General features: G+C 71.6%; 43 protein-coding genes and 1 pseudogene. 23 read left to right on the top strand and 21 right to left on the bottom strand.

Annotation, left to right across the window (positions count from 1 at the left end):
• Nucleotides 1-494: GntR family transcriptional regulator (locus tag E1J50_RS10230; RefSeq protein WP_132253113.1), on the bottom strand; the 494-nt coding region annotated here is incomplete at its 3' end.
• Between the two features lie 224 nt (nucleotides 495-718).
• On the opposite strand from E1J50_RS10230, the gene mdcA reads away from it, so the two are divergent.
• The 7 genes from mdcA to E1J50_RS10195 all read left to right on the top strand — a co-directional run bounded on the left by mdcA (nucleotide 719) and on the right by E1J50_RS10195 (nucleotide 7,015).
• Nucleotides 719-2,365: a malonate decarboxylase subunit alpha gene (gene mdcA, locus E1J50_RS10225; protein WP_132253112.1), complete on the top strand. Its 1,647-nt coding sequence runs from the start codon at nucleotides 719-721 to the stop codon at nucleotides 2,363-2,365.
• A 172-nt stretch (nucleotides 2,366-2,537) separates the two neighbouring features.
• Nucleotides 2,538-2,846: a malonate decarboxylase acyl carrier protein gene (mdcC, locus tag E1J50_RS10220; protein WP_132253111.1), complete on the top strand. Its 309-nt coding sequence runs from the start codon at nucleotides 2,538-2,540 to the stop codon at nucleotides 2,844-2,846.
• Nucleotides 2,847-2,848: 2 nt separating this feature from the next.
• Complete coding sequence (locus tag E1J50_RS10215) at nucleotides 2,849-3,769, top strand: biotin-independent malonate decarboxylase subunit beta (protein ID WP_132253110.1); 921 nt, start codon at nucleotides 2,849-2,851, stop codon at nucleotides 3,767-3,769.
• Nucleotides 3,756-4,472, top strand: a complete 717-nt coding sequence (gene mdcE, locus E1J50_RS10210) for a biotin-independent malonate decarboxylase subunit gamma (RefSeq protein WP_132253109.1) — start codon at nucleotides 3,756-3,758, stop codon at nucleotides 4,470-4,472. The genes E1J50_RS10215 and mdcE overlap by 14 nt, the downstream gene beginning before the upstream one ends.
• Nucleotides 4,465-5,124, top strand: a complete 660-nt coding sequence (gene mdcG, locus E1J50_RS10205) for a malonate decarboxylase holo-[acyl-carrier-protein] synthase (protein ID WP_132253108.1) — start codon at nucleotides 4,465-4,467, stop codon at nucleotides 5,122-5,124. Before mdcE ends, mdcG begins: the two co-directional genes overlap by 8 nt.
• The gene (locus tag E1J50_RS10200) at nucleotides 5,121-6,095 is read left to right on the top strand and encodes a triphosphoribosyl-dephospho-CoA synthase (protein WP_132253107.1); all 975 of its coding nucleotides are present in this window, start codon (nucleotides 5,121-5,123) and stop codon (nucleotides 6,093-6,095) included. The genes mdcG and E1J50_RS10200 overlap by 4 nt, the downstream gene beginning before the upstream one ends.
• Entirely contained in the window at nucleotides 6,092-7,015 is a 924-nt protein-coding gene (locus E1J50_RS10195) for an acyltransferase domain-containing protein (protein WP_132253106.1), read from the top strand. Before E1J50_RS10200 ends, E1J50_RS10195 begins: the two co-directional genes overlap by 4 nt.
• Here E1J50_RS10195 and E1J50_RS10190 read toward each other — a convergent pair.
• Nucleotides 7,012-7,350, bottom strand: a complete 339-nt coding sequence (locus E1J50_RS10190) for a hypothetical protein (RefSeq protein ID WP_132253105.1) — start codon at nucleotides 7,348-7,350, stop codon at nucleotides 7,012-7,014. The genes E1J50_RS10195 and E1J50_RS10190 overlap by 4 nt on opposite strands.
• Nucleotides 7,351-7,448: 98 nt before the next feature.
• Entirely contained in the window at nucleotides 7,449-8,492 is a 1,044-nt protein-coding gene (locus E1J50_RS10185) for an alpha/beta hydrolase (protein WP_405029853.1), read from the bottom strand.
• A gap of 570 nt (nucleotides 8,493-9,062) precedes the next feature.
• Between E1J50_RS10185 and meaB the strand changes: the two genes are divergently transcribed.
• The 3 genes from meaB to E1J50_RS10170 all read left to right on the top strand — a co-directional run bounded on the left by meaB (nucleotide 9,063) and on the right by E1J50_RS10170 (nucleotide 11,176).
• Entirely contained in the window at nucleotides 9,063-10,052 is a 990-nt protein-coding gene (gene meaB, locus E1J50_RS10180; RefSeq protein WP_132253104.1) for a methylmalonyl Co-A mutase-associated GTPase MeaB, read from the top strand.
• Complete coding sequence (locus E1J50_RS10175) at nucleotides 10,049-10,666, top strand: pyroglutamyl-peptidase I (protein ID WP_132253103.1); 618 nt, start codon at nucleotides 10,049-10,051, stop codon at nucleotides 10,664-10,666. Before meaB ends, E1J50_RS10175 begins: the two co-directional genes overlap by 4 nt.
• Before the next feature lie 165 nt (nucleotides 10,667-10,831).
• Nucleotides 10,832-11,176: a CsbD family protein gene (locus E1J50_RS10170; protein WP_132253102.1), complete on the top strand. Its 345-nt coding sequence runs from the start codon at nucleotides 10,832-10,834 to the stop codon at nucleotides 11,174-11,176.
• 48 nt (nucleotides 11,177-11,224) lie between these two features.
• Here E1J50_RS10170 and E1J50_RS10165 read toward each other — a convergent pair whose 3' ends face one another.
• On the bottom strand, nucleotides 11,225-12,010 hold the full coding sequence (locus E1J50_RS10165; RefSeq protein ID WP_132253101.1) for a 3-hydroxybutyrate dehydrogenase: 786 nt from the start codon (nucleotides 12,008-12,010) through the stop codon (nucleotides 11,225-11,227).
• Nucleotides 12,011-12,340: 330 nt separating this feature from the next.
• Between E1J50_RS10165 and E1J50_RS10160 the strand changes: the two genes are divergently transcribed.
• The gene (locus E1J50_RS10160) at nucleotides 12,341-13,294 is read left to right on the top strand and encodes an acetyl-CoA carboxylase carboxyltransferase subunit alpha (RefSeq protein WP_132253099.1); all 954 of its coding nucleotides are present in this window, start codon (nucleotides 12,341-12,343) and stop codon (nucleotides 13,292-13,294) included.
• Nucleotides 13,295-13,631: 337 nt separating this feature from the next.
• A complete protein-coding gene (locus E1J50_RS10155; protein ID WP_132253096.1) occupies nucleotides 13,632-15,152 on the top strand; it encodes a L,D-transpeptidase family protein in 1,521 nt (506 codons plus the stop codon).
• Between the two features lie 124 nt (nucleotides 15,153-15,276).
• On the opposite strand, the gene E1J50_RS10150 is transcribed toward E1J50_RS10155, so the two are convergent.
• From E1J50_RS10150 to E1J50_RS10140, 3 genes are all read right to left on the bottom strand, one after another.
• Nucleotides 15,277-15,519: a hypothetical protein gene (locus E1J50_RS10150; RefSeq protein ID WP_425374922.1), complete on the bottom strand. Its 243-nt coding sequence runs from the start codon at nucleotides 15,517-15,519 to the stop codon at nucleotides 15,277-15,279.
• Between the two features lie 143 nt (nucleotides 15,520-15,662).
• The gene (locus tag E1J50_RS10145) at nucleotides 15,663-16,379 is read right to left on the bottom strand and encodes a PhoH family protein (RefSeq protein WP_109889392.1); all 717 of its coding nucleotides are present in this window, start codon (nucleotides 16,377-16,379) and stop codon (nucleotides 15,663-15,665) included.
• A 419-nt stretch (nucleotides 16,380-16,798) separates the two neighbouring features.
• A complete protein-coding gene (locus E1J50_RS10140) occupies nucleotides 16,799-19,168 on the bottom strand; it encodes an ATP-dependent helicase (RefSeq protein WP_132253092.1) in 2,370 nt (789 codons plus the stop codon).
• 138 nt (nucleotides 19,169-19,306) lie between these two features.
• Here E1J50_RS10140 and E1J50_RS10135 point away from each other — a divergent pair, with 138 nt between their 5' ends.
• Together E1J50_RS10135 and E1J50_RS10130 are read left to right on the top strand one after the other, a co-directional pair.
• Nucleotides 19,307-19,546: a hypothetical protein gene (locus tag E1J50_RS10135; RefSeq protein WP_132253090.1), complete on the top strand. Its 240-nt coding sequence runs from the start codon at nucleotides 19,307-19,309 to the stop codon at nucleotides 19,544-19,546.
• 144 nt (nucleotides 19,547-19,690) lie between these two features.
• A complete protein-coding gene (locus tag E1J50_RS10130) occupies nucleotides 19,691-23,308 on the top strand; it encodes an AsmA family protein (protein WP_132253088.1) in 3,618 nt (1,205 codons plus the stop codon).
• An 88-nt stretch (nucleotides 23,309-23,396) separates the two neighbouring features.
• Here E1J50_RS10130 and E1J50_RS10125 read toward each other — a convergent pair whose 3' ends face one another.
• Complete coding sequence (locus E1J50_RS10125) at nucleotides 23,397-25,550, bottom strand: S9 family peptidase (RefSeq protein ID WP_132253085.1); 2,154 nt, start codon at nucleotides 25,548-25,550, stop codon at nucleotides 23,397-23,399.
• A gap of 420 nt (nucleotides 25,551-25,970) precedes the next feature.
• Between E1J50_RS10125 and E1J50_RS10120 the strand changes: the two genes are divergently transcribed.
• The 3 genes from E1J50_RS10120 to E1J50_RS10110 all read left to right on the top strand — a co-directional run bounded on the left by E1J50_RS10120 (nucleotide 25,971) and on the right by E1J50_RS10110 (nucleotide 27,825).
• A complete protein-coding gene (locus E1J50_RS10120) occupies nucleotides 25,971-26,408 on the top strand; it encodes a Ros/MucR family transcriptional regulator (RefSeq protein WP_132253083.1) in 438 nt (145 codons plus the stop codon).
• 210 nt (nucleotides 26,409-26,618) lie between these two features.
• A complete protein-coding gene (locus tag E1J50_RS10115; protein WP_132253081.1) occupies nucleotides 26,619-26,867 on the top strand; it encodes a UBA domain-containing protein in 249 nt (82 codons plus the stop codon).
• Between the two features lie 100 nt (nucleotides 26,868-26,967).
• Nucleotides 26,968-27,825 carry a DUF6456 domain-containing protein gene (locus E1J50_RS10110; RefSeq protein WP_132253078.1) on the top strand — a complete coding sequence of 286 codons (858 nt, stop codon included), beginning with the start codon at nucleotides 26,968-26,970 and terminating at the stop codon, nucleotides 27,823-27,825.
• Nucleotides 27,826-27,962: 137 nt separating this feature from the next.
• On the opposite strand, the gene E1J50_RS10105 is transcribed toward E1J50_RS10110, so the two are convergent.
• Both E1J50_RS10105 and E1J50_RS10100 read right to left on the bottom strand, forming a co-directional pair.
• Nucleotides 27,963-31,427 (bottom strand): ATP-binding protein, encoded by a 3,465-nt coding sequence (locus tag E1J50_RS10105; protein WP_132253075.1) that lies wholly within the window; start codon nucleotides 31,425-31,427, stop codon nucleotides 27,963-27,965.
• A gap of 24 nt (nucleotides 31,428-31,451) precedes the next feature.
• Nucleotides 31,452-32,723, bottom strand: coding sequence for a metallophosphoesterase family protein (locus E1J50_RS10100; RefSeq protein WP_132253073.1), 1,272 nt, complete (start codon nucleotides 32,721-32,723; stop codon nucleotides 31,452-31,454).
• 321 nt (nucleotides 32,724-33,044) lie between these two features.
• Between E1J50_RS10100 and E1J50_RS10095 the strand changes: the two genes are divergently transcribed.
• Nucleotides 33,045-33,914, top strand: a complete 870-nt coding sequence (locus E1J50_RS10095) for an endonuclease/exonuclease/phosphatase family protein (protein ID WP_132253070.1) — start codon at nucleotides 33,045-33,047, stop codon at nucleotides 33,912-33,914.
• Here the strand turns inward: E1J50_RS10095 and E1J50_RS10090 are convergent.
• The gene (locus E1J50_RS10090; protein WP_132253068.1) at nucleotides 33,847-35,283 is read right to left on the bottom strand and encodes a phospholipase D-like domain-containing protein; all 1,437 of its coding nucleotides are present in this window, start codon (nucleotides 35,281-35,283) and stop codon (nucleotides 33,847-33,849) included. The genes E1J50_RS10095 and E1J50_RS10090 overlap by 68 nt on opposite strands.
• A 274-nt stretch (nucleotides 35,284-35,557) precedes the next feature.
• On the opposite strand from E1J50_RS10090, the gene E1J50_RS10085 reads away from it, so the two are divergent.
• From E1J50_RS10085 to E1J50_RS10075, 3 genes are all read left to right on the top strand, one after another.
• Nucleotides 35,558-35,785, top strand: coding sequence for a hypothetical protein (locus E1J50_RS10085; protein ID WP_132253065.1), 228 nt, complete (start codon nucleotides 35,558-35,560; stop codon nucleotides 35,783-35,785).
• A gap of 207 nt (nucleotides 35,786-35,992) precedes the next feature.
• Complete coding sequence (locus tag E1J50_RS10080) at nucleotides 35,993-36,376, top strand: DUF1476 domain-containing protein (protein ID WP_132253063.1); 384 nt, start codon at nucleotides 35,993-35,995, stop codon at nucleotides 36,374-36,376.
• A gap of 43 nt (nucleotides 36,377-36,419) precedes the next feature.
• On the top strand, nucleotides 36,420-38,015 hold the full coding sequence (locus tag E1J50_RS10075; protein ID WP_132253061.1) for an acyl-CoA dehydrogenase family protein: 1,596 nt from the start codon (nucleotides 36,420-36,422) through the stop codon (nucleotides 38,013-38,015).
• Between the two features lie 47 nt (nucleotides 38,016-38,062).
• Here the strand turns inward: E1J50_RS10075 and E1J50_RS10070 are convergent, their stop codons facing one another.
• The 5 genes from E1J50_RS10070 to E1J50_RS10055 all read right to left on the bottom strand — a co-directional run bounded on the left by E1J50_RS10070 (nucleotide 38,063) and on the right by E1J50_RS10055 (nucleotide 44,242).
• Nucleotides 38,063-40,078 (bottom strand): elongation factor G, encoded by a 2,016-nt coding sequence (locus tag E1J50_RS10070; RefSeq protein ID WP_132253058.1) that lies wholly within the window; start codon nucleotides 40,076-40,078, stop codon nucleotides 38,063-38,065.
• Between the two features lie 119 nt (nucleotides 40,079-40,197).
• Nucleotides 40,198-42,168: an acyl CoA:acetate/3-ketoacid CoA transferase gene (locus E1J50_RS10065; RefSeq protein ID WP_132253056.1), complete on the bottom strand. Its 1,971-nt coding sequence runs from the start codon at nucleotides 42,166-42,168 to the stop codon at nucleotides 40,198-40,200.
• A 311-nt stretch (nucleotides 42,169-42,479) separates the two neighbouring features.
• Nucleotides 42,480-42,776 (bottom strand): hypothetical protein, encoded by a 297-nt coding sequence (locus tag E1J50_RS10060; protein ID WP_245516506.1) that lies wholly within the window; start codon nucleotides 42,774-42,776, stop codon nucleotides 42,480-42,482.
• A gap of 204 nt (nucleotides 42,777-42,980) precedes the next feature.
• Nucleotides 42,981-43,115 (bottom strand): hypothetical protein, encoded by a 135-nt coding sequence (locus E1J50_RS28325; protein WP_281024555.1) that lies wholly within the window; start codon nucleotides 43,113-43,115, stop codon nucleotides 42,981-42,983.
• Between the two features lie 71 nt (nucleotides 43,116-43,186).
• A complete protein-coding gene (locus tag E1J50_RS10055) occupies nucleotides 43,187-44,242 on the bottom strand; it encodes an HD-GYP domain-containing protein (RefSeq protein WP_342635895.1) in 1,056 nt (351 codons plus the stop codon).
• A 223-nt stretch (nucleotides 44,243-44,465) separates the two neighbouring features.
• Here E1J50_RS10055 and E1J50_RS10050 point away from each other — a divergent pair, with 223 nt between their 5' ends.
• Nucleotides 44,466-44,804 carry a hypothetical protein gene (locus E1J50_RS10050; protein WP_132253048.1) on the top strand — a complete coding sequence of 113 codons (339 nt, stop codon included), beginning with the start codon at nucleotides 44,466-44,468 and terminating at the stop codon, nucleotides 44,802-44,804.
• A 194-nt stretch (nucleotides 44,805-44,998) separates the two neighbouring features.
• Here E1J50_RS10050 and fdhF read toward each other — a convergent pair whose 3' ends face one another.
• The 4 genes from fdhF to E1J50_RS10030 form a co-directional block, all read right to left on the bottom strand.
• Entirely contained in the window at nucleotides 44,999-47,968 is a 2,970-nt protein-coding gene (gene fdhF, locus E1J50_RS10045) for a formate dehydrogenase subunit alpha (RefSeq protein WP_405029852.1), read from the bottom strand.
• Between the two features lie 118 nt (nucleotides 47,969-48,086).
• Entirely contained in the window at nucleotides 48,087-49,805 is a 1,719-nt protein-coding gene (locus E1J50_RS10040) for an NAD(P)H-dependent oxidoreductase subunit E (RefSeq protein ID WP_132253045.1), read from the bottom strand.
• Nucleotides 49,806-50,336: 531 nt separating this feature from the next.
• On the bottom strand, nucleotides 50,337-50,651 hold the full coding sequence (locus tag E1J50_RS10035) for a hypothetical protein (RefSeq protein ID WP_132253043.1): 315 nt from the start codon (nucleotides 50,649-50,651) through the stop codon (nucleotides 50,337-50,339).
• A 430-nt stretch (nucleotides 50,652-51,081) separates the two neighbouring features.
• The gene (locus E1J50_RS10030; RefSeq protein WP_132253040.1) at nucleotides 51,082-51,774 is read right to left on the bottom strand and encodes a GntR family transcriptional regulator; all 693 of its coding nucleotides are present in this window, start codon (nucleotides 51,772-51,774) and stop codon (nucleotides 51,082-51,084) included.
• Nucleotides 51,775-51,971: 197 nt separating this feature from the next.
• Between E1J50_RS10030 and E1J50_RS10025 the strand changes: the two are divergent.
• Nucleotides 51,972-52,355: pseudogene (locus E1J50_RS10025) on the top strand (MFS transporter); the annotation flags it as partial.
• 114 nt (nucleotides 52,356-52,469) lie between these two features.
• Here the strand turns inward: E1J50_RS10025 and sucD are convergent.
• The coding region (gene sucD, locus E1J50_RS10020) for a succinate--CoA ligase subunit alpha (protein ID WP_132253038.1) at nucleotides 52,470-53,247 on the bottom strand (778 nt) is incomplete at its 5' end.

Genomic DNA, 53,247 nt, shown 5'->3' with positions numbered 1-53,247 from the left:
CGGAAGGCCGCCAGCCGCGTGCGGATCGCGAGCGCCTGCTCGGCCATGAAGGCGTTGTGGGTCGCCCGGTAGAGCGCCTCGTGGAAGGCCCGGTTGAGGGCGTCGTAGGCGTCGACATCGCCCGCCTCGACGAGCGCGCCCGCGCTCTCGTGCAGGTCGAGGAGATGGCTCCGCTCCAGGGGCGTCATCCGGTAGGTGGCGAGCCGCACGCACATCGCCTCCACCTCGGCGGTCGTCTCGAACATGTCCATGATGCGCTCGGGCGTCATCCGGGTCACGACGACGCCCCGGCGCGGGCGCACCTCGACGAGGCCGCTCACCGCAAGCTGGCGCAGGGCCTCGCGGACGGGCGTGCGCGAGGCGCCGAACCGGTCGGCGAGGTCCTGCTCGTCGAGGGCGATCCCCGCCGCGAGCGTGCCCGCTGCGATCTCGTCCGTCAGCGCGTTGCGGATCTGGTCCGAGAGGAGCCCACGGGCTCCGACCATCTCGTCCATGACGCCTGTCCGATCCTCTGAAGCGCGCGTTCTGTATGCGCGACGATAACCTGTGATCATCCTCGTATCACGGACGCGGCCATTCCGGCAGTCTCGTATACGAAGAAATTGACATCCGCGTTCCCTGGGCTCAGATAGGCGTCAGGACCGGCCTCCTGTGTGCAGAGCTGACCCCGACGCGGGGTTCTGTATGCGCCAGGGCCCGCCATCAGGGAGCGGATCGGATGTCGCATTGGCGCCGGGAGCAGGCTGAGCGGGACGCGCGGATCGCGGCGGGGCGTACCCATGCCTCCGGCAAGGTGGTGCCGGCCGGTCGCGCGGTCGATCTCCTCGAAGCGATCCTGCGGCCCGGCGACCGGGTCTGCCTCGAGGGCGACAACCAGAAGCAGGCGGATTGCCTCGCTCGGGCGCTCAGCCTCTGCGACCCGGCTAAGGTCCACGACCTGCACATGGTCCAGTCCGGCATCGTGCTGCCGGAGCATCTCGACATCTTCGAGCAGGGCATCGCGAAGCGTCTGGACTACTCGTATTCCGGCCCGCAGGGCGGGCGCATCGCCCGGATGCTGTTCGGCGGCCAGATCGAGCTCGGCGCGGTCCACACCTACCTCGAACTGTTCGCCCGCTACTTCGTGGACCTGACGCCGCAGGTGGCGCTGATCGCGGGCGTCTCGGCGGACCGGGAGGGCAACCTCTACACGGGGCCGAACACCGAGGACACGCCGACGGTGGTCGAAGCCACCGCCTTCAAGAACGGCGTCGTCGTCGCGCAGGTCAACGAGATCCTGGACCGCGTGCCCCGCGTCGACATCCCCGGAGACCGGATCGACTTCGTGGTCGAGGCTGACAGGCCGTTCTACGTCGAGCCGCTCTTCACCCGCGACCCGGCCGCGATGACCGAGACGCAGATCCTGATGGCCATGATGGCGATCAAGGGCATCTACGCCGAGTACGGCATCCGGCGCCTGAACCACGGCATCGGCTTCGGCACGGCGGCGATCGAGCTGCTGCTGCCGACCTACGCCGAGAAGCTCGGCCTCAAGGGCCAGATCGCCACCCACTGGGCGCTCAACCCGCACCCGACCCTGATCCCGGCGATCGAGTCGGGCTGGGTGCGCCAGGTCCATTGCTTCGGCTCGGAAGTCGGCATGGACCGCTACATCCGCGAGCGGCCGGACGTGTTCTTCACGGGCGCCGACGGCTCGCTCCGCTCGAACCGGGCCTTCTGCCAGACGGCCGGCCTCTACGCCTGCGACCTCTTCATCGGCTCGACGCTGCAGATCGACCTGATGGGCCATTCCTCCACCGTCACGCAGTCGCGGGTGGCGGGCTTCGGCGGCGCGCCGAACATGGGCTCGGACCCGCATGGCCGCCGCCACCCCTCCGACACCTGGATGAAGGCGGGGCGGGAGGCGCAGACCGTGGGTGATCCCGCCCTGATGCGCGGGCGCAAGCTCGTTGTGCAGATCGTCGAGACCTTCGGCGACAAGCTCGTGCCCGCCTTCGTGGAGCGGCTCGACGCGCTGGAACTCGCCAGGAAGATTGGGCTCGAACTCGCCCCGGTGATGGTCTACGCCGACGACGTCACCCACATCGTCACCGAGGAGGGAATCGCGAACCTCCTCCTCTGCCGTACCCTGGACGAGCGCGAGCAGGCGATCCGCGGGGTCGCGGGCTACACCGAGGTCGGGCGCGGGCGCGACCGGGCGATGGTCGAGTCGCTGCGCGCACGGGGCATCGTGCGCCGCCCGGAGGATCTCGGCATCGAGCCCCTCGACGCGGATCGCTCGCTGCTGGCGGCCAAGTCGATCAAGGACCTCGTGCACTGGTCGGGCGGCCTCTACGACCCGCCGGCCCGGTTCCGGAACTGGTGATGCCCGCCCCGCAGGCCGGGCCGCTCGCCCCACCTCTCCCGTTCGGGAGAGGTCGCGTGCGCGTCAGCGCAGCGGGTGAGGGATGCGGCCTGTCCGGGCACGTCGCCCCTCTTACCCTGTCCCACTCGGAACGAGAGGGGACCCCCGCCCGGTATCCAAGAGGCCCGATGCCATGGAAAGACTGACCTTCCGGCATGCCACGAAGGCGCCGCTCGTCGGGCGGAAACCCCTGGCGATCACGGGCGTCGTCGCCTCGGGCAATCTCGAAGTGCTCCTGGAGCGGACGCTGCCGCCGGATGCCTGCACCGTGGAGATCGAGACGCCGGTCCACGGCTACGGCGACGTCTGGGAGGCGGTGGTGGCGGATTTCGTCGCACGCGCCCAGCCCGGGGGCCTTCGCATCACGATCAACGACGGGGGCGCCCGCCCCGACACCGTGTCGCTGCGCCTGCTTCAGGGCGCCCGGCTGATGGAGGGCTGACGTTGAGCGAGCGCATCACCGATCCCCGCGCCGCGAGCTGGTACGAGGCGAGCGCGCGGGCCCGCCTCGACGGGCTGCTCGATTCCGGCAGCTTCGCCGAGATCCTCGGCCCGGAGCAGCGGAAGATGAGCCCACACCTGCCGCTCTTCGACCTGCCGCGCGCCTTCGACGACGGCTTGGTCATCGGCTCCGGCCGCCTCGACGGCAGGCCGGTTCTGGTGGCCGCGCAGGAGGGACGCTTCATGGGCGGCGCCTTCGGCGAGGTGCACGGGGCGAAGCTCGTCGGGCTCCTGCGCGCCGCGCTCGGGCTCAAGCCCGCCGCCGTCCTGATCCTGTTCGACACCGGCGGCGTGCGCCTGCAGGAGGCCAATGCCGGCGAGACCGCCATCGCCGAGGTGATGCGGGCGATCACCGAGGCCCGCGCGGCCGGGATCCCCGTAATCGGCCTGATCGGCGGCCGGGCCGGCGCCTATGGCGGCGGCGGCCTCATCGCCGGCACCTGCTCGCGGCTCGCGGTCTCCGAGGGCGGGCGCATCAGCGTCTCCGGTCCGGAGGTGATCGAGACGAACAAGGGCGCCGAGGAGTTCGATTCGCGCGACCGGGCGCTGGTCTGGCGCACCATGGGCGGCAAGCACCGCCGCCTGATCGGGGGCGCCGACACCTTCGTGGACGACACGGTGGCAGCCTTCCGCGAAGCCGCCCTCGCCCTGATCGGCCGGGCGCCCGCCTTCGACCTCGCGACGCTCGAGGCCGAGCAGGCGCGGCTGGAGCGGCGCCTCGCGGATTTCGGGGAGTGCCGCGACGCCACCGAGATCTGGAGCCGGCTCGGCGTCAACGATCCGGCCGCCGTGCCGGGTCTGACGGCAGCCGATTTCGACGCCCTCGTCGCGGGATTGCGGGAGACCGGCCATGACGCTCGCTGAGATCCTCGCCTCCCTGTTCCCCGAGGGCCACGCCGTCGCGGTCGAGTACGGGCTCGTGAGCGGCCACGGGCCGTTCCGGGGCGGCCGGCTCGCGGTCATCGGCATCGACGGCAACACGCCGCTCGGCGTCGAGGGCGCCGCCCGCCTCGCCGGGTCCGTCCTCGACGTGGTGCGGCAGGGCGGGGCGACGCCGATCCTCGTGGCCATCGATTCCGACAGCCAGCGCATGAGCCGGCGCGACGAGCTCCTTGGCCTCAACGAGTATCTCGCCCACCTCGCCAAGTGCCTGCTGCTCGCCGACCGCAGCGGCCACCCGACGGTGGGCCTCGTCTACGGCCACACGGCGGCCGGCGCCTTCATCGCCACGGCGCTCGCGACCCGGGTGCTGGCGGGCCTGCCCGGCGCCAGCCCGAGCGTGATGGACCTGCCCTCCGTCGCTCGCGTCACCAAGCTGCCCCTCGATCGGCTGGAGGCCATGGCCCGGGACACGCCCGTCTTCGCGCCGGGCCTCGACAACATGGTGAAGACCGGCGCCGTCCACGCCGTGCTCGATCCCGCGCAGCCGCTCGGACCCCAGATCGAGGCGCTGATCGACGGATCGCCGGCAGCCGACAACCGCGATGCGCTTGGTGCCGAGCGGGGCGGCCGGCCGGTGGCGCAGGGCATCGCCGCCGAGGTCGTGCGGGACGCACGCCTTGGCTGAGGCCCTCCGGCGCCACGATCTCCTGAGCGTGGAGCCCGGCGCCTGGGAGGCGGCGCTCGCCGACCGCCCCGATCTCGACGGCGCACCGCACCTCTCGGACTGGGCGCGACGGGGCTTCCCGGTCATCGTCCGGCGGCGCCATCCGGGCGAGGCGGCCGGGACCGTGCCGGTCGGCCTTCCCCTGCCGCCCGCGGACGGCAAGCGGCGCATCGGCCTCGCCCTGCCGCCGGGGGCGGTGCGGCCGCGCGAAGCCCTGGCCGCGGCGCAGGCCGTGGAGGCAGCCCCCGAGGCGTGGCGGCCGGTGCTCACCGCCCTCGACGGGCTCGGTCGCCGCCACGGCGCCGTCCCGCGCCTGTTCGGCGCCCTTCTCTGGCAGAGCCTCACCGGCCTGACCTATCTCTCGGCCCATTCCGACCTCGACCTGCTCTGGCCCGTCGCCGGCGCCGTGCCGCCGGACCTCCTCCGCGGCATCGCGGACATCGAGGCCCGCGCGCCGATGCGCCTCGACGGCGAGATCCTTCTGCCGGACGGCAGCGGCGTGAACTGGCGCGAACTGCACGCGGCCGAGCCCGGCGGCACCGTGCTGACGAAGCGGGTCGAGGGTGTCGCGCTCCGCTCCGCCGAAGCGGTTCGCGCGGGAGAGGCCGGTTGAGCGCGCTCTCTCGCCGCGCCTTCCCCGAGCAGGGGCGTGATCCTGCGGCCGCCATCGGCCGGCTCGCGGTCGAGGCCCTACGCCTCGAACTGGAAACCTATCCGAAGCCCGGCCTCGTCAGCCTCGTCGACAGCGGCAGCCACGCCGACATGGATGCGGCGACCTTCCGGGCGAGCGCCGCTGCCCTCGAACCCTGGTTCGCTGCCCTCGCCCGCGCGGGTGCCGCGGGCGAGCCGATGCCGGCCCTGCGCCGCCTCGGCATCGCCGCGGAGGCCGACATGCGGGCGGCCACGGGCGGCGTGAACACCCATCGCGGCGCCATCTTCGGCCTCGGCCTCCTCTGCGCGGCGGCCGGGTCGGAAGCGGCAGGGCGCTCCCCCGTCCTCGCAACGATCCGGCAGCCGGACCCCGAGCCCACCCCTCGTCCCGAGGCTGCTCCGCAGCACCTCGGGATGGGAGCGGGAGGGCGTGCTGCGAGCGCGGTGCAGCCCTCCCGAAGCGAGATCGGCCGCTTCGGCGCACTCATCCGGGCGCGCTACGCGGAGGCCATCCTCGACGGGCCGGAACTGCTCCACGCGCCCGGCGCGCGGGCACGACGGCGGCACCGCGTCGGCGGAGCGCCGGCCGAGGCGGCTGCGGGCTTCCCGACCCTCTACCGCGTCGGCCTGCCGGCTCTGCGCCGGGGGCGGCGCCTGCGGCCGGGCGACCCGGAGGCCGCCCGGGTCGAGGCCTGCCTCGCCCTGATCGCGGAGCTTGAGGACACCAACCTCCTGCACCGTGGCGGCGCCGAGGGCTACGCCTTCGCGCGGGCGGAGGCCGCCCGCTTCATCGCCGAGGGCGGGATCGGGCAGACGGATTGGCGCGCCCGCGCGGAGGCGCTGCATGGCGGCTTCGTCGCCCGCAACCTGAGCCCGGGCGGTGCGGCCGACCTCCTCGCCATGACGCTGTTCGTCGATGCGGCCGAGGCATGACCCTCGCCGTGCTGCTCTCCGGCCAGGGCGGCCAGCATCCCGGCATGTTCGACCTCACGGCGGACCGGCCCGAGGCGGAGGGCATCTTCGCGGCCGCCGCGCGCCTCCTCGGTGACGATCCGCGCGCGCTGGTGCGGGCCGGAGGCCCCCGCCTCCACGAGAACCGCACCGGGCAGATCCTGGTCTGCACCGCGGCGCTGGCCGCCTGGAACCTCGTGCGGGGGGCGGCCCCGGCGCGCTGTCTCGTCGCCGGCTACAGCATCGGCGACCTCGCAGCCTGGGGTTGCGCCGGCCGGTTCGCGCCCGAGACCGTGCTCCGACTCGCGGCCGGTCGGGCCGAGGCGATGGATGCGGCGGGTGCGCCCGGCCAGGGGCTCGCCGGCATCCGCGGCTTGCCGCAAGCCCGGATCGGCGCGATGGCTCAGGCACGGGGCTGCCATCTCGCCATCCTGAACGCGCCCGACAGCGTGGTGGTGGGCGGCGCGGTGCCGGCTCTCGACATCCTCTGCGCGGAGGCGCGCGCGGCCGGCGCCCAGCGCGCCGTGGTGCTGCCCGTGCACACGCCCTCGCACACGCCGATCCTGACCGGAGCGACGGTGGCGTTCCGGACGAGTCTCGAAGCGGCTCCGACGACGCGGCCGCCCCGCGGGGCCCCGCGCCTCCTCAGCGGCCTCGACGGCGCGCCCGTCTTCGACGAGGCGGCCGGCCTGGAGAAGCTCAGCCTGCAGATCTCGCGCACGATCGACTGGGCCGCCTGCCTGGAGGCCGCCCGGGAATACGGCGCGACGCGGGTCCTCGAACTGGGACCCGGCCACGCGCTCGCCACCATGGCGCGGGACGCGCTGCCCGGGGCTCGCGTCCACGCGCTGGAGGATTTCCGCTCCGCCGAAGGCGTCGCGGAGTGGCTGCGCGCGGATTAGGAGTGCAGCGCGTCGTCGTCCGCATCCTCGTCGATGTCGAGGAGGAAGACGATGTCGGCCTCGTCCTCGTCGTCCTCGGACGCGGCGTGACGCGGATCGGTCTCGAAATCCGCGTCCGAATCGTCCTCGGCGAGCGCGTCCTCGAAGACCTCGATCTCGTCCTCGGTGGCCGGGCGCACCTTCAGCTCGGAGGTGCCGTTCCAGAGGGGGCGGCCCTCGCTCGTCATCGCCTGGATGTCTTCCTTGAAGCCGTCGCAGGTGAAGAGGTCGCGCGCCACCTCTTCGGTGCCGTTGATGACCGCCACCGCGGTTCCGTCGATCTCAAGGGTGAACATGGGCGACTCCCTGTCTGCCGAGGCGCCCGTTTACGAGGGTTGCCGGGCCGCGCCAAGACGTCTTGGCGTCTCTCCGGGATTGTCCGGGGCACGGCGCCTCAGGCGCCGCCGCCGACCCGCGCGATGGCGCGCTTGACGACGCCCTGCACCTCGGGATTCGACAGGAACAGGTCGTGGTTGATGAGGCCGCCGCCGTAATCGGAGGCGTCGGCCACCCGCACGCCGAGCGCCTCGAGCCGCTCCCGGTCGGCCGCGCCCGCACGGACGACGCCGCCCGCGATGGTGCTCGACAATTCGAGCGCCCGGTCGTTCGTCGAGGAGATCACGGTGATCTTGTTCACGTCGGGTCCGAGCCGCTCGACGCCCTTCGTGAACAGGTCGATGTCGATGTCGGGCGCGGCGAGCACCACGGCCCCGATCCGCGCCATCGCGGCCTCGCCCGCCTCGGCCCGCAGCATCCGCAGGGTCTCGAGCGTCAGGAGCGTGCCCATCGAGTGGGCGACGATGTTGATGCGCCCGCCGCTCGGCGAGGCCGCGAGCGCCTTGAGCAGGTCCTCGAACGCGTCGCGGGACCAGAGCGCGCTCTCGCGGTCGTAGCCGTAATCGAAGGTCGCCGCCGCCGACGGCCAGGTGAACAGCCCCGAGACGCCGCGGAAGCGGATGCCGTCCGAGAGGCGGGCGGCGCTGACCGCGGCCGATTCGAAGGATTCCCGGTAGCCGTGCACGTAGATCAGCACGTCGCGCCCCAGCGCCGCCTGCGCGAAGGCCTCCGGGGCGCCCCCGCCCGTCTCGACCTTCGGCACGGCGCCGATGGTCCAGTCGCCGGTGACGACCGAGGAGACCTTGCCGAGGAGCGAGCGGTCGGGGGGCGACAGGCGCACCTCCGCGAAGCTGAGGCCCCGCCCGCGTTCGGAATTGAAATAGGGGGCCTTCGGCGGGCTGCCGACCGGCTTGCGGGTCGTCGCGACGAGGAGCACCGGCATCACGTCGAGGGCCGACTGGCGCTCGGGTCCCACCACGGCGCCGGTGACGAGGCCGTCGGCGACGCAGGCGCCGAGGCCGGGCGTCAGCGCCGTCGCGCCGAGGAGGGCGCCGAGTCGGAAGACGCTGCGTCGGGTGGGCCGGTCTGTCTCACGCATCATGATCGTCGCGGGCCCCGCTCGGTGGCCGGTCTCGCCTCGAGGCCGGTCCGGTCTCCCTAGCCCCTGGCCCACAATCTTGGCCATGACAGGGCACGGGCGTGGCGGGCCCGCATGTGGATTGCGGGCAGGGGGCGGGGTGTGGCGTCGGCGGCACAGGCGCGAGGCTCGCGCCCTGGTTGCTTGCCGGCGGGATAGGCGGCTCGCATCATCGCTCCCGTTCGGCAGACTCCTTTCCGATCCGCGACGGCCTGGGGGCAGGCAGGCTTGCGGCGTGCTGGCCCGGCGCCGCCATCCGAGTGGGCCTGATCGGGAAGGGGGTGAGGGGATGTGATCGGAGTTCCGATCGTCACGATCACGGTGACGAAAAACGCCAGCGCGTGGTCGCTGACCATCACGCTGGCGCTGATCTGATGATCCCATCATCATTCAGCTGAGCACGGACGTCGCGGGTCTGACCCACCCGCGGCGTCCACCTGCGCCCAACCGGGAGGGACGATAATCCGAATCCCGTCCCGTTTCAATTTCGCGCCGCCCCTCGACGAACGGCCGCCCTCCCGGCATGTAGGGGCCATGGCCCCTCCGCCCCTCGACCTCGACCGGATCCGCGAGCGCCTCCTCGCGGGCGACCGCGCGGCCCTGGCACGCGCGATCACCCTCGCCGAATCGCGGCGCGCCGATCACCGCGCGGCGGCGCGCGACCTGATCGACGCGGTGCTTCCCCGCACCGGCAACGCGATCCGGGTCGGCATCACCGGCGTGCCCGGCGTCGGCAAGTCGACGACGATCGACGCGCTCGGAGCCAACCTGACGGAGGCCGGCCACAAGGTCGCGGTCCTCGCCGTCGATCCGTCCTCGACGCGCACCGGCGGCTCGATCCTCGGCGACAAGACCCGGATGGCGCGGCTCGCGGTCGACCCGAACGCCTTCATCCGGCCCTCGCCCTCCTCGGGCACGCTCGGGGGCGTGGCGGCCAAGACCCGCGAGACGATGCTGCTCTGCGAGGCGGCAGGCTTCGACGTGATCCTCGTCGAGACGGTGGGCGTCGGGCAGTCCGAGACGGCGGTGGCCGACCTCACCGACTTCTTCCTCGTCCTCATGCTGCCCGGCGCGGGCGACGAATTGCAGGGCATCAAGAAGGGCATCCTCGAACTCGCCGATATGATCGCGGTCAACACGGCCGACGACGGCGAGGGCGAGCGGCGGGCGAACGCAGCGGCCTCCGAGTACCGGGCGGCGCTCCACATCATGACGCCGGCCTCGGCCACTTGGACGCCGCCGGTCGTCACCGTCTCGGGCCTCAACAACACGCGCCTCGACACGCTCTGGCAGAAGATCGTCGATCACCGCGAGAAGCTCACCGCCACCGGCGAGATCGCCAAGCGCCGGCGCGAGCAGGACGTGAAGTGGATGTGGGCCCTCGTCCACGAGCGCCTGCATCAGCGCCTCGTCGGCTCGGCGGAGGTGCGGAGGGCCACGGCCCAGGCCGAGGCCGACGTGGCGGGCGGGACGCATTCCCCGGCCGCGGGCGCGGAGGCGATTGCGGCCCTGATCGGATTGTGACCGCAACCCTCCTCGTCACCGGGTTCGGGCCGTTCCCCGGCGTTCCGCGCAACCCGAGCGCGGCGCTCGCGCGCCGCCTCGGGAACGCGCCCGGATTGCGGCTGGCTCTCGGCGGGGCGCCGCGCGTGCTCGTGCTGCGGACGGCCTACGACGCGATACGGGAGGTGCTGGCCCCTGCCCTGGCGGAGAAGCCCCAGGCGGTTCTGATGTTCGGCGTGGCAAGCCGCGCCCGGGCGCTGAGGGTCGAGATCCGCGCCCGCAACCGCGCGAGCCGGCTGTTTCCCGACGCGAGCGGGCATCGGGCCGGGCGTCTCGCCCTCGATCCGGCGGGGCCGCCCGAGCGGACGAGTCCGGCCGCCCACGCCGCCGTCGCCATCCTGCGCCGGCACGGCATCCCGGTGGCAGCCTCGCGCGACGCCGGGCGATACCTTTGCAACGCGAGCTACTTCCGGGCTCTCGCCGAACCCTGCCCGGTGCTGTTCGTCCACATCCCTCCAAGCCCCCGCACCCGCCGCTCGCGGGGCGCCCGCCCCGCCACCGATCCGCAGCGGACGTTGAGGGCGCTCGCCGCCGTGGCGACGATGCTGACGCGGCGGGCGCGCCGGGACTTCTGATTCCGCACCCCCTCGGAGGGCCGGAATCGGGACGCCCTTCGCGGGCACCGCACCAAAAAGTGCGGACCTTGGCGGTGCACAATCGCCTCCTCGGGCGTTTGCAAGTCCGACGGAGCCGGCGGCCCGCCCCCGCGGACGCACGGTCACCGAGAGAGGAGATCAGCCATGGTTGATACGGATCGCATCGTCGGGACCGCCAAGGAAGTCGGCGGCAAGGTGCAGGGCGCGGCGGGCGACTTCGCCGGCTCGTCCCGCGACTCGGTCGAGGGCCGCTTCCGCGAGGCGCAGGGGCGCGCCCAGGACGCCTACGGGCAGGCCAAGGACACCCTGCGCAACGTGGCCGACGACCTGTCGGATTACGCGGGCGACGCCTACGAGCGCGGCGGCACCTATCTCAAGGACGGCCGCCGCGTCGTCGGCGAGCGCGTCGAGGAGAACCCGCTCATCGCGCTCCTGATCGCGGGTGCGGTCGGCTACGGCCTCGCCCTGCTGCTGCACGGCCGCCGATAGAGCGATCGAACGCGCCCTCCGGCCCCGGCGGCCGGAGGACGTCGCCTCTCACTGCGCCGTCCAGCCGCCATCGACGGAGAGGTTCGCGCCGGTCATCTGCGTCGCCGCCTCCGAGCACAGGAACACGGCGATCGCCGCCACCTGATCGACGGTGACGAATTCCTTGGTCGGCTGCGCCTTCAGCAGCACCTCCTCGATCACCTGCTCCTTCGTCAGGTTGCGGGCCTTCATCGTGTCCGGGATCTGGCTCTCGACCAGCGGCGTCCAGACGTAGCCGGGCGAGATGCAGTTCACGGTGACGCCGTGGGTCGCGAGTTCGAGCGCGACCGACTTCGTCATGCCGACGAGCCCGTGCTTGGCCGCCACGTAGGCGGATTTGAACGGGGAGGCGACGAGGGAATGGGCCGAGGCGATGTTGACGATCCGCCCGAAGCCCCGCGCCTTCATGCCGGGCACCGCCGCGCGGATCGTGTGGAAGGCCGAGGACAGGTTGATCGCCAGGATCGCGTCCCATTTCTCGGGCGGGAATTCCTCGACCGGCGACACGAACTGGATGCCGGCATTGTTCACCAGAACATCGACGCGGCCGAAGGCATCCTCGGCCTCCGCGACCATGGCGGCGATCTCGGACGGCTTCGTCATGTCGGCGCCGGAGTAGAGCACGCGCACGCCGTGCTCCGCCTCGATCCCGGCGCGGGTCCGTTCGATCTGGCCCGGGTCGCCGAGGCCGTTGATCATCACGTCGGCGCCCTCGCGCGCGAGGGCCTTGGCGATGGCGAGTCCGATGCCACTCGTCGAGCCCGTGACCACGGCGGCCTTGGATTGCAGAATCATGGTGCGCCTCGCTGGCGGCCGGGGCGCGGAGCGGCCGCGGCGTCGAGAGCCCGTTGTAGCGGCAGGGAGCGGGGGCGGTCACCCGGGGCAACGAAGGGAGGGCCTGACGCTCGCGCGATCTTGTCGCTTGCCGGGCCGCCGTTGACAGGCCAGCCCCGCTTCGCCAGTTTCCGCGCCGCCCGGGGATCGGCCATCCGCGAGGCCGACACGTGCCGCCGGACGCCCGCCGCGCCGCCGCATCGTCGCCATATCGGCCTGCCAATGGCCCGCGTGGAGTGCACGTCCGCGTCGTCGGGCCGGTGCCCTCCCGAACGATTCTCAGACGGTGTGATGCGCTCCTATCTCGACTTCGAAAAGCCCGTCGCGGAGCTGGAGGCGAAAGTCGAGGAGCTCAAGGCGATGGGCGCCCGCGACGGCGCCGTCTCCATCAGCGAGGAGGTGGGCCGCCTCGAGACCAAGGCCGCCCAGGCCTTGGCCGAGATCTACGCGAACCTGACCCCCTGGCAGAAGACGCAGGTCGCCCGCCATCCGCAGCGCCCGCACTTCGTCGATTACTGCGCCGGGCTCATCACGGAGTTCTCGCCGCTCGCTGGCGACCGCAGCTTCGGCGAGGACGAGGCGATCGTCGGCGGGTTCGGGCGTTTCCGCGGCCGGCCGGTCTGCGTGCTCGGCCAGGAGAAGGGCTCGACCACGGAGACGCGCCTGCGCCACAATTTCGGGATGGCGAAGCCCGAGGGCTACCGCAAGGCCGTGCGCCTGATGGAACTCGCCGATCGCTTCGGCCTGCCGGTTCTGGCCTTCGTCGACACGGCGGGCGCCTTCCCCGGCATCGAGGCGGAGGAGCGGGGCCAGGCCGAGGCCATCGCCCGCTCGACGGAAGCCTGCCTGTCGCTCGGCGTGCCGAACATCGCCCTCGTCATCGGCGAGGGCGGCTCGGGCGGCGCCATCGCCATCGCCACCGCCAATCGCGTCCTGATGCTGGAACACGCGATCTACGGGGTGATCTCGCCCGAGGGCGCCGCCTCGATCCTGTGGCGCGACCAGGGCCGGGCCCACGACGCCGCGACCGCCATGAAGATCACGGCCCAGGACCTCCTGCGCCTCGGCATCATCGACACGATCGTGCCCGAGGCGACGGGGGGCGCCCACCGGGACCGCGAGGCGGCCATCGCGGCAGCCGGCAACGCGCTCACCGCGGCGCTCGCCGAGTTCGACGGGATGGGCGCCGCCGAGATCCGCGACCGCCGGGCCGCAAAATTCCTCGATATCGGCCGCAAGCTGTGACGGGGCTCGCCCGAAGGGCGCTCGGCCGCGATCGCCTGTCATCCGAGCTCCCGCGTCCCGGCTGCGACGTTTTGGCACGTTCGCGAGCCCCCGGATGCCCGCCTCTTCGGATGTCGCGCTGGCGCCCTACAGGATCCGGCCCGCGGGTCGTGCCCATCCCGTCGACTTCGCGACGGCCGGCGAACATCTGTAACCGCACTTCACAGGCGGCCGGCACCGTGTCTTCGCGATCATTGCGGTAAGGGCCGGGTAAGTTTAACGAAGCTAATGGGTTGGGGAGTAGCGTCCGACGGGAGACCGTCCCGCGGGCGGTGATGATCGAGGACCGGGGTTCCCCATGGCTGTGCGTCCGCTCGCGGCTGCGAGTCTTGTTGCGCTCGCGTCTCTCCTCGGGGCTTGCCAGGACGGCACTTTCGGCGGCGGCGGCTCGACCCGCCATCTCACGCCCATTCCCCAGAAGACCCTCGCCCTGATGCAGACGAAGGGCATGTCGCAGACCGACCCTATCCTGATCCGCGCCTACAAGAAGGAGGCGGAGATGGAGGTGTGGAAGCGCGGCTCGTCCGGGCAATACGCGCTGCTCAAGACCTTCCCGATCTGCCGCTGGTCGGGTCAGCTCGGGCCGAAGACCAAGCAGGGCGATCGACAGGCGCCGGAGGGCTTCTACACAATCACGCCCGGGCAGATGAACCCGAACTCGGCCTATTACCTCTCCTTCGACACCGGGTATCCGAACGCCTTCGACCGGGCGAACGGGCGCAGCGGCAACTACATCATGGTGCACGGCACCTGCTCGTCGGCCGGCTGCTTCGCGATGACCGACGAGTCGATGGCAGAACTCTACGCGATCGCGCGTGAAGCCTTCGCGGGCGGCCAGCGGGGCTTCCAGTTCCAGTCCTACCCGTTCCGGATGACGGCGCAGAATTTCGCGAAGTTCCGCAACGATCCGAACGCGCCCTTCTGGCGCAACCTCAAGGAAGGGTCGGATTACTTCGAGGCCCTGAAGGACGAGCCGCGGGTCGGTCTGTGCGGCACCCGCTACGTGTTCGGGGGTGCCGATGCCGCGGCCGGCTCCTGCAATCCCAAGGTCGATACGCTGGTCGCAGAGAAGCGCGAGCGCGACAACCGCGAGATCGCCGAACTCGTCGGCAAGGGTACGGCGGCGACGCGGGTCGTCTACGACGATGGCGATCAGAACCCGGTCTTCCGGCAGCAGCCGCAGCCGAATGCCTTCGCGAGCCTCACCAACGCCTCCGAGGAGGGGCTTCCCTACGCATCCAAGGATTATGCCCGCCACAATCTCGGAGAGGTGAGCAGGCCGGAGACCCTGGCCGCTGGTCCCCGCGAGATCGAGGTCGACGCCAAGGGCCGTCCGATGATGACGGCGAGCGTCGACGCGCCGATCCCGACGAAGGCCGCGGCAGCCTCGCTCGCGCGGAAAGGCGAGCGGAAAGGGCCGCACAAGGGCGAGCCGAGCCTCGTCGCCCAAGCCGTCCCCACCCCTGAGGCCGGCAAGGCGGCGACGCCGGCGCGCATCACGGTGGCGGACGCGGAGGGCGATCCGGCTGCCTATCAGAAGATGTTCAGCAACCTGCTCGGCAAGCGCGCTCCCGCGACGCCGGCCACGGACGCGGCGACGGTGCCGGCGATCGCCGCCCTGCCGGAGTCGACCAAGCCCGCCCAAGTCGCGAGGAATGCCCACGTCGCGAGGACCGCCCACGTGACGACACTTCAGGCCCGCAAGGAGCCCGCCGGAGTCTCGACGAAGCCCGGCAAGGCGGAGGCGAGAGCGGACGCCAAGCCGGCCGCCAAGCCGGATGCGAAGGCTTCCGAGAAGGCGACGTCCGCGAGAAATTGACGCCGCATCGCGCGCCGGCCGCCCGCCTGCACGGCGTGCCGGCTCCCGCTCCACGATCCAAGGGTGCGGGCGCGAAAAAAGGGGGCCCTGCGGCCCCCTCTCGCTTCGGCGCGTGCGCCTCGGCTCACATGCCGCGGCGCATGTCGCGGCGCATCTCCCGACGCATCATCTCCCGACGCATCATGCGGCGCTCCATGTGACGGCGCATCATGCGGCGCTCCATCATGCGGCGCTCCATCGGCGTCATGTAGACCTGGGTCGTGGCATCGGGGGCGGTGACGCCCATCGGCGCGCCGGGGGCCGCGGAGGCCGAAGTGGCAAGGCCGGCAGCGCCGAGCGAGGCCAGGACGGCGAAGGCGTAGGTCATCTTCCTCACGAACGAGATTCCTTTTCTCTGTTCCCCGAGCGCGGCGCCGGGTCTCTCCTCCGAAAGGGTCGCTTCGGAGGTGGCCATCGCGCTTCCGTTGCGCGGCGGGTCCCGATTGAGACCCGCCGGCTACAACCTCCGGGTCAGAGATTGGTTTCCTCGAAGGCCTTCACCCATTCGGCACAGATGCCGGAGCGGACGATATCGTCGCGGGTGAACTCCACGACCGGGATCGGCATCATGCGGCTCTTCACGAGGTGGATGACCGTGCGCAGGCCGCTCGTCTCGCGCAGGTCCGTCTGGGAGACGTCGCCGTTGATGATGACCTGGCAATCGTCGCCGATGCGGGTCAGGAACATCTTGATCTCGGCCGTGGTGGTGTTCTGCGCCTCGTCGAGGATCACGAGACAGTTCTTGAAGGTGCGCCCACGCATCACCTCGAAGGGAACGATCTCGATGTCGCCGGTCTTGAGCGCGATCTCGAAGGCCGCCTGGCCCATCCGCTCCTTCATGGCCTCGGTCAGCGGGGCGACCCAGGGCGCGATCTTGTCCTCGAGGGTTCCGGGAAAGAAGCCGAGCGACCGGCCGGACGGCACGTTCGGCCGCGTGATGACGACCTTGGCGATGCGGCGCTGGCGGAGTTGGTCGGCGGCGCGGGTGCCGGCGATGAAGGTCTTGCCGGTGCCGGCGGGTCCGAGGACGATGACTTGCGCGTGGGATGCGAGGGCTTCGAGGTACTGGCCTTGTCGTTCCGTCAGGGGTTGAATGGGGCTTAAGTGCCTCTCCTCGTCAAACCGGGTCCGATGCAGTCGGACCGGGCGATCTTCCACCAGCTCAAGTCGTGCGCGCCGTCTTTTCATCGATCAACACTCCACTTGGACTTGCCAACCTGGACTTGTCACTGCGCGAGCTTGTCAAACCTGTATTGCCGGGCGTCTCCTGATGTTTGTGAGCCAATCGCAAGCGGGCGCGCAGGTTCCACCGCGCCGTGCATTGCCTGTGGAGAGCATCCGGGTCGGAGAACACACGACGCGAGTAGGCCGCATGCAACGCGCGCACCATGCCCGCCCCGCCATGACGGCGGTACGACGGGGATCCTGCCGCGTGTGGCGAAAAGGAAACGGTGGGCGAGGGGGAGGGTGGTCAGCCGCCCGCGAGGCGCTCGGCACAGTCGGGATGACGCGGCATCCGGCACGACCTCAGCCCTTGCTCGCCGCGTTCGGCGATACCGGCCGGCCCTGCCGCCCCCGAAGTCCGGGCTTGGCCGGCGGGACAATCTTCAGCCCGGCTGGACGAAGCTGTCGAGGACCATCTTGCGGCCGGCCTTGTCGAAGTCAACGGTGAGCTTGTTGCCGTCGACGCCGGCCACGGTTCCGGGTCCGAACTTGGTGTGGAAGACGCGCATGCCGCCGGCATAGGCCGACGGTGCGCCCGTGGATTTCGCCACGAGCTCGCCCTCGATCTGGCGCGGGCCGCCGCGCGAACCCGGGGAGGAGCCGTAGGACTGGCCGAAGCCGCGGCCGGGGGTGGCGGTGTTGGCCTGCGCCCGCTGCCAGCCCGGCGTGCCGTAGGAGGAGCCGAAGGGCGCAGGGTTCCGGTCGAAGCGCGAGGCGCCGGCCGAGAAATGGGCGGGGGCCTCGACCACGTCGACGCTTCCCGGCGGCAATTCATCGATGAAGCGGGAGGGAATGGTCGAGGACCAGAGGCCGTGGATCCGGCGATTGACCGCGAAGGACAGCTTGGCGCGCTTGCGCGCCCGGGTCAGGCCGACATGGGCGAGGCGTCGCTCCTCCTCGAGCCCGGCGCGGCCGCTCTCGTCGATGGCGCGCTGGTTGGGGAACAGGCCGTCCTCCCAGCCGGGCAGGAACACGGTGTCGAACTCCAGCCCCTTGGCGGCGTGCAGCGTCATCAGGCTGACGCGCTCGGCGCCTTCCGCCTCGCTCGCATCCATGACGAGGGCGACGTGCTCCAGGAACCCCGCGAGATCGGGGAATTCCTCCATGCAGCGCACGAATTCCTTGAGGTTCTCGAGCCGCCCCGCGGCGTCGGCCGAGCGGTCCTTCTGCCACATCTCGGTGTAGCCGGATTCCTCCAGGATGGTCTGCGCCACCTCCGAATGCGGCATCGTCTCGACGGCCCGCGCCCAGCGCGAGAAGCTCTCGACGAGGGCGCGCAGCGTCGAGCGCACGCGCGGCTTCAGCTCGTCGGTCTCGATGAGCCGGCGCGCGGAGAGCAGCAGCGGAATCCGCTCGGCGCGGGCATAGGCGTGGAGCTGCTGCAGCGTCGCGTCGCCGAGGCCCCGCTTCGGCGTGTTGATGATGCGCTCGAAGGCGAGGTCGTCGGCGGGGTTGGCGGTGGCGCGCAGGTAGGCCAGCGCGTCGCGGATCTCGGCCCGCTCGTAGAAGCGCGGGCCGCCGATCACCCGGTAGGGCAGCCCGAGCTGCACGAAGCGATCCTCGATCTCGCGCATCTGGGCGGAGATCCGCACCAGCACGGCGATCTCGGAGAGGGGATGCTTCCGGACCTGCAGAGATTCGATCGATTCGGCGAGCATCCGCGCCTCCTCCTCCGAATCCCAGGCACCGGTGACCGTGACGCGCTCGCCCGCCTCGTCCTCCGTGCGCAGGGTCTTGCCGAGCCGCCCCTCGTTCTTGGCGATCAGCCCCGAGGCGGCCGCGAGGATATGGCCGGTCGACCGGTAATTGCGCTCGAGCCGCACCACGGCCGCGCCCGGAAAATCGTGCTCGAAGCGCAGGAGGTTGTCGACCTCGGCCCCGCGCCAGCCGTAGATCGACTGGTCGTCGTCGCCGACGCAGGCGACGTTGCGGTGGCCCTGCGCCAGGAGCCGCAGCCAGAGGTACTGGGCGACGTTGGTGTCCTGGTACTCGTCGACGAGGATGTAGCGGAAGCGGTGCTGGTAATTTTCCAGCACGTCCGGGTTCTCGCGCCAGAGCTTGAGGCAGAGCAGCAGCAGGTCGCCGAAATCGACGGCGTTCAGCGTCGCGAGGCGGGCCTGATAGGCGGTGTAGAGGGCGCCGCCCTTGCCGAAGGCGAAGGCTCCGGCCTCTCCCGGCGGCACCTGCTCGGGCGCGAGGCCCCGGTTCTTCCAGCCGTCGATGGCGGACGCGAGCGCCCGCGCCGGCCAGCGCTTCTCGTCGATGTTCTGGTCGGCGATGACCTGCTTCATCAGGCGGAGCTGGTCGTCGGTGCCGAGGATCGTGAAGTCGGATTTCAGACCGACGAGTTCGGCGTGGCGACGCAGGATCTTGGTGCCGATGGCGTGGAAGGTGCCCAGCCAGGGCATGCCCTCGCCGGCCGGCCCGATCAGCGCGCCGATGCGCGCCTTCATCTCGCGGGCCGCCTTGTTGGTGAAGGTCACCGCGAGGATGTCGTAGGGGCGCGCCTTTCCCGTCGCGATGAGATGGGCGATTCGGGTCGTCAGCACCCGGGTCTTGCCGGTGCCGGCGCCCGCCAGCACGAGGACGGGCCCATCCGTCGTCTCGACGGCGCGGCGCTGCTCGGGGTTGAGCCCTTCGAGATAGGGTGAGCTGCCGGGCCTCAGGGCGGCCATGGCCCGGGCCGCGATCGAGGTGGGGGCGGAATCGGGCTGCGGCCCGGGCGCCGCCGCCGCATCGGAGTGCTTCTGCATCGCCCCTCACTGGACCAAAACGCGAACGGCGTCGAGGGTGCCGAGGTCGCCGGATGGGTCCCAACACCGGAACTTGCGCGTCTGCTGCCGCGTCGTCACATCAACCCAAGCCTTTGACCGAACAGGGACACACCCGCCATGCGTGCCGCGCCCCTCGCCCTCCTCGTTCTCGCCGCCGCCACGCCCGCCCTCGCGCAAGGATCGCCGAGTTCCAACCTCAACAGCATCAACAACTCGCTCTCGCAGCAGAGCCAGACCCGTCAGCTGCGCCAGCAGCAGCAGAGCGACACCGCGAACACCCGCATGGAGATGCGGCGCAACGACATGTTCCGGCAGAACCCGGCGCCAGGGCCGGCCATCGTGGTGCCGCGGCGCTGAGACCGCGGATTTCTGCCGAGCGGAGGGAGCCACATTCCGCTCCGGCTGCGCGGGCTCGTGCGATTGGACGGGCGGCCCGGCTCGGCTACGGTGCCCCGCGCGGGAGCCCGCCGCCGGAGCGGGGCGTGAGGCGGAACAAGAACGGTGCGTGATATCCTGACCGCTCTTGCCGGGGCCGTCGTTCTGATCCTCGTCGCGGCGCTCGCCGTTCCGCCCTTCGTCGACTGGCAGAGCCAGCGCGCCGCCGTCGATGGGGCCATTGCCCGTTCGCTCGGCCTGCCCGCCCGCAGTGAGGGGCGGGTTGCCGTGCGCCTGCTGCCCTCGCCGCGCCTGCGCCTCGACCGTCTGCATCTCGGGGAAGGAGCCGACAAGCCGTCCCTCGACGCGCGTTTCGTGAGCGCGGAGATCGCGCTCGCCCCGCTCCTCAAGGGTGAGATCCGCTTCACGGAAACCGAGATCGGGCGCGCCGAGATCAAGCTGCCCGTCGGGGAGAGCGACGCCCTGCTGGTGCCCGCGGATTTCGGGGAGGCTCTGCGCGCGCGCGATCTCGCAATCGAGGATCTGCGCGTCCGCCAGCTTCTCCTCACCACGGTCGTGCCGGCGACCGGCCGGACCGACCAGATCCAGGCCGAGTCCCTGAGCCTGCAGGCGCCCTCGCTCTTCGGCCCCTGGCGGATCGAGGGCGCGAGCGGGGGTGTCCCGTTCCGGCTCGTGTCGGGCGAGCCGGCCGCGGACGGGAGCGTCATGCTGAAGCTCTCGGGCGGCGGCGACACGCAACCCCGTTTCGAGGCCGACATGCGCCTCGCCTTCGCGCCGGCCGCCTCCTCCCCCGGCGACGATGGCCCGCGCCCGCTGATTCCCGAGGCGGAGGGCTCGGCTCGGCTCATCGTGGGGCCGCCCGTCCAGGCCGCCGGCGCCTACCTGCCCTTCAGCCTCGGCGGCAAGTTCACGGCCCAGGGCTCGCGGGTCAGGTTCGAGGGGGTCAATGCCGAAATCGACCCGGGCGGACAGGCGATCCGCCTCGCGGGTACGGGCCAGATCGATCTCCGGGCGTGGCGGGCCGGTCTCTCGCTGGAGGCGCGCCGGATCGATCTCGACGCCTTCCTCCTGTCGAGCGCGGGGCAGGCCCTGCTCGCCCGCGGCCTGCCGAAGGGCGGCACGGGGCTGCCCGTGATGGTCGACCTCGATCTCGGCATCGAGAATCTGAACCTCGGCCTCGACGAGTGGTCGGGCGTCCGGCTCGCCGGCACGCTCGACCGCACGGGCGGCCTGCTCCTGCGCCGCTTCCAGGCGACGGCGCCGGGCGCCGCGGCACTCGCGGCGAGCGGCGAGTTCGACACAGAGCCGAGCCTCCGCTTCAACGGCGACGTCTCCCTGCGTGTGGCGGCCTCGGACGGGTTCGGCCGCTACCTGCGCAAGCTCGGGCTCGGCGGGCCCGCCGCCGCCGTGATGGATGGCCGGCCGATCCAGGCGAGCGCCGACGTCTCGGCCACCGCTCCCGACCTCTCGCTGCGCAACCTTCGGCTCGACCTCGGCGGTGCCCAGGTGACGGGCATCGCCCGCTACACGAAAGGCGGCGGCGATACCCGCGGCCGCTTCGACGCGCAGATCAAGGCGCGCGGCATCGACATCGCCGGCTTGCCTTCGCTCACCGGTGCGCTCGCGGGCCTCCAGGGCCACGATCTAGGGCTGACGATCCAGGCCCGCGACGTGCGCTACGGACCGGCCGGCGCAAACTCGGGCAACGGCACCATCGCGGCAAGCATCCAGTCGGACGGGTCGAGCCTCGTCGTCGACAGCCTCGATGTCACCGACCTCGCCGGCGCCAACGCCAAGCTGTCCGGCCGCATCGCGCCGGACGGGTCGGGCCGGATCGCGGGGCGCGTCACCGCACCCGTAGCCGCCCCGCTGCTGGCCCTTCTCGACCGGGTCTGGGTCGCGGAGTCGCGGCTGATCCCGGATTTCCTGCGTACGGGCGCCCTCGACCTCGACGTCACGGCCGAGCGGCAGGCAGGCGAGGCGGAGGCCCTGCGCACGGTGGCGAAGGGCCGGGCGGGTGGCGGCACCCTCGACGCCTCGCTGCTCAGCCGGGCCGGGCACGTCGAGAACCTCGATGTCGCCCTCGGCACGCCGAAGGCCGGCCTCTGGTTCGGGCGTGAGGACCGCGCCCTGAACCGGCCTGCCACCCTCACGCTGAGCGGCCGCCAGGTCGCGGGCGGCACCGACCTCGGCATCGATGCGAGAGGCGAGATCGCGGGCATCAGCCTCGCGACGCGCCGGCCGGTGGTGCTCGCGGCCGAGGGAGGACCGCCCTCGGGGGGCGCCGTGCGGGTGGAGACGGCCGACCTGCGGCCCGCCGTCGCGCTCCTCGGAGCGGGAACCCTCCCGGAGGCTTGGCCGGCCGCGCTGACCCTCGACCTCGGCCGGGCCGGGGACGATGCGCGGATCGCGATCGACGGACAGGTCGCGGGCGGCACCCTCAGCGCCAGCCTGACCCGAGCCCCGGAGGGTGAGGTTGCGGGCTCGGCGAGGGTGTCCCGCCTCTCCCTCCCCAGGATCGCCGATCTCCTCGTGATGCCGCCCGCTCCCTCGGGCGGCCGCCCGGCAGAGGCCGAGGGCGGCTGGACGAGCCGGCCCTTCGCCTCCCCCCCGCCGAACCTGCCGCGTCTCGGCCTCGAGATGCGGGTCGAGACCCTCGATCTCGGCCGCGGCCTCGCAGCCACGGGGACGGCGTTCAAGCTCGGCATGGCCGATGGCGCCCTGAGCCTGAGCGACCTGACGGGCCAGTTGGCCGAGGGGCGCCTCTCCGGTTCCGTCACCCTATCCCGCCAGGGGCCGGCCGCTGCGGTCTCGGGGGAGGGGCGTCTCGAGGGGGCGTCGCTCCGCGCGCTCTCGCCGGACAGCGCGATCGAGGGGCGCCTCGGCGCCGCGCTCCGCTTCGGCACCAGCGGCGACAGCCAAGCCGCCCTCGTCTCCAACCTCTCCGGCAGCGGCGAGGTGCGGTTCGCAGACCTCGTGGTTCCGGCGATCGACCCCGGTGCTCTCGGGAGGGCCCTCGGGCGCGGGCTCGCCGAGGACGACCCGCTGCGTGACGGACGCCTGCAGGCGCTCGTCGCGGAGGAATTGTCGGCCGCCCCCGCCCGCAGCCGCGGTTCCGCCTCGGCGCCCGCGACCGTCATCGGCGGCGTGGTGCGGGCAGGGCCCGTCGATCTCGACCTCGGTCCCGCCCGCTGGCGCGGGACACTCAGCGTCGATCTGCGCACCGCGCGGCTCGAAGCCCGCGGCGCACTCACCGGCGGAGAGGCTCCGAAGGGCTGGACGGGCGGTCCGCTGACGGTGCAGCTCGGCCTCGCAGGTGGTCTGCCTGCACCCGAGCGCGTCCTCGACGTCGGCGGACTGGCGAACGGCCTCGCGGCGGTGGTGCTGCAGCGGGAACTTGAGAAGATCGAGCTGTTCGAGGCCGATCAATCCGAGCGCCAGCGCCGCCGCGCGCGGATCGAGATGGATCGGGCCCGCGCCGCCGCGCTGAAGGCCGCCGCGGACAAGGCGGCGGCGGAGAAGGCGGCCGCCGAGAAGGCCGCTGCCGAGGAGGCGGCGCGTCAGGCGAGGCAGCGCGCCCAGCAGGCCGCCGCGGAGGAGGCCGCCCGGCAGGCCCGTGCCCGCGAGGCGGAGGATGCGGCCCGCCGCACCCGCAGCGATGCGGAGGGGCCGGCGCCGGCCGAGCCGCCCCTCGACATCCGGCCGCCTGCGGCGCAGCCGTGAGCCCTGCCACGACGATGTTCGCCGCAGACCCTGTCGACATCGCCCCCGACCTCGCCGCCGTCGAGGGCGATCCCGCAGGCCAAAGCCCTCACGCCCGAGCGACGGCCAGAAGGGCGAAGGCGTAGATCAGGCCGACTTCCTCCAGCCGGTCGAAGCGGCCCGCGGCGCCGCCGTGGCCGGCCTCCATGTTGGTGCGCATCAGCACCGGTCCGCCCCCCGTCATGGTGGCCCGCAGCCGCGCGACCCATTTGGCCGGCTCCCAATAGGTGACGCGGGGGTCGGTGAGGCCGGCGAGCGCCAGGATGGCGGGGTAGCTCTTGGCCGCCACGTTGTCGTAGGGCGAGTAGGCCAGGATCGTCTCGAAGGCCCCCTCGCTCTCGCCCGGATTGCCCCATTCGGGCCATTCGGGCGGGGTGAGCGGCAGGTCGCCGTCGAGCATCGTGTTGAGCACGTCGACGAAGGGCACATCCGCGATGATGCCGGCGAAGAGCTCCGGCGCGAGGTTGGCCACCGCCCCCATCAGCATGCCGCCGGCGCTGCCGCCATGCGCCACGATCCGTCCCTCCGCCGTGTAGCCCTCGGCCGCGAGCGCCCTGGCGCAGGCCACGAAATCGCTGAAGGTGTTCGGCTTCTTCTCGCGCTTGCCGTCGAGGTACCAGCGCCAGCCCTTCTCGGTGCCGCCCCGGATATGGGCGATGGCGTAGACGAAGCCGCGGTCGACCAGCGAGAGAAGGTTCGTCCGAAAGGAGGCCGGCATCAGGGTGCCGTAGGAGCCGTAGCCGTAGAGCAGGAGCGGCGCGGTGCCGTCGAGGGGTAGGTCGCGCCGGTGCAGCAGCGAGATCGGCACCTGCTCGCCGTCCGGGGCCGTGGCGAAGACGCGCCGCGTCACGTAGGCCGCCGGGTCGTGCCCGCTCGGCACCTCCTGGCGCTTGCGCAATTGCCGGGCGCGGGTGACGCAATCGTAATCGTAGGTCTCGGCGGGCGTCGTCATCGAGGAGTAGGTGAAGCGGATCACCGCCGTCTCGAACTCGTGGCCGGGCTGGAGGCCCAGCGAGTAGGCCTCCTCCGCGAAGGCCACCGCGTGCTCCTGCCCCTGCATGTCGCGCACGATGATGCGGGGGCGAGCGTTCTCGATCTCGAGCCGCACGAGGTGGCCGCCGATCACATGCTGGTGGCGGATCATCACGCCCGCCCGGTGGGGGATCAGGTCGCGCCAGTTCGCGCGGCCCGGCGCGTCGAGGCGCGTCGTCGCGATCTTGAAGTCCTCGGCGCCGTCGGCGTTCGTCAGGATGAAGAGGTGCTGGCCCCAATGCTCCACGGAGTAGATCAGCAGCGGCGTGCGGGGCTCGACGAGGATCGGCGCCCCGTCCGGCGCGGCCCGGTCGATCAGGCGCACCTCCGAGGTCTCGTGGTCGCTCGCCGTGATGGTGAGATAGGCCTTGGACTGCGTCGTTCCGATGTGAACGAAGTATCCTGAATCGGCCTCCTCGTAGATGATCGCGTCACTCTCCTGCGGGGTGCCGAGGCGGTGGTGCAGGACGCGGGCCGGACGGTGGTTCGCGTCGACGCCGACGTAGTAGAAGGAGGCACCGTCCGCCGCCCAGACCGCCTCGCCCGAGGTCGCCTCGACGCGGTCGTCGAGATCCGCGTTCGTAGCGAGATCGCGCACACGGATCGTGTAGAGTTCCGAGCCCTTGGTGTCCGCGCTCCAGGCGAGCCTGCCGTGATCGTCCGAATGGACCGCGGCGGCGAGTTCGAAGAAGGGCAGACCCTCGCCCTCCCGGTCGCCGTCGAGGAGGATCGTCTCGCCGGTCTCGCGCCCGTCCTCGTGGACCGCCTCCGCCGCCCCGCCCGTCAGCACGAGGAGGCTGCGCGGGCGCCGGCAGACGAGGGGGTGCTGCCCGCCCTCGCGGTGGCGCGTGTAGTAGGCGAAGGGCCCGTCGGGCTCGGGCACGCCGCTCTCGTCCTCCTTGATGCGCCCGCGCATCTCGGAGACCAGGGTCCGGCGCAGATCCGAGACCTCGCCGAGCATCGCCTCCGCGTAGGCGTTCTCGGCCTCCAGGTAGGCGCGGATGTCGGCGGGAAGGGCGGCCGGGTCCTTCAGGACGTCGCGCCAATTCTCGGCCTTGAGCCATGCGTAATCGTCGGTGAGCGCACGCCCGTGCACCGTGAAGCCGTGCGGGCGGCGCTCGGCCGCGGGCGCTTCGGGGCGGGTGGTCGGGAACGTGCGGTCGGACGCCATGGCGGGTACCCAAGCGAGAACGGAGGGATGCGGAGGCGCGCCGCCGCACGGGCTGCATGTGCCGCGCCGGGCGGGAATCGGCAAGGCGTGGCAAGGGGCCCGGCGGGCGGATCTCGCCCGAGGCGCGGTGCCGATCGCTTCCGCGGGCTCAAGCCACTAAGCACCAGGCAATGCTGTTAAATTGAACTATCTTGCAGGAAAGTTGAGATCACGTATCCATGCATGGCCGCTCTGTCTTGCGACTGCATCTTGAATAGCATAGAACCAAGTTGTGGTGGGAGGGGCCGCCACATTTCGAGAGCACTAGCGGGCTGAGCGACTGCGTCGGTAGACATTCGCAGGAGCTTGGGCAGCGTTCGCCTGTTTGAACGCTCCACGTCACTTCGGTGCCCGCATCGCGCCAGAGGAACCATTCCGACCATGAACGACACTGACACCGCGGTCGATTACGTCGAACTGGCGGCCGACATCGTCTCGGCCTACGTGAGCAACAACTCCGTCCCCCCGGGGGAGCTCGGCCAGCTGATCGGACGCATCCACACCGCCCTCCTCGAGGTCGCCGGCGGCCGGCCGGAGGCCAAGGCGGCCGCCCCTGCCCAGCTGCAGCCGGCCGTGCCGATCAAGAAGTCGGTCACGCCCGATCACATCGTCTGCCTGGAGGATGGCCGCATCTTCAAGTCGCTGAAGCGGCACCTGCGCGCCAAGTACGACCTCAGCCCCGAGCAGTACCGCGCCAAGTGGGGCCTTCCGCCCGACTATCCGATGGTGGCCCCGAACTACGCCAAGGCCCGCTCCGACCTCGCCAAGGCGATCGGCCTCGGGCAGGGCCGGCCCAGCGGCTACGGTGAGGCCGCCTGACCGGTTCAGGGCCGACCGCGCATCAGATCTCATCCGACAAGGTCCGGGCCGCTGGCGCGTCGCGGCGGCCCGGACTTCCTCCCGGATCTGAACCGGATCCCCGGCCTCGCGGCGGGGAGGTCAGGGGCGGTGCCGGGAACACGTCCGGCCCGTGCGTCTTTATGCAGGGTGGGTCGACCCGGACCGCGAAGGCGGCCCCGAGGAGGCCGCATGCCCGAGCCCGCCGCCCCGAACGCGCCCGATACGACCGAGCCGCCCCTCGTCGATGCCGACAGGCCGCCGGCCGAACAGCTCGGCCGGGTCAACACCCTCCTCGCGGAATGGGCGGCGCGAACGGCCGCCGATAGCCACGCCCTGATCGAGCGCTTCGAGAGCATGGGCTACGCCGTGCGCGGCAAGAGCGAGGACGAGATCGCGGAGGTGCTCAAACGCCCGCCCCGGCGCTCTCCCGCAGCGTGACGCTCCACGGGGCGAAACCTGTCAAGACTTGGATGTAGGATCATTTTCCGATACGTCAGGTCGTCGGGCGCAACGTGATCGAGGCGTATTGGAACAAATCATGAACAAAAAGGATCGTATCACCCGTCATGCCGTATCCTGCGCGGACGTCCGCCCCCAGCTCGGCAGGGACGCGGGCCGCCTCCTCGCCGCCCTCGCGGGCGAGGGCGCCTACGCCTTCTCCGATCCGATCGAGGAGGGCCGACTGATCCTGCGCGGCGGCGGGGCGGGCGTCTCGATCGGCGGGGGCCGCTTCGCGGCTGCGGCCGGGGCGGCGCTTGTGGCCGCCGATCTCGCCACGCGCGAGCCCGGCCCTCGCGGACGCCTCGCCATCAGTGCGGCCGGACGCGCGCATCTGCGTCGCGGCGCGGCGGCGGATTACGGGGAGGGTGCGGCCTTCCTCGCACAGCATCTCGACCTGGAGGACGCAGGCGAGCGGGGCGCGGAGGGGCGCCTGCGCGATACCTCCGAGAGTCCGTTGGCCTGGATGGCACGCCGCCGCGGGCGGGACGGAACACCGCTCATCGACGCGGCAAGCTTCGAGGCGGGTGAGCGCCTGCGCCGGGACATCGAGGCGGCCCAGCTTCTGCCACGGATGGGCGTCGACTGGACCCAGCCTCGGGTCGACGGCTCCGGCCCGCGCGACCCGGCCGCGGCATCCGACCGGGTGGTGGGTGCGCTCGCCCGCGTCCGTGCCGCCCTGGACGCCGCGGGCAGCGATCTCGCCGGTCTCCTGATCGACCTGTGCGGGCACCTCAAGGGCCTGGAGCGGATCGAGGCGGAGCGGCGCTGGCCGGCCCGTTCGGCCAAGGTCGTGGCCCGCATCGCGCTCGCTCGCCTGGCCGAGCATTACGGCCTGCAGAGGGAAGCATCCGGCCCGCACCATGCGCGCACCCGGCTGTGGCGGGCGCGGGCATGAGGGGAGGACGAGATCCGCAGCCAGCGGCTCCGAAGACGCCGACGGCGCGGCCCCCGCTCTGACCGCGAAGGGGGCGTGCGTCTCCCCCGGAGGCGCCGGGACCGGGTAGCGGACGGCGGCGAGGAGCGGGCCGCCCGTCAGAGATCCAGCACGTCGACGCTCTCTCCCAGCCGCGCCCGCGCGATCTCGGCGACGTGCCGGTGGTGGGTGAACAGGATCGGCTGGATCGTCCCCCCGATCGCGGCGAGCGCCTCCAGGCCGTGGGCGGTGCGCGCGTCGTCGAAGGTGAGGAAGAGATCGTCGCCGATGAAGGGGGCGGGCTCGTTGCGGGCGGCGTAATCCTCGAGATGGGCGAGGCGCAGCGCGAGGTAGAGCTGGTCGCGGGTGCCCTCGCTGAGGCCCGAGACGTGGACGATCTCGCCCGACAGGCGCCGCCCGACGATGCAGGGCTTGTCGGCCTCATCGTATTCCTGGGCGAGACCCGAGAAGGCGCCCCCGGTCAGCCCCGCGAACAGCGCCCCGGCGCGCGTCAGGAGCGGGTCCTGCTGGCCTGCCCGGTGGCGGCCGATCGCCGAGCCGAGGAGGAGGCTCGCGAGCTTGAGGACCGCCCATTGCCGGGCGCTGGCCTGCAGCTCCGCCTCGGCGGCCCTGCGCTGGGCCGCGGCGAATTCCGCGCCCGTGCCGCCCTCCAACTCGCCACGGCGGCGCTCGCCCCGGTCGCGGTCGGCGAAGGCGACCTTGCCGCGCTGGTCGAGGTCGTCGTCGTCGAGGGCGAGCTGGGCGAGAGATGCCTCGATCGCGTCGGGCGTCGCGGCGGCGAGGTCCGCGCGCAGGGTCTCCTCCGACACACCTTCGGCCGCGCGGGCGAGCTCGGCCCGGCGGACGGCGAGCTCGGCCCGCAGCGCGCGCCGGGCGAGGAGCCGGGCGTGGAGCCCCGCCCTATCGGCGTCGGGCTCCGGCAACGCGGCGCAATGCTCGGCGAGGGCCTCGCGCGCGGCCTGCGCCTCCCGCGCGGCCGTCTCCAGCGCCTGCGCCGCATCCGTTCTGCGCCGGGCGAGATCCTGGCGCCGGGTCTCGTCGCGGGAGGCGGCCTGCAGGCGGCCCTGCAGCGCCTTCATGGCGCTGCTCGCAGGCAGCGGTGCGAGATCGGGCGCGAGCGCCGCCGTCAGCCCCGCCACGCTCGCGCGGTATTCCTCCATGTCGCGGCGGATGCCGTTGATCCGGCGCAGGTGGCTGTCGTGCTCGCGCAGCAGGGTCGGCACCGCCCGCCACGCCTCGAGCGCGCTCGAAGCCTCGTCGGGCTCGGCGTCCGCCCGGAGGCCGAGGCCCTGCAGGGCCGCGCTCCACTCGAGGCGCCACGCGTCCTGGCGCGCGGCGGCCTGCGCGCGCTCGGCCTCGATCCGAGCGATCTGCTCCGCGATGGCCCGGGCCCGGGCCTGCGCCTCGCGGGTCGCTTCCCAGGCGGCGGACAGCGCCGCGACGCGATCCTCCGCGCGGGCGAGGATCAGTCCCGGATCGAGCCCGTCGAGGTCGGAAAGGCCCGCGCGGCGGCTCAGGGCGAGGAGCGGGGCGCGGGCCGCCTCGATGCGAGCGGCGAGGTGCGCATGCTCGGCACGGCGTCCCTCGAGAGCGAGGTAATCCTCGGCCCGCGCCTCGACCTCCGTCAGCCAAGCGGTCATCTCGGCGGGCGTGGCGGGTTCGATGCCGGCGGGCGCCCAGGCCTCGCGCCAGGCGGCGCGGCCCTCCGCCAGGCGCGCGTCGAGCGCGGCGAGTTCCTGTGCGGCCTCGGCGGCCTCTGCCTCCTCCGCGTCGAGGCGCTGCCGGTCGGCGGCGTGCTCGGCAGAGCGGGCGGCGTCGGCCATGAGATCGTCGGCGGCCCGGTCGACCGCCAGCATCGCGTCCTCGAAACGGGCGAGATCGTCCGCGTCGCCGGCGCCGGGCTCGCCGAGAAGATGGGCCCGCAGGGGCGCGAGGCGGGCGTCGCGCTCGGTGCGGAGGGCGGCGAGATCGGCGAGCGTCGGGATCGGCCGCCCGGCCTCGCGGCGCCGCATGCGCTCCCGCGTCTGCCGGATCGTCCGGGCGGCGGCCTCCCGGCGGTCGGAGGCCCGCGCGCGGTCGCGCTCCAGCCCGTCCATCGCCCGGCCGAAGCGGGCGATCGTCTCGTGCGAGGGCCGGCGCAGGGAGACGAAGGCGGGGAAATCGTGGATCGGCGGGCTCAGCCGCGCGGCCCGCAGCGCGATCTGCTTGGCTTCGCCCTGGATCGTGGCCGCGAGCGCGTCCCGCCGCGCCACCTCGTTGCGCAGGGGCGCGAGGGTCTTGAGGTCGGCCCGCAGGGGGGCGGGATCGGCGGGCGGCGCGTCCGCCCCCCGCGCCTCGGCGAGGCGCGCGTGCTCGGCCCGGCGTTGCGCCAGCTCGCCGCCGAGGCGGGCGAGCGACGCCGCGAATTCCCGCCCCGCCCGGATCAGGCCCTCGATTCGGGTGCGGGCGGCGTCCGAGGGCTGGCGGGCGCGGAGCTGATCCGCGTCGGGCAGGCCGATGCGGACGCGCAGCCGTTCCAGGTCCTGCGCGAACCCGTCCGCCTCGCCCTGGAGGCGGGGCAGGTCGGAGGCACCCTTGTCGAAGCGGTCGATGCCGCGGAAGCCCTCCAGGATCTCCTCGGCGCGCGCGAGCAGCCGGTCGTCGACGGCGACGCAGGCGAGGTCGCGCTCGGCCTCCTCCAGGCGCGCGCGCGCCTCGGCCTCCGCGGCCTGCCGGGCCTCCGCCTCGTCGAGACGCGCGCCGAGCCGGTCCGTCCAGCCCTCGGGCACCTCGACGAGGCTCGCATCGGCCTCCGCCGCCCCGGCGAGGCGGTCGATCTCGGCGATGAGGGGGCTCACCCGCTTCAGCCGTTCCAGCCGCGCCTGCTCGGCGGCGATGCGCACGCGCTCGGCCCGGATCTCGTCGAGCCTCCGCGCGGCGCCCTCGATCTCGTCGTTCAATTCGCGCCAGTCGCCCGCCCGCAATTCGGCCTGGCGGATCGCCTTGCGGGCCTCCTCGTGGCGCCCGAGGGCCTGATAGAAGGTCCGGTGCTCCGCCTTGCGGGGCATGAAGATCCCCTCGGCCTCGGCGTCGAGGTCGGCCTGCAGGCTCGTGTAGCCGCGAAGCCCCGAGGCCGCCGCGAACAGGCTCGCGCCCACCTCGCCGTCGCTGTTGAGCATCTCGCCGCCGCCGTCGCGCAGGGATTGCGCGTCGAGACCGAAGGCGCGGCAGAACACCTCGCGGGTGAGGCCGCCGAGATAGGGCGCGAGCGCGTCGTCGGAGAGCCCCGCGTCGGCGGCGTCGACGAGGGTGTTCTTGTTGCCCTTGCGGCGGCGGAAGGCGAGCCTGCGCCCGTCCGCGGCCGCGATCTCGGCGCCGATCCGCATCTCCGGCATGGCGTGGAGGAAGGCGTAGCGGGTGCGGGCCTCAATGCCGAACAGGAGGTCGGTGACGGCGGCGAGCGCCGAGCTCTTGCCCGCCTCGTTCGGCCCCAGCACCACGTGCAGCCGTGCATCCGGCCGGAAAGTGACCCGGCGGGCGGTGAAGGGGCCGTAGCGTTCGAGATCGAGGGTGAGGAGGCGCATTCCGCGTGTCCGTGAGGCGTCCGCTCAGCAGGCCCGACCGCGCAGGCGCCCGAGGATCACCGCCTCGGCCTCCGCGCAGAGGGCGTCGAGCTCGTCGGCCAGTGATTCCTCGGGCTGCACCCCACCCTGCATCCCACTCTGCATCCCGCTTGGCAGCTTCCCCGTGATCTCGGCGAGCGCCGCCCGGGCCCGGGCGCGGAAATCCGGGTCGCGGTCGATGGCCGCCAGCAGCTCCGCCGGGTCGAGGCCGAAGCCTCGGGCGGGATCGGTCGCGGTGGCGGCGCGGGGCCGCACGGTCTCGATGCGCAGGCGCTCCAGCCAGATGTCCTCGTGGACGCGGTGGGCGGCGGCCTGGATCTCGGCGGTCAGGCCCTCCCGGTCGGCGGCGAGGCGGTCGTGCAGCGGCGTCTCGCCCGTCAGGCTCACCCGAACCGCGAGGAGCCGCCCCTGCGCGGCCTCGGAGAGCGGGCGCAGGGCATCCTCGACGCGGGCGATCGCCTCGCGCTCGCTCGCCGCATCCGCAAGATCGACGGGAAGCAGGGCGAAGCGGGCGTGATCGACGATCAGGCGGCGCACGGCGCGCACCCGCCCGTCCGCCACCTCGACCGCGACGGCGCCCTTCTCGCCGCACTCGCGCACGCTGCGGCCCTGCAGGTTGCCGGGGAAGACGATCCAGGGGTCGCGGGAAAGCTCCGCGTAGTCGTGGACGTGGCCGAGCGCCCAGTAATCGTAGCCGCGGCCCGCGAGATCCGCGACCGAGCAAGGGGCGTAGGTGGCGTGGGCCGCGTGGCCCGTGCAGGAGGTGTGCAGCAGGCCGATGTTGAACCAGCCGGGCACCGCGGCGGGGTAGGCCAGCGCGTAATTCTCCTCGACCGCCCGGTTCGGGAAGCTGCGCCCGTGCAGCGCCACCCGCAGGTGGTCGAGCCGGTGCGTGTCGGCGCGCTGCGTCGGATAGACCTTCACGGAGTGCGGCAGGGTGATCGAGCGGGTGATCACGCTCTCGGCGTCGTGGTTGCCGCGCACGAGCACGACCGGGATGCCGGCCCGGTCGAGGCGCGCCACCTGGCGGGCGAAGAACAGGCCGATCGTGTTGTCGGTCCAGTCGCCGTCGTAGACATCGCCCGCCACGAGGAGAAAGGCAGCCTCCATCTCGATCGCCCGCGTCACGAGATCCTCGAAGGCCCGCCGCCCGGCCGCGGCGAAGCGCCGGGCGATGTCCGCGTCCTTGAGGGCGAGGCCCGCGAGCGGGCTGCCGAGGTGAAGGTCGGCGGCGTGGATGAAGGTGAAGCTCGTCATGGGTCGCGTGAGGCGCCTGTTGCGCCCCGTCTTTAAGCGAATCCGCGCGCCTCGGCCACGAAGCCGGCGATCTCAGCGGGGGATGGCGGCGGGATCGCTCCGGCGCCCCGCGCGTTGCGCAGAGCGGCCCCGGCTCCGGTTGTCCGTCCGGGAGGTCTCGCTTCGCCGGGACGGAGGCCGTAGAACGGGCCGCTCAAGGTTCGCGTCCAGAACCGTCCCGAGCCGTCCGGCTCGCACGTCTCCGGAGATCGCCCATGCGCCTGTCCCCCGGTTGCCGTCGGAATCCGCGGCGCCCGCGCGCGGCCGGAGGGCTCTGAGCGGATGAACCGGTTTCAGCGCTGGAGCGAGAGCCTCGCGCAGCGGCGCGCGGGCGGCCTCGGACGGCTCGGCAAGTGGCCGGCGGCCAAGAGGACGATCGAAACCCCGCACGCGCCCGCCCCGGCGCAGCGGCCGGGCTCCCCGGGCGCGACCCGCGTCCCCGCCCTCCACCACCCGCGGCCCCACAAGATCGTGAGCTGGAACCTGCTGCGCCGGACCGGCGCGGCGGTGGCCGACGTGGTCGCCCTGATCGACCAGGAGCAGCCCGACCTCCTGCTGATGCAGGAGGCGACCCGCGACATCGCCGCCATCGCCGACCGGGTCGGCGGCGTCTACGCCTGGGCGCCCCTGCCCGGGCGCATCCACGGCCTCGCGATCTGGAGCCGCCGTCCCTGGGGAGAGCCGCCCGCGATCCTGGCGCTGCCCTCGGGCGCGGTGGTGCACCGGGTCTGCCAGGTGCTCGATTGCGGCGATTTCGGCATCGCCAACGTGCATCTCTCGCACGGGCAGATGCTGAACCGGCGCCAGCTCCGCCACATCGAGCGGGCGCTGCCGCCCCGCGCAGCCGTGCTCGGCGACTACAACCTCGTCGGCCCGGCCCTGTTGCCCGGCTTCCGGGACGTCGGCCCCCGGCACCCGACCCACGCGATGGTCGACGTGCTGCCCCTGCGGCTCGACCGCTGCCTCGTGCGCGGCCTCCATTGCCACGGCAAGGACGTGCTGCCCCGCGGCGCCTCCGACCATCGGCCGATCGTGGTGCATCTCACCCTGGGCACCGACGACGTGCGCCGCCCGCAGCGGACCGTCAGAGGTATGGCAGCAGCAGTCGGGCGCCTGCGTCGCGGTAGCGCACCGGGAGCGAGCGTCCTGTGATCGCGTCCTTGGTCAGGCGCGTGTCCATCTTCTCGGCCATGAAGGCGTCGAGCCGTCGCGCGATGCCGGCATCGTAGATCTCGACGTTCAGCTCGAAATTGAGGCGGAAGCTGCGCGTGTCCCAGTTGGCGCTGCCGACGAAGGCCCAGGCCTCGTCGACGACGAGGACCTTCGAGTGGTCGAAGAGCGGCTCGTCGAGCCAGATCCGGACGCCGCTCTCGAAGAGCGGGTCGAGATGGGCCCGCGTCGCCCAGTCGACGAAGCGGTGGTCGCTCCGGCGCGGGATGATCACGTCGACGGTCACGCCCCGCAGGGACGCGAGCGCGAGGGCGTTCAGCACGATCTCGCTCGGCAGGAAGTAGGGCGTCACGAGGCGCACCGAGCGGCGCGCGCAGGAGAGCGCGGCCAGCACCACGAACTCGATCTTCTCGATGTCGGCGTCGGGGCCGGAGGTCACGACGCGGGCGGTGGTCTCGCCGGCGCATGCGATGCGCGGGACCCAGCGCTCGCCGTCGAGCTCCTCGTTCATCACGAAGTTCCAGTCGGTGCCGAAGGCCATCATCAGCTGCTCGACGACCGGCCCGTCGATGCGGAAATGCGTGTCCCGCACGGGGTGGGGCGGCTTGCGCGAGACGCGGTTCGCGTCGGAGATGTTGATGCCGCCCGTGAAGGCGCTCTCCCCGTCGAGGATCAGGAGCTTCTTGTGGGTGCGCAGGTTCAGGAAGGGCATCCGCCAGGGCAGCGCCGAGTGCATGAAGAGGCCCGCCGGCACGCCTGCCCGGCGCAGTCGGCGATAGGCGCCGGGATCGAAGTAGCCGCCGCCGATCCCGTCGATCAGGACCCGCACCTCGGCTCCGCGGGCCTTCGCCCCGGCGAGCGCCTCGCAGAAGGCGCGGCCGGTCTCGTCGTCGCGGAAGATGTAGCTCGACAGGGCGACGCTCCGCTCGGCCCGACGAATCGCCTCCAGCATCGCCGGGTAGGCCTCGTCGCCGTTGCGGAAGAGGCGGACGGCGTTGCCGGCGACGAGGGGAAGCTGGGTGATCTGCCGACCCGCCCGCTCCAGCGGGCGCAGATCCGCCTCGATGCTGGTCTCGGGCTCGCGCGGGTCGCTCGGCTGCTGCGAGGGTTTCGGCCGGAGCCGCCGGGCGCGGCGGGAGACGCGGTTGACGCCGAACAGGGCGTAGAGCCCCGTGCCGAAGATCGGGGAGAGCCAGGCGAGCCCGATCCAGCCGATCGCCACACTGATCTCGCGCTTGCGCAGCAGGACATGCCCGGAGACGCCGAGCGCCAGCACGAGGCCGAGCACCGCGAGGACATCGGCCCGCATCGAGGCCGTCGCCTCGAGCCATCGGTTGAGCGCGTCTTCCACAGGGGTCCGCCAGCCTGCCGCGTCGCGGCTCCGCTCCCTCCTTAGGCGAAGCCTCCGGCGGGAGACAGGCACGCCTGGGGATATCCGGCTCGAAGCGGTTCGCCCGTCTCCGCAGGGCTGACGCCGGATTCGAACTGTCAGGCCTGCGACGGCGGCGCCCCGTGCGGACAATCTCGGCGGCCTCCATAGTGTTGCCGGCTTTGTGGCGCCCCATCGGGTTCGTGGGTGACGAAGGCCCAGACGCCGTGCATCGAGTTGGGAAGGATTGGCCTGCATGCCCGTGATCGGACTCTCCCTTGCGATCCTCCCGGTGCTCGCGATTCTCGCGGCACGCGCCCTCTTCAAGCTGCTGTTCCTGCCCTTCCATCTCGTCCGCTACGCGGTGCGCGGCCGGTCCGCGCTGGCCCTCGCCCTGGCGAGCGGCCTCTGCCTCTCGGCGGCGCTGACCTGGACGGAGTTCGGCGGTGAGCGGGCCGCGCCCCAGCTCGTCGCCGCACGCTGAGCCGAGCGCAGCCGCGCCCGGTCGATCATCCTCGACAGACCACGCCTCTCTGCCGATCAGGACAGGTATCCGACTCGACCGGTGAAGTGTTCACGCCAGTACACACATGTGCACTGGCGTAGTCTAAGTGAAAAGAAGAGCGTACCATCCGTGTCGGGACAAGGCATTCGTGCCGGAGTTCAAGCTCGACAAGGATGGAGACGCAGGATGGCGAGGCTATTCGAGGAGCGCGAACGGGCTGCGGAGATGATCTTTGCTCGCGACGAGGAGGCGCGGTTCGTCGCGCGCTGCCGTCGAATGCGTGGGCTCGCCTGGTATGCGGCCGCCAAGCTCGGTGTCGACGCACGCGCGGCCGAGGGATATGCGGCCGAACTGGTCGCCTCCCTGGTCCAGGGCGTCAAGGACGAGGATCTGCTCGAGCGGATCCAGGCCGATCTGGCGGCCAACGGCGTGATCGAGACCATGGGTAATCTGCGGGCGGAGCTGATGCGCCTCGGCGCGCAGGCGAGCCTCGAGCCGGCGATGCCGGCGGCGGACGGTCATCCGCCGCGCCCGGACGCAGGCCCGATGCCGACCCCGATGGTGTCTTAGCCGCAGGCGTTGCGGCACGTGCGGGACCGCGCATGATGAGCCGATGAGCGCCGAGACGCACGCGGTCTTCAACCAGTCCCCGCCCTTCGCCGATGTAAACCTCGTCGCCGCGGATGCTCCGCTCCGCGGCGCCCTCGCCGCCAACGGCGCCGAGGCTGATCTGCCCGCGCTCCTCGCCTTCGGGGCTGCCTGGGGCGCGTCCGGCCGACTGGAGCTCGGCCGCCTCGCCAACGAGAGCCCGCCGCGGCTGCGCACGCACGACGCCCAGGGCCGGCGCCTCGACGGGGTCGATTTCCACCCGGCCTATCACGCCCTGATGGAGGCGAGCGTCGGCGACGGGCTCCACTCCGCCCGCGCGGCGGGCGGCCATCTCGCCCGGGCCGCGCGCCTCTACGTGGTGGCGGGCGTCGAGTGCGGCCATCTCTGCCCCCTGACGATGACGAACGCGGCCGCGGCCGCACTCACCGCCGCGCCGGAGCACCTTGCCGCCTGGGCGCCCCGCCTCTCCGCGCGCACCTACGATCCGCGCTTCCGGCCCTGGTTCGAGAAGGCGGGCGTCACCCTCGGCATGGGGATGACGGAGAAGCAGGGCGGCACGGATGTCCGCGCCAACACGACCCGGGCAGAGCCACGGGGCGAGACCTACGCGCTGACGGGGCACAAATGGTTCCTCTCGGCGCCCATGAGCGACGGCTTCCTCGTCCTCGCGCAGGCGCCCGGCGGCCTCACCTGCTTCCTCGTGCCCCGCCATCGGCCGGACGGGTCGGTCAACGCGCTGCACCTGCAGCGGCTCAAGGACAAGCTCGGCAACCGCTCGAATGCCTCCTCCGAAATCGAGTTCGCGGGCGCCTTCGGCTGGCGGATCGGGGAGGAGGGGCGCGGCGTGCCCACCATCATCGGGATGGTGCAGCTCACCCGCCTCGATTGCACGCTCGCCTCCGCGGGCCTCTCCCGGATGGCGCTGGTGCTGGCGCTTCACCATGCCCGCCACCGGCAGGTCTTCGGGCGGCCGCTCGCCGGGCAGCCGGCCATGCGGGCCGTGCTCGCCGACCTCGCCCTCGAGGCCGAGGCGCAGACGGCGCTCGCGATGCGGCTCGCGGCGAGCGTCGACCGCGGCGAGACGGCCCGCATGCGGCTGCTCACGCCGGCGGTGAAATATGGCGTCTGCAAGGGGGCGCCGGGCCTGATCGCGGAGGCGATGGAGTGCCTCGGCGGCAACGGCTACGTCGAGGAGAGCCCGCTGCCGCGGCTCTACCGGGAGGCGCCCGTCAACGCGATCTGGGAGGGATCGGGCAACGTCATGGCGCTCGACGTGCTGCGCGCCGCGCATCGCGCGCCGGACGCGGCCGACGCAGTCCTGGCCGAACTCGCCGCCGAGGCCGCGGGGCTGCCGGGCGCCCGCGAGGCGGCCGCGGAGATCGCCGCCGCGCTGCGGTCGCCGGATGCGGAGGCCCGGGCCCGCCTCGCCACCGGCCGCCTCGCGACGCTGGCCGCCGCCGCGGCGCTCGCGGCCTGCGCACCGCCCCCGGTGGCGGAGGCCTACGCCCGCACGCGCCTTGCCCGCGAGCGGGGAACGTTCGGGGCGAACCCGATCGAGGCGGCGGACCTGTTGCTGGAGCGGGCGCTGCCCGAAGCGTGATGCGCGACGCGCTCGACCTCTCCTGAACGGGAGGTCGAGCGCGCCACTCACCCGGCCCGGCGCGCGAGCCCGTTCGCCAGGACGAGATCGGCCGGGCGGCCGGTGAGCTCGGCCCGGTGGTCGAACCGGGCGGTGAAGCTGCCCACGCCCGCCGTCACCGAGCGTAACTCGACGATGAGGTCCCAGATCTCGGCTTCCGGGATCTGCGCCTGGAGCAGATCCCAGCCGGGCCAGCCGGGCCGCGCGTCGAAGCCGAGGATCTGGCCGCGCCGGCTCGTCACCGCGCCCGTGGCCTTGGGCGTGTAGGCGGAGGGCGTGGCGATCTCGACGGCGAGGATCGGCTCCAGCAGCACGGGATCGGCCTTCGGCAGGGCGTCGTCGAGGGCGAGGCGGGCCGCCGCCTGGAAGGCCGCGTCCGAGGAATCGACCGCGTGGGCCGCGCCGTCGGTCAGCGTCACGCAGAGATCGACCACCGGGAAGCCCAGCGGGCCGCGGCGCAGATAGGCCCGCGCGCCCGTCTCGACGGAGGGGATGTAGGCGCGGGGCACAGCGCCGCCGACCACCTCGTCCTCGAACAGGAACCCTTCGCCGCGCGGCAGCGGCCGCACCGCGATCTGCACGTCGGCGAACTGGCCGTGCCCGCCCGTCTGCTTCTTGTGGCGGCCGCGCCCCGTCGCGGCCGAGCGGATCGTCTCCCGGTAGCCCACCTTCGGCCGGTCCTTGTCGACCGCGACGCCGAACCGCGAGGAGAGCCGCTCCACGGCCACGCGCAGATGCATCTCGCCCTGGCCGAGGAGGCGGATCTCTTCCAGATCCGCGTCCTGCTCGACGCTGAGGCCCGGATCCTCCTCGGTGATCTTGGCGAGCGCGCTCGTCAGGCGCACGTCGTCCTTCCGGTCGCGCACCTTCAGCGCCGCGGCGTAGACGGGCGCGGGCGGCGGCGGGGCGGCGAGTTCCGGGGGGACATTAGTCCCGGCCGCGAAGCAGGCGCGGGTGCCGATGCCCTCGAGCCGGCCGAAGCCCACGGTCTCGCCCTCCGTGGCGGCGGCGAGCCGGCCGTTCTGGCCGCCGCTCAGGGCGACGAGGCCCGCGATGCGGGAGGTCGTGCCGTCCGAGGCGGTCACGCCCTCGCCCTCCTGGAACGCCCCCCGCAGCACGCGGCCGACCGAGAGCTTGCCGCCGAAACCCGTGTGGCGGGTCTGGATCACCTGGGCGAGCGCCGGTCCCTCGTCCGGGATGCCGAGGCGGGCGCGGGTCTCGGCGAGGGCGGGCGCCTCGTGGCGCAAAGCCTTCAGGAGGCGCCCGATGCCGTTGCACCGCGCGGCTGAGCCGATCAGGACCGAGACGGCGAGCCCCTCGCGAAGCTCCCGGGAGAGATCTCCGAAGATGCGCTCGCGGTCGGGCTCGATCTCGGAGATCAGCTGTTCCATCAGCACGTCGTCGTGGTCGGCGAGGCGTTCGAGCAGCGTGAAGCGGTCCTCCTTCTCCTGGGGCAACTCGCCCTCGGGCAGGGCGATCACCGTGCTCGGCGCGTGGTTGCGGTAGACGAAGGCCCGCTCCAGGGCGAGGTCGATGAAGCCCGTCGCCGCCCCGTCCTGCCAGATCGAGATCTGGCGCAGGAGGAGCGGCGTGGCGGAGGCCGCCTGCAGGAGGCCGAGGGTCTCGCGAGGGCTCTGGGTCGCCGCGTCGATCTTGTTGACGAAGAGGAGCCGCGGCACGCCCTGCGCCTCCAGGATGCGCAGCACGTATTCGAGCGCCGGGAGCTTGCGCTCGTCCGCCTCGCAGACGACGACCGCCGCGTCGCAGACCGGCAGCACCGCCTGCATCCCGTGCAGGAACTCGATCGAGCCGGGACAATCGACGATGGTGAAGGTATCGCCGAGATAGCTCAGCGTGGCGACGCCCGGCTCGACGCTCATGCCGTGGGGACGGGATTCCGCGCCCTCGCCGGCCTTCGCCGGGCGCTCGCCCGAGCCGGCCCGCTCCATCAGCGCCTCGAGCAGCGCCGTCTTACCGCTCTGCGCCGGCCCGACGAGAGCGATGCACCGAGGTTGGGCTGCCATGCGACGCCTCCCCTGTTCAGGATGGCATCATAGCGCCGAACCGCCGTGCGGGAAGGCTCGCGTCAGGCAGAAAAATGCAAGTCCGGCGCGCTGTCACGCGCCGGCGCGGTTCCTTCGCCTCACGCCGCCGAGGCGATCTCGCCCGTGCCCGAGCCGATCCCCTCCGCCTTCAGGAAGGCGTGGGCATCCTCCTTGCGCTCGAAGATGTGCGGCGCGAGCCCGCGCCTGCTCAGGGCCTCCTGCATCTTGAGGCGCAGGAAGGCGCTCGTCGCGTAGCGGGTCGAGGTCAGGTAATGGTACTTCTCCATGTAGTCGATCATCTCGGCATAATCGTCGTACAGGTTCTCGCTGATGCGGAACCCGTCGTGGTTGATCACCGAGTTGACCCGCTGGCCCGCCTTCAGGCAGGCGGTCTCGAGGACTTGGCGCAGGGCGTCGATGTCGCCCTTCGAGCGGACCTGCCAGCCCTCGAGGTTCACGAAGAGCAGGTTGCGCGAGGCGTCGTAGCTCACGCGCTCGCTGAGGTTCAGGTTGAGGAGGTCGGCCAGCAGCTCCATCGGCTCCTCGGCGAAGATGCGCCGGTCCATCAGGATCGGGTTCTCGATGATCGGCGTGAAGCTCATCTGCGAGAGGATGTCCCGGCCGATGTCGATGCCGGGCGCCACCTCGATCAATTCCAGCCCCCGCTTCGTCAGGTGGAAGACGCAGCGCTCCGTCACGTAGAGGACGGGCTGGCTCCGCTCCTGCGCGAAGGGGCCGCTGAAGGTGTTCTGCTCCACGCGCTCCACGAACTTGCGCGAGCGCCCCTCCTGCACGATCCGCAGCTTGCCGTCCTCGACCTTCGTGACGAGGCCGCCATTGGTGAAGGTGCCGGCGAAGACCACCTTGCGGGCGTTCTGCGAGATGTTGATGAAGCCGCCGCAGCCGTTCAGGCGGCCGCCGAAGCGGCTCGTGTTGACGTTGCCCTCGCTATCGCACTCGGCCATGCCGAGGCAGGTCATGTCGAGGCCGCCGCCGTCGTAGAAATCGAACATCTGGTTCTGGTCGATGATGCAGTCGGCGTTGGTCGCCGCGCCGAAGCTCGACCCGCTCGCCAGCACGCCGCCGACCGCCCCGGCCTCGGTGGTCAGGGTGATGAAGGGGGTGACCTTCTCCTCGGCGGCGACCGAGGAGATGCCCTCGGGCGCGCCGACGCCGAGATTGACGACCCCGTTCGGCGGGAGCTCGAAGGCGGCGCGGCGCGCGATGATCTTGCGCTCGGTCAGCGCCATCCGCTTGATCCCGGTGACCGGCACCCGGATCTCGCCCGCGAGCGCGGCGTCGTGCATGACGCCGTAATTCATGCGGTGCATCTCGGGCTCGGCCACCACCACGCAATCGACCAGCATGCCGGGGACGCGCACGTCCTTCGGCTTGATCGAGCCCTGCTCCACGATGCGCTCGACCTGGGCGATGACGATGCCCCCGTTGTTGCGGGCGGCCATGGCCTGGGCGAGGTTGTCCAGCGTCAGCGCCTCCTTGGCCATGCAGATGTTGCCCGACGGGTCGGCCGAGGTGCCGCGGATGAAGGCCACGTCGATCTTGGTGGCCGTGTAGAAGAGCCACTCCTCGCCATCGACCTCGACGAGCTTGACGATGTCGTCCGTCGTCACCGTGTTGACGCGCCCGCCGCCGTGGCGCGGGTCGACGTAGGTCTTGAGGCCGACCTTCGAGAACAGCCCGGGCTGGCCCGCGGCGCAGGCCCGGTAGAGCTGCGAGATCACCCCTTGCGGCAGGTTGTAGCCGATGATCCGGTTCTCCTGCGCGGCCTGGGCGACCTTCGGCATCCGGCCGAAATTCGCGGCGATGACCCGGCGCAGCAGGCCGTCGTGGTGGAGGCGGCCGGTGCCGAGCCCTTTGCTGTCGCCAGCGCCCGCCGTCATGATGAGCGTGAGGTCGCGCGGGCCGCTCGTCTCGACGAAGCGCTTCTCCAGCGCCGCGTGCAGCGCCTCCGGGATGCAGCTCTGGACGAAGCCCGTCGTCGTGACCACGTCGCCGTTGCGGATGAGCGCGATCGCCTCGTCCGCCGTGATGACCTTGTTCTTCTTCATCGGCGTTCCGTTTCCTTCCCTGGCCTCCGCTGAGCGGGAGGCTCGGCCTGGGCGTCCGGCGGCGGGCTTCTTCCGAGCCCTGGTCCGCCAAGCGATCCGCGCGAGGACCGGCCTGCCTGCGGCGGGCCAGCGCGTGTGTACCGGGGCACGTCCGAGCGTGCGCGAGGCCGGGTCGGTGTTCGCTGCTCTCAGGATAATTCGATGCGGCGATCTGGCAATCGCAGTAATTTTTGGCGTCCGCTTGAACGAAACTTGCCAGCGCGGCCGGCGCGGGCAGTATTTTGAATGCGAAATCCCAGCCTCATCTGCGCTCAGGGCGCCGACGCGAAGGTCCAACCGGACAGGGCGGTCGGGAGCGGCATGCGGGAGATGTCGAGGCCGCAGGAGGGTTTGTGGGTGCCGCCCTGGATAAGCCGCGTCAGAGCCGCCTCGGCGGTCTCGCAACTGCCGAGCGGCTCGTTCTCGTAGAAGACCACGAAGCTGTCACGGCCGGCCAGACGGATCATCTCGATCCGGAAGGCTCCCTGCGGCGTGTCGCAGAGCCAGTATCCGCGCATGTCGCGCTCCTCGCACGGGCCGCTCCCGCCGGCCTTGTTGAGGCGAATCATGCGACAAGCCTTTCCGGCCTGTCCAGATCATTTGAGAGGAGCGGCGAGAGCCGCGGGCTCGAGACTGTTTTTTTCGCTGGCGAGCGAAGGGTCGGGATTAGGGGCGCAGGTCCGCGCGTTCAATCCATAGTCCTTCATAGGATCCTGATCGCACTTGAGCCCGCCCGGCCGTGAGGCCGCGGCGGGCTCTTTTCGTGCCGGCGGTCAGGAGATCAGCGCGAAGATGCCGACGGCGATGCCGGCGCCGGCGACCGCGAGGCCGAGGAGGGTCACGCTGCTGAGCTGATCGACGGTCTCGACGCTCTGGCCCTGGCGATGGATGGGATCGTTGGCGGTCATGCGGCGCTCCTGTGCGACTGTGCGGGACAGGCGGGGGCAACGCGCGAGGCCGGCGAAGGATCGAGCGGGCGTCAGCACCAGTCCAGGCAGGCGGAGCGCGCGATGACGGGGGCGAAGGCGTTGAGGAGGGTGCGGTCGAGCTGACCCCGCATCCCGGTCATGATGCGCACGGCCTCGGTCGCCGCGAGCGGTCCCCGATAGGCCCGGCGCTCCGTCAGTGCAGAGAAGATGTCGCAGATCGTCACCATGCGCACGAGATCGGCGATCTCCGCTCCCGCGAGGCCGTCCGGGTAGCCGCTGCCGTCGAGCTTCTCGTGGTGATGGCGCACGACGTCGATGATCTCGGCCTCGATGTCGCCCTGCGCGCGCAGCAGCTCGGCGCCGAGAACGGCGTGGCTGCGCATGAGCGCGGCCTCCTCGGGGTTGAGTCCGTTCGGCTTGTTCAGGATCGGGGCCGGGATGCGCGACTTGCCGATGTCGTGCAGCAGCGCGGCCTTGGTGAGCCGGTGGTGGTCGTCCTTGCCGAGCCCGATCTCCGCGCCGAACGAGGCCGCGTAGCCCGCCACGCTCAGCGTGTGCTGGTAGACCTGCGCGTCGTGGCGCCAGACCACGTCCAGCCAGTCCCGGATCCCGCTCTCGGAGACGGCGGCGAGCACGGTCTCGGTGCCCCGGTCGGCCTCTTCTCTGCGCAGCCGCCGGTCGGCCGAGGCGCGGAAGAACAGGTCGGTCACGATCCCGGTGGCCGCCTCGGCCCGCGCGTCGAGGCGCCGGGCGCCGGCCGCCGCGGCGCGGGCGGCCCCCTCGATCATCTCCAGGATCCGGGCGAGCACCGTCTCCCGCGGGGTCGCGGCCGGCAGGACCGCCTGCGCCGCGAAAGCCTCCACCCCGTTCGCTCCCGCCCGCTTGTCCCCGGTCGGGTCCCCGGTCAGGACGAGGGTCGGGAGCGGGCGCTCGCGAAGACGGGCCGCGAGTGCCTCCGCACGGGCGGCCGTGCCCGTCCCGAGATCGATCACGAGGGCGAGGGGACGGCGCTGGGGCAGCGGGCTCGAGAAATCCAGGCAGGTGCAGGCCATCACCCGCTCGATCCCACGGGCGAGCCCGGCGGCCTGCGCGGGTCGGTCGCTCACGATCAGAACGAAGGCATCCCGCATCATGGGAGGGTGGTCCGGCTCGGTCGCCGCAGGATGTCGGTACGGCGCCCGAGGGTAAAGGATCCCTTCAGGCTACACGAAGAAGTGTAAGGATTCGTTGCGAGGTCCCGGGCGCCGCACGCTCTTTCGCCGTTCGCGGGACGGGAGCGGGATCCTGTGATTCAGGGCGCATTAGCGAAGATCGGCGATCCTCGCGGGCATGAGCGATCTGCCCCTGTCCGTCGATCTGGCCGGCGACACCTTCGTGTTCGCGGCCTCCGCTGCCCCTGTCCGGGCCGCATTCCTGCCGCCTGAGCCCGAAGCCGTGCGGCGCCGGCAGCCCGGCCGCTGGCTGATCTGGCTCATCGGATCCCAGATCGCGGCGAGCGCCTGCCTGACGACCTACGTCGCCTACGCGATGGCCCCTGCGATCCAGCGGCCGCTGCCGGACTTGGCGACCTACGCGCTGCGCCTCGGCGCAGAACCGTCGGCGCCCCTTCCCGCCGCGGTTCACGACGGCTTCCGCCTGCGCCTGAGTTTCCACGACGCGACCGACTGAGCGGGCGGCACGGATGGCGGCCCCCGGTTCGGGCACGCGCCCTGGATCGGTCGCGCGTCATCCCACGCAGACCCATGCCACGCGGGCCCATGCCACGCGGGCCTATGCCGCGCGGGCCCGAGCATTCCCCATCGTGAGGCATCCCCCCATCGTGAGGAAAGCCCCGCGGACCGGCCGGTCCGCGGGGCTGATTGCTACTCCGCCGCGATCTGCACCGGCACGGCCGGTCCGATCCGGGCCGCGCAGAACTTGAACTCCGGGATCTTGCCCATCGGGTCCAGGGCCGGGTTCGTCAGCAGGTTGGCGGCCGCCTCCGCGTAGCAGAAGGGCATGAAGATGAACCCGTCCGGCACGTCGCGGTCGGAGCGGACCTTCACGTGCACGGCGCCGCGGCGGGTCTCGAGGCGCATCGTGTCGCCCGGGGTGAGGCCGTGCTTGTGCAGCTCGCGCGGCGCCATGAAGGCGACCGCCTCGGGCTCCAGGGCGTCGAGGACGCCCGCGCGGCGGGTCATCGAGCCCGTGTGCCAGTGCTCCAGCACGCGGCCCGTGGAGAGCACCATCGGGAACTCGGTGTCGGGCACCTCGTCCGGCGGCACGATGTTGGCAGGCACGATCTTGGCCCGCCCGCTCTCGGTCGGGAAGCCGGCGTAGAAGATGATCTCGTTGCCGGGCTTGTCGGGCGCGTCGACGGGGTAGGTCACCGCACCCTCGCGCTCCAGGCGCTCCCAGGTGATGTTGTTCAAGGACGGCATCACCTGCGCCATCTCGTTGAACACGTCGGCGGGGCTCTTGTAGGTCCAGGACAGGCCCATCCGGTTGGCGACCTCCTGGATGATCCACCAATCCTGGCGCGCATCACCGGGCGGCGGCACCACCGGCCGGGCGATCTGCACGCGGCGGTCGGTGTTGGTGAAGCTGCCCGCCTTCTCGGCGAAGGCCGAGGCCGGGAGCACCACGTCGGCGTGAAAGGCGGTCTCGGTCAGGAACAGGTCCTGCACCACGAGGTGGTCGAGCATCGCGAGCGCGTGCCGGGCATGGTTGAGGTCGGGGTCCGACATCGCCGGGTTCTCGCCCTCGACATACATGCCGCGGATCTCGCCGGCATGGATCGCCCGCATGATCTCGACGACCGTGAGCCCGGCCTTGCGGTCGAGGGACTGGCCCCAGAAGTTCTCGAACAGCTCGCGGACCGCCGCCTTCTCGACGGATTGATAATCCGGGTAGACCATCGGGATCAGGCCGGCGTCGGATGCGCCCTGCACGTTGTTCTGCCCGCGCAGCGGGTGGAGGCCGGTGCCGGGGCGGCCGATCTGGCCGGTCGTCAGCGCGAGCGCGATCAGGCAGCGGGCATTGTCCGTGCCGTGGACGTGCTGGCTGACGCCCATGCCCCAGAAGATGATCGAGGCGCGGGAGCGCGCGTAGAGACGGGCCGTCTCCCGCAGGGTCTCGGCGTCGATGCCGCAGACGGGCGCCATCTTCTCCGGGGTGAACTCGTGGATGCGCTCCTTCAGCGCGTCGAAGTTCTCCGTGTACCCGGCGATGTACTGCTCGTCGTAGAGGCCTTCCTCCACGATGACGTTCAGCATCGCGTTGAGCATCGCCACGTCCGAGCCCGGCTTGAAGGCGAGGTGCTTGTGGGCGTGGCGCGACAGGACCTGACGGCGCGGGTCCATGATGATGAGCTTGGCGCCGCGCTCCTTGACCGCGTTCTTGATGAAGGTCGCGGCGACCGGGTGGTTCACGGTCGGGTTCGCGCCGATGATCACGATGACCTCGGCGTCGAGGGCGGCCGAGAACGGCGCCGAGACCGCACCCGAGTTCAGCCCCTCCATGAGCGCGGCCACCGACGAGGCGTGGCAGAGGCGCGTGCAATGGTCGACATTGTTCGAGCCGAAGCCGAGGCGCACGAGCTTCTGGAAGAGGTAGGCCTCCTCGTTCGAGCCCTTGGCCGAGCCGAAGCCGGCGAGGGCCTTCGGGCCGTGCTGGTCGCGGATGCCCCTGAGGCCGCCGGCCGCGCGCTCCAGGGCCTCCTCCCAGGTCGCCTCACGGAAATGCGTCCAGGGATTGGCCGGATCGACCTGATCGTTCGCGTCCTTGGCGACGCCGTCGAGGCGGATCAGCGGCTTCGTCAGGCGGTGGGGGTGGTGGATGTAGTCGAAGCCGAAGCGGCCCTTCACGCAGAGCCGGTTGCGGTTGGCCGGACCGTCGCGGCCCTCCGCGTAGACGATCTTCTCGTCCTTGACCTTGTAGGAGACCTGGCAGCCGACGCCGCAATACGGGCAGAGGGAATCGACCTCGCGGTCCGGATAGACCGTGCGGGTCTGGTTCGCGTCGAGATAGGCCGCGGGCATCAGGGCACCGGTCGGGCAGGCCTGCACGCACTCGCCGCAGGCGACGCAGGTCGACTGGCCCATCGGGTCGTCGAAGTCGAACACGACCTTGGCGTCGGCCGCGCGGTAGGCCATGCCGATCACGTCGTTAACCTGGACCTCGCGGCAAGCGCGGACGCAGAGGTTGCACTGGATGCAGGCGTCGAGATTGACGCTCATCGCCGGGTGGCTGACGTCGGGCTGCCAGCGCTCCACCGCCGGGAAGCGGCTCTCGCTGATCTCGACGTGGTCGGCCTGGTGCCAGAAATGCGAATCCGGGTCGTGCGAGGTCTCGCGGGCCGGCTGGTCGGCGACGAGAAGCTCCATCACCATGGCGCGGGCCTTCACGGCCCGGTCGCTCTGCGACTTCACCTTCATGCCGACGCCGGGCACGCGCTTGCAGGACGCGGCGAGGACGCGCTCGCCCTCGATCTCGACCATGCAGGCGCGGCAATTGCCGTCCGGCCGGTAGCCGGGATCAGGCTTGTGGCAGAGATGGGGGATGTGCGTGCCGAGGCGCTGGGCCACCTGCCAGATCGTCTCGCCGGGCCGCGCCTCGATCTGTTGCCCGTCGAACTCGAACACCACGCCGGGAATGCCGGCCGGGATGTTCCTCAGGCCGAGCGTGCCGCTCGGGGCCGGGCCCTGCTGGCCGCCGGATTTCTGCCCCTGCGAGTAGGAGCCGCCCTGCGCCGTCGTGCCGGAGCCCTGGCCGCCCGCGTCCTGCGGGCCGGTCGGGCCCTTCACGAGGGGGTCTGTGCCGCTCGGGTTGCTGTTCTGGGTGCCGCTGCTCATCAGGTTCCGCTCCCGCCCGCTGGGCTGCCCTTGAGAGGGCACGCACCGGCGGCTCGTTCTCGTGGGGGCCGCCGGAGGCGGCGGCCCTGGCTTCGCGCGTACCCGGCCGGGCTCCCGCCTACTCCGCCGCCATCGGGCGCGGAGTGGGGAACAGGTCGGGGAAGAACTTGATAACGCTCGTCAGCGGATTCGAGGCCGCTTGGCCGAGGCCGCAGATCGAGGCGTCCCGCATGCATTGCGACAGCTCGCCGAGGAGCTCGGTGTCCCAGATGCCGTTCTCCATCAGCATCCGGGCCTTCTGGGTGCCCGCCCGGCAGGGGGTGCACTGGCCGCAGGACTCGTCCTCGAAGAAGCGCATCAGGTTGAGGGCCGCGCCCTGGACGTCGTCCTTGTCCGACAGGATGACGACGGCGGCCGAGCCGATGAAGCAGCCGTATTTCTCGAGCTTGCCGAAATCGAGGGGAATGTCGCCCATCGAGGCCGGCAGGATGCCGCCCGAGGCGCCGCCCGGGAGGTAGGCCGCGAAGCTGTGCCCGTCGGCCATGCCGCCGCAGAACTCGTCGATCAACTCCTGCACGGTGATGCCGGCGGGGGCGAGCTTGACGCCCGGCTCCCTCACCCGACCCGAGACCGAGTAGGAGCGCAGGCCCGCCGAGCCGTTGCGGCCGTGGCTCTTCCACCACTCGGCCCCGCGCTCGATCAGGTCGCGCACCCAGAACACGGTCTCGACGTTGTTGATGAGGGTGGGGCGCCCGAACAGGCCGACCTGGAACGGGAAGGGCGGCTTGTGCCGCGGCAGACCGCGCTTGCCTTCGAGCGACTCGATCAGCGACGATTCCTCGCCGCAGATATAGGCGCCCGCGCCGCGGCGCAGGTGCAGGCGGGGGCCGCCGGCCGGGAGCTTGGCGATCTCGCGGGCGAGGATCTCGCGGGCGATCGGATACTCGTCGCGGATGTAGAGGTAGACGTCCTCGGCCTCGACGACGTGCGCGCCGATCAGGGTGCCCTCGAGGAAGCGGTGGGGATCGGTGTTGAGGTAGAGCTGGTCCTTGAAGGTGCCGGGCTCGCCCTCGTCGCCGTTGATCGCCATCAGGCGGGGTCCGGGCTCGCCGCGCACCGAGCGCCACTTGCGGCCCGTCGGGAAGCCGGCGCCCCCGAGCCCGCGCAGGGCCCCGTCGTCGAGGACCTTGAGCACGTCCTCCACGCCGAGTTCGCCCGAGCGCAGGCGCTCCAGGGTCTTGTAGCCGCCGCCCGCCCGGTAGGCGTCGTAATCGACGTAGGCCGGGATATGGGCGTGGGTATCGCGCGCCTCGACCGCGGCCTTGACGCTCGCCACGTCCGCCCGGTGCAGGAAGTTGTGGCCGACCTCGACCGCGGGAGCATGGTCGCAGAGGCCCACGCAGGGCGCCCGCACGACCCGCACCTCGGAGCCGAGCTCCGCCTGGAGCGCCGAGAGCAGGTCCTCGGAGCCGTGCATCGCGCAGGTGATGCTGTCGCAGACGCGCACGGTGAGGGAGGGGATCGAGGCCTCGCCGTCCCGGATCACGTCGAAATGCGCGTAGAAGGTCGCGGTCTCGAACACCTCGGCGAAGGCGAGCCGCATCTCGTCGGCGAGCGCCGCGAGATGGGCGGCGCTGATCTGGCCGTAGGTGTCCTGGATCAGGTGCAGGTGCTCGATCAGGAGATCCCGCTGGCGCGAGCGGTCGCCGAGCAGCGCCTCGATCTCGACCTTGGCGCTGGGATCGACCTGGCGTCCCTTCGGCACGGGCCTCGCACGCTCGCGACCGAGGCCGGGGTGATCGAACCGCTGGACGCGGGAGTTATCGTGCTGGTTCATCCCGCCACTCTAGCCTCTGGCATACAAAATACAAGGGTCGCTGCAGACCGTTGCGGCGCGTCAGGACGAGGCAAGTCGGTGTCCGGCGCCGCGAGCGGAGGTCCATCGCGATGCCTGCGTCCCACTATGCCGCGAGGGGCATAGCATGCGATTCAGAGGGCGAGAAGTTTCCAAGACTTAAGCTTTGGCGGTCGGCGGCTGTCCCTGACCTTCTCCTGTGGGGAGTGCGTCAATCCTTGCGACCAGAAATATTTCCTTTTGCGATGCGACATTTCTTGCACAATGATGCAGAAATGCGGTCGATCCCGCCGTGCCTGCCTCAAAATCGGGCTTTGGAACGGGTCGAAGCTGCGAAAATGCGGGACAGGAAATTTATTGCCGGTCGGTACGCACCGTCAGAAACACCGCCTGAACGGGGTCGGAGACCTGACTGCGGACCTTAGCCTCGCGGCAAAGGCATGCCTGACCCCTCTCGCGCGCATACCCATCCGCGGGTGGGAGACGAAGGCCTGCCGACGCCCCGGCGAGGGGCTACTGCCCCCCGAATGACCGCAAGGGGCGACCCGCCTCCGAACGAGCCTCCATCCGGGCGGCCCCGGTTCGCAGGTCGAACGCGACGAGGCGCGGCCCGGCAACCGCCTCAAGGGCTACCTCGAAGGCATCGAGGGCCCGATTGATCCGGTCGATGCAGGTGGGGTCCTCCGGATCGCACCCCGCGAGGCCATCCGACAGAACGGCCGTGCGGACCTGTCCGATGAGGTCGGGGGTGAGCGGAGGGCGCGTCCCCTCGGCATAGGCCGCCGCGACGGCATCGGCCAGCGCCTCGTGACTTCGGTGATCGCTCATCCTGATCCGTCTCCGCCGCGCCGAGATCGAACGGCCCGCAGCGCTCAACGTCGAGAGGATGCTTCTCGTTTCCGCAACGCCCCGGATCGGAGGGAGGAGACTGCCCGTGGGGCGCGAGGGAACAAGAAAAACGCGCTCCCTGCCGAGAGCGCGCTGAAGGTAGTCCCATGTCTCAGGAAGGACCCGAGGTGCATACCAGCTTTGTATACCAGATACCAGCCTGACATGCGCCCGTGCCCTCGAAATCTGCCGGGAGCTCTGTTCGAGGGGCGTCGCGCCTGCCATCGGGTGCTCCGCACCCGGCACACGCCTCCGCTTGCCTGCCTCCAAGCGTGCGCGGGCCGAAACGGAGAGGGGGCCGCCGATCGAACTCGGCGGCCCCCTCGCTCGGTCGCGGGAAGGGTCAGGGGCTCGCGCCCCGTCGCAGCCGCTATTCGAGGTAATCGCCGTAGGTGTTGACGTGGGCGGCGAGGCCGAGGCCGTGATCGCGCACTAGGGTCTCCGCGACCTCCTTCTGGCGGGCCTCCAGCGCCTTGATGATCTGAACGTGCTCCTTGATCGACTTCTCGGACCGGTCGCCCTGGCGCAGAGCCGTGTTCCGGATGCCGCGCACATGCATCAGCAGGTTGCTCGACAGGTCCTCGATCACCTCGCACTGCCCCAGCGAGATGATCTTCTGGTGGAAGCGGATATTGGCGTCCGAATACTCGTCGATGTGCTCCGAGGGCCGGCCCTCGTAGAATTCCGGGAACATCTCGCGCAGGGATTTCAGCTGGGCGTCCGTCGCGCGCTCGCAGGCGAGCCGCGCGGCCATGCTCTCGAGCGCGGCCCAGGCGTGGATCATGCCCACGATCTCCTTCTTCGTCTTCTTGATGACGAAGACGCCGCGACGCGCCTCGGAGCGCACGAAGCCCTCCTGCTCAAGGACCGTCAGGGCCTCGCGCACGGGCGTGCGGCTGACGCCGAGATCCTGGGATAGCTTGCGCTCGTCGAGCCGGACTTCCTCGGCGCGGCCGTAGATGTCCATGTTGGTGATGGCGGCCTTCAGCGCCTCGTACGCCAGCGTCCGCAGGCTCGAGCTCGCGACGATCGGCGTGATGTTGAACTGATCGCTTTTCACCATTACCGCACCCAAACGTTCTTCGGCTCCGCGCCGCAGGCCGGCGAAATCCACGCACGGGCGCCGAGACCTACTGCAAAGCCTGAACACCGCCTAGTGTTCTGCCCTGATCTTCCTCGTGTTTCTGCCCGATCGTGCTGCCTGACACGGGCTCCGATCATGGAATAGATTCTGGTATACCAGATACAATCTGTCAATTCATGAGATCGCATCCCCGGTCGGGGGCGCGCGCATGGCGCCAGCCTACTCGCGTACGCTCACGCCAATGGCTGCAATTGGCCTTCGGCGTCGTCTGCATGTGCATGATCGCGAACATGCAGTACGGCCGGACCTTCTTCGTCAACCCCATGCAGGAGCGTCACGGCTGGGATCGCGCCGCGATCCAGATCGCCTTTACGCTCTTCGTCGTCACCGAAACCTGGCTCGTCCCCATCGAGGGATGGTTCGTCGACAAGTACGGCCCGCGCATCGTCACGCTGTTCGGCGGCCTGCTCTGCGGCATCGCCTGGGTGATGAACTCCTACGCCGAGTCGCTGACCACCCTCTACATCGCGGCCGCGATCGGCGGCACGGGCGCCGGCGCGGCCCCCAGCGGGGTTGGGAGGAAGGCCCCTGAACGAAGGGCGCCCGTCCGTTTCCGGACGGGCGCCCCGTCTTCGTCGGAGAGGGCGGGACGCGTCCCGCCCCCGGAGGGTGGTTCAGCCTTTGAGGCGTTCGAGGAGTGTTGATCCGAGGCGGGCGGGCGAGGGCGAGACCCGGATGCCGGCCGCCTCCATCGCCGCGATCTTGTCCTCCGCGCCCCCCTTGCCGCCCGAGATGATCGCCCCCGCATGACCCATCCGCCGACCCGGAGGCGCCGTCCGGCCCGCGATGAACCCCACCATCGGCTTGCGACGGCCCCGACGCGCCTCGTCCACCAGGAACTGCGCCGCCTCCTCCTCCGCCGAGCCCCCGATCTCGCCGATCATCACGATCGACTCCGTCTTCGGATCCGCCAGAAACAGCTCCAGAACGTCGATGAACTCCGTCCCCTTGACCGGATCGCCCCCGATCCCGACCGCCGTCGTCTGACCCAGACCCGCCGTCGTCGTCTGGAACACCGCCTCGTAGGTCAGCGTGCCCGACCGCGACACGATCCCCACGCTGCCCGGCCGGAAGATGTTGGCCGGCATGATCCCGATCTTGCTCTCCCCCGCCGTCACGATCCCGGGGCAGTTCGGACCCACAAGCCGCGACTTCGAGCCGAGAAGCGCCCGCTTCACCCGCACCATGTCGAGCACCGGGATCCCCTCCGTGATGCACACGATCAGGGGGACCTCCGCCGCCACAGCCTCCAGGATCGCGTCCGCCGCGCCCGGCGGCGGCACGTAGACCACGCTCGCCTGAGCCCCCGTCGCCTCCCGCGCCTCCGCCACCGTGTCGAACACCGGCAGGCCGAGATGCGTCGAGCCGCCCTTGCCCGGGCTCGTGCCCCCC

It is taken from the genome of Methylobacterium segetis, assembly GCF_004348265.1.
Lineage (GTDB): Bacteria > Pseudomonadota > Alphaproteobacteria > Rhizobiales > Beijerinckiaceae > Methylobacterium > Methylobacterium segetis.
This window is presented reverse-complemented; position numbering and strand designations above follow the sequence as displayed.

Bases quoted from the DNA above. Each gene is read 5' to 3' on its own strand.
- mdcA (WP_132253112.1), top strand. From the start codon at position 719: ATGTCGCATTGGCGCCGGGAGCAGGCTGAGCGGGACGCGCGGATCGCG.
- mdcC (WP_132253111.1), top strand. From the start codon at position 2,538: ATGGAAAGACTGACCTTCCGGCATGCCACGAAGGCGCCGCTCGTCGGG.
- mdcE (WP_132253109.1), top strand. From the start codon at position 3,756: ATGACGCTCGCTGAGATCCTCGCCTCCCTGTTCCCCGAGGGCCACGCC.
- E1J50_RS10195 (WP_132253106.1), top strand. From the start codon at position 6,092: ATGACCCTCGCCGTGCTGCTCTCCGGCCAGGGCGGCCAGCATCCCGGC.
- E1J50_RS10190 (WP_132253105.1), bottom strand. From the start codon at position 7,350: ATGTTCACCCTTGAGATCGACGGAACCGCGGTGGCGGTCATCAACGGC.
- E1J50_RS10185 (WP_405029853.1), bottom strand. From the start codon at position 8,492: ATGATGCGTGAGACAGACCGGCCCACCCGACGCAGCGTCTTCCGACTC.
- meaB (WP_132253104.1), top strand. From the start codon at position 9,063: ATGGCCCCTCCGCCCCTCGACCTCGACCGGATCCGCGAGCGCCTCCTC.
- E1J50_RS10170 (WP_132253102.1), top strand. From the start codon at position 10,832: ATGGTTGATACGGATCGCATCGTCGGGACCGCCAAGGAAGTCGGCGGC.
- E1J50_RS10165 (WP_132253101.1), bottom strand. From the start codon at position 12,010: ATGATTCTGCAATCCAAGGCCGCCGTGGTCACGGGCTCGACGAGTGGC.
- E1J50_RS10160 (WP_132253099.1), top strand. From the start codon at position 12,341: ATGCGCTCCTATCTCGACTTCGAAAAGCCCGTCGCGGAGCTGGAGGCG.
- E1J50_RS10155 (WP_132253096.1), top strand. From the start codon at position 13,632: ATGGCTGTGCGTCCGCTCGCGGCTGCGAGTCTTGTTGCGCTCGCGTCT.
- E1J50_RS10150 (WP_425374922.1), bottom strand. From the start codon at position 15,519: ATGACCTACGCCTTCGCCGTCCTGGCCTCGCTCGGCGCTGCCGGCCTT.
- E1J50_RS10145 (WP_109889392.1), bottom strand. From the start codon at position 16,379: ATGAAAAGACGGCGCGCACGACTTGAGCTGGTGGAAGATCGCCCGGTC.
- E1J50_RS10140 (WP_132253092.1), bottom strand. From the start codon at position 19,168: ATGCAGAAGCACTCCGATGCGGCGGCGGCGCCCGGGCCGCAGCCCGAT.
- E1J50_RS10135 (WP_132253090.1), top strand. From the start codon at position 19,307: ATGCGTGCCGCGCCCCTCGCCCTCCTCGTTCTCGCCGCCGCCACGCCC.
- E1J50_RS10125 (WP_132253085.1), bottom strand. From the start codon at position 25,550: ATGGCGTCCGACCGCACGTTCCCGACCACCCGCCCCGAAGCGCCCGCG.
- E1J50_RS10120 (WP_132253083.1), top strand. From the start codon at position 25,971: ATGAACGACACTGACACCGCGGTCGATTACGTCGAACTGGCGGCCGAC.
- E1J50_RS10115 (WP_132253081.1), top strand. From the start codon at position 26,619: ATGCCCGAGCCCGCCGCCCCGAACGCGCCCGATACGACCGAGCCGCCC.
- E1J50_RS10110 (WP_132253078.1), top strand. From the start codon at position 26,968: ATGAACAAAAAGGATCGTATCACCCGTCATGCCGTATCCTGCGCGGAC.
- E1J50_RS10105 (WP_132253075.1), bottom strand. From the start codon at position 31,427: ATGCGCCTCCTCACCCTCGATCTCGAACGCTACGGCCCCTTCACCGCC.
- E1J50_RS10100 (WP_132253073.1), bottom strand. From the start codon at position 32,723: ATGACGAGCTTCACCTTCATCCACGCCGCCGACCTTCACCTCGGCAGC.
- E1J50_RS10095 (WP_132253070.1), top strand. From the start codon at position 33,045: ATGAACCGGTTTCAGCGCTGGAGCGAGAGCCTCGCGCAGCGGCGCGCG.
- E1J50_RS10085 (WP_132253065.1), top strand. From the start codon at position 35,558: ATGCCCGTGATCGGACTCTCCCTTGCGATCCTCCCGGTGCTCGCGATT.
- E1J50_RS10080 (WP_132253063.1), top strand. From the start codon at position 35,993: ATGGCGAGGCTATTCGAGGAGCGCGAACGGGCTGCGGAGATGATCTTT.
- E1J50_RS10075 (WP_132253061.1), top strand. From the start codon at position 36,420: ATGAGCGCCGAGACGCACGCGGTCTTCAACCAGTCCCCGCCCTTCGCC.
- E1J50_RS10070 (WP_132253058.1), bottom strand. From the start codon at position 40,078: ATGGCAGCCCAACCTCGGTGCATCGCTCTCGTCGGGCCGGCGCAGAGC.
- E1J50_RS10065 (WP_132253056.1), bottom strand. From the start codon at position 42,168: ATGAAGAAGAACAAGGTCATCACGGCGGACGAGGCGATCGCGCTCATC.
- E1J50_RS10060 (WP_245516506.1), bottom strand. From the start codon at position 42,776: ATGATTCGCCTCAACAAGGCCGGCGGGAGCGGCCCGTGCGAGGAGCGC.
- E1J50_RS28325 (WP_281024555.1), bottom strand. From the start codon at position 43,115: ATGACCGCCAACGATCCCATCCATCGCCAGGGCCAGAGCGTCGAGACC.
- E1J50_RS10050 (WP_132253048.1), top strand. From the start codon at position 44,466: ATGAGCGATCTGCCCCTGTCCGTCGATCTGGCCGGCGACACCTTCGTG.
- fdhF (WP_405029852.1), bottom strand. From the start codon at position 47,968: ATGAGCAGCGGCACCCAGAACAGCAACCCGAGCGGCACAGACCCCCTC.
- E1J50_RS10040 (WP_132253045.1), bottom strand. From the start codon at position 49,805: ATGAACCAGCACGATAACTCCCGCGTCCAGCGGTTCGATCACCCCGGC.
- E1J50_RS10035 (WP_132253043.1), bottom strand. From the start codon at position 50,651: ATGAGCGATCACCGAAGTCACGAGGCGCTGGCCGATGCCGTCGCGGCG.
- E1J50_RS10030 (WP_132253040.1), bottom strand. From the start codon at position 51,774: ATGGTGAAAAGCGATCAGTTCAACATCACGCCGATCGTCGCGAGCTCG.